This is a genomic window from Streptomyces sp. NPDC002580, from assembly GCF_042889485.1.
Classification (GTDB): Bacteria; Actinomycetota; Actinomycetes; order Streptomycetales; family Streptomycetaceae; genus Streptomyces.
This window is the reverse complement of sequence record NZ_JBIAQZ010000023.1, coordinates 1-46,152: the sequence shown is the minus strand read 5'-3', so window position 1 is coordinate 46,152 and position 46,152 is coordinate 1. Positions and strand designations below refer to the sequence as shown.

The window sequence follows — 46,152 nt, the reverse complement described above, 5'->3', positions numbered from 1 at the left end:
TTCAACGGCGAAGAGGACCACGTGCACCTGCTGGTGCACTACCCGCCGAAGGTTGCCCTGTCGAACCTCGTCAACAGCCTCAAGGGCGTGTCATCACGCCGGTTGCGGCAGGAGTTCACCGGCCGGGTGAACCAGGCGATCATGCACGGCCGGTTCTGGTCCGGCTCCTACTTCGCCGGCTCATGCGGTGGAGCGCCGCTCCAGGTGGTCAAGGACTACATCGAGAACCAGAAGCGGCCGGACTGAGCGCGGGCCGCCGGCGAAGCATTCCGAAGCGATGCTTTGGCGCTTCGCGCCGCAGAGCTCAGGATCGGATTCCCTCCCCGCCTGAAGGCGGGGATCCCCTCCGAAGAAGAGGGATGGAAATCTTCATCGTCGGTATCGCGGTCGGAGTACTTGCCCTCATGACCGCGCAGAAGACGAAGGCGAAGATCAAGAGCCGCTTCAGCGAAGAGGTCGAGTCGATCCTGAGGGAAAAGCAGAAGCAGCACTTCATGTGAGGCTCGGCCCCATCGCGGGGCCGAGCGCCATGCTTACGATGCCTGCCGAGTCCTGGTCGGTCTTCGAATGGTTCGAAGCGCTCAGGTTCGCTTCCCTGGCCCAGTCAAGGTCGTTGGGTGGAGTGAGGTATTGGGTGCTCGAAAGTCTCGACCGGGCAGACCAAGGAAAGGGTGAGCATGGCGCGTTCGGCGGGGGTATCGCTGGCTGAGGCGTTTCCGCAGGTCGCGGCGACGTGGCTCCAAGAGCGCAACGGTGGGCTGACACCGCAGAAGGCGACGCCGAAGATGCGGGTCACGGTGTGGTGGCGTGTCCGGCCGGGCACCAGTGAGATTCTTCGATGTGGCCATCGATCGGGTGACGGTCCGTGAAGCGCAAAGAGCGAGGCTCCCGGGCTGTTGATCGAGATGTCTGACGTCTCAATCACTTTGCTCGGGGGCCTCGTTGGTCGTCCATCCTGCCGCAATCGACCTGCCGCACGCACTCGTGGAGTGGGTCACCATGCTGATCGTCACCCGTGAGGGCGACCGGCGCCGCAAGCTCCGTCCGTCCCAGCGCGCGATGGTGGCACTGGTGTACCTGCGCGAGCACACCACCCTGGCGAAGATCGCCGCCGGGTTCGGGATCAGCGAGTCCACCGCCCATGCCTACACCAGCGCGGCGTCGACCTGCTTGCCGCGCGTGCGCCGGGCCTGCTGAGGACGCTGCGCGAGCATGATCCCGACTTCGTCCTGCTCGACGGAACCCTCGCCGAGTGCGACCGGGTCGGCGACGGCCGGGCCGACTACTCCCACAAGCACCGGCGCCACGGAGTGAACGTGCAGGTCGTCACCGATCCCGGCGGCCGGCTGCTGTGGCTCTCGCCCGCCCTGCCGGGCCGCACCCACGACCTGACCGCCGCCCGCACCCACCGGATCATCCGAATCTGCGCGCGCCAGGGCGTTCCCATCGTGGCCGATCTCGCCTACCAGGGCGCCGGTCCGTGGCTGACCACGGGCGTCAGACGCAGGCTCCTGCAGGAACTGACCCCCACCGAGAAGACCCGCAACCGTGCCCTGGCCGCCACACGTGCACCCGTCGAACGCGGCGTCGCCCGCCTGAAGTCCTGGCGGATCTTCCGCAGGTCCCGATGCAGTCCCAACCGCATGACGTCAATCGCCAAGGCCGTCCTCACACTGGAGTTGCAACGCTGAAGAAGCTCAGTGGACGGGACAACGAGCGCGCGCCATAGCCGCCCCCGGACCCATGTCACGCTGATCAGCCCGAGTCCCGAAATCGGCCCTTGAGCCCGTGTTTTCGGGCCGTATGTCCCGTCTCACCGAAGGTTGGTCAGTCTCACCGATTCCTAATGCCGTTTGTCAAGCCGCGGCGCATGCTTGAGGCAGCGGGCAGGAGGTGTCGGAGGAGCGCAGTACAGTCCGTTCATCCGACTGGGGAGGGCTCATGGGGACCAAGTGGAGCTTGACGATCGACTGCGCGTACCCGGGGAAGCTGGCCGCGTTCTGGGCGCTGGCGTTGGGCTACGAGGAGAAGCCCGCGCCCGCAGGGTTCGGGAGCTGGGAGGAGTGGTTCTCGCATCATGAGGTTCCGGAGGACGAGTGGGATGACGGGGCGTACCTCTCAGATCCGGACGGCGTGGGCCCTACCTTGTCCTTCCTGAAGGTGCCGGAGCCGAAGGTGGCGAAGAACCGGCTGCATATCGACGTGCAAGTTGGTGGCGGCCGTGAAACCCCGTGGGAGGTGCGCTGGCCGCGCGTGGTCGAGGCGGTGGAGCGGTTGACCGCTGCGGGCGCGACCGTGGTCCGCGAGGACGAGTTGCAGGGCAGGCCGGATCACGTGGTGATGGCAGACCCGGAAGGTAACGAGTTTTGTCTGGTCTGACGGAGTCGGTCAGACCACCTGGCCGCGCGCAGCGTGTCGCGTCCCTTCCTATGCGGCAGCCCTTGCCGGCGGAGCCGGCTCGTAGCACCGTCCGTCTCGCAGGAGGGCTCAGAGGACGTTGACGCGGCGGCGGGCGAGGGCGAGGACGGCCTGGGTATGGCGCTTGCCTTCGGCACGTTTGCGATCGTAGAACCGGCGCGACTCGTCGCAGTGCCGAATGCTGAACAACGCCGAGGTGTAGAAGACGCGTTGGAGGCGGCGGTTGTATCGCTGCGGACGGCGCAGGTTCCCGCTCAGCTTCCCGGAATCGCGGGGCACCGGGGCGACACCGCCGAAGCCGGCGAGGCGGTCGGCGGTGCCGAATGCCGCCATGTCCCCACCGGTGGCAGCCAGGAACTCGGCGCCGAGGATGACGCCCAGGCCGGGCATGCTGGTGATCACCTCGAAGGTGCGGTGGTCACGAAACCGGGCCTCGATGGCCTTGTCGAGCTCGGCGACCTGCTGGTTGAGGCTCATCACCTCCTTCGCCAGGGTGTGCACCAACGTGGCGGCCAGCTTCTCGCCGGGCAGGCTCGTGTGTTGCCGTTCGGCGGCCTGGACAGCGGTTTCGGCGAGCCGGTCGGGGCGGACGACGTGGCGGTTGCGCAGCCAGGTCTCCAGCCGCTTGACGCCGATCCGGCGGACGGCCGCAGGGGTCTGATAGCCGGTGATCAAGGTGAGAGGGCCGGTGTTGGTGAGGTCCAAGGCCTGCTCCAGCCTGGGGAAGATGCCGGTGAGTTGGGCACGGAGACGGTTGACGGTGCGGGTGCGGTCGGCGACCAGGTCCATGCGACGGCCGGTGAGGATTTTGAGATCGATGACGGTGTCGTCGCCGGTGCGTAAGGGGTACAGGTCCCGGCGGACGCGGACCTGGTCTGCGATGACGGCGGCGTCCTTGGCGTCGGTCTTGCCCTCGCCGCGGTAGCTCTCGGAGGCGCGGTGAATGGCCCGGCCGGAGATGTAGTGGAGCGGCTGGTCGTGGTTGACCAGGAGCGCGATGGCCAGGGAGGCCCCGCCGTCGGCCAGGTCGATACCCCAGGTCACTTTGTCCCCCAGGGTCTGGACATCGGCGAGGAGTTCGAGCAGTTCGGGTTCGTCGTTGGCGACGCGTCGCGACAGCAGCCGGCGGCCGCTCTCGTCGATCGCGACGCAGTGATGGTGGGCTTTGCCTGCGTCGATGCCGGCCCAGATCGCGGCCATGTGGTGCCTCCGTGCGGTGTGGTGCTGATGCCTCCCGACGGACGACCTCGCTGTCGATTCCCTACGGAGCGATCATTCGCAATTCCTAATTGGCAGCCGAGTCGTCGTGGGGCATCGGGCGGCCAATCGATGGAAGCCACACCCGGCGCCCCTGGATGGGTGAACCATACGAAGAACTCACCACGTCCCGCAGGACAACGTAGGGAACCTTGACCACTCGGCTGTTTGTCTCATCGAACTTTGATCGCCGCAGGTCAAATGCAGGTGGACCCCAGGGACAGGCCGGCGCCACCTGGTCGGCTGACGCGCTGTCGCCTGCGATTCCTGTCCTCGAGGAGTTGCGGCTCGCTGTGACCTTACGAACTCCTTTGCAGGGCCGTACCTTTGAGTCATGGAAACTCGGCGTCCCGGCTCGCTTGCGGAAGTTGTGTTACCCGTGACAGCCGGATGGCGGCTGCTGTTCGTGCCCAGCAGGGCCCGCGAGCTGGCTACCACGCTCGGCGGGAGCATCATGGTCCCGCCGGTGGTCGCAGCCCCACTTCTACTGGCCGCGCTGGTGCCCGCCGTGCTCTCGGGAAACTCATTCTTCTGGGGCTGTTTTTGGGTCCTACTGGCGCTCACGGTGGTCGCAGTGATCGTGCTCACCGTGGCCATGATGTACGTCACGGTCTCCCTGAAGGTGCGGTGGGTCGAGCTCCGCACCCTGGGAACTCCGGCCCAGGTCGTGATCGCCCGCTTTCTGCGTTCGTCGACCATGGCGATGGCTGATCTGCACCGAGTGGTCGTCATCGAGCGACTCAGTCTGGGGCAGCGACAGTCGATCAAAGTGGTGTTGCATACCGGCAGCGAGACGGTGGAGTGCGAACCGGCGACGTTCGCACCGTTCTCTCGGGTCGACGCACAGGCGCTGACCGGCTGGTTGACCGAGCAACTCGGCCAGCTCCAGGTGGCGGTGGAGCGTCAGACGGAGGTCAAGCGAGACTTCCTGCGTCCGGACGAGTGGTGGACCCGGTCCTACACCGCCGAGCTGTGGCGGGTACCCGTCGGCGAGGTCGACGACATGGCCGCCCAACGCGGCGTCGAAATCTACCAGTACACGCCCCGGGCAGCCGCGATGTCGAACCCTGGCACTTCGGTCACCGTCTACGACCCGGGCCGGGCCTACGACGTCGCCGAAGAACTCCGCGCGGAACGAGCCGCCGACAGCACGGCAGGCCCCGGCCCGGCCGAGGACGACGCAACGGATTCCCGCTGACTCGATCGGGCCGGTCCTGACCTAGTTCGGAGACTGCACTCCATGAGCGGGCGGATGGCATCGCCTGCGTGGTGACGAAACCCGTCGAAGTTAGCCCGAAATCCCCTCCGTGAGGCCGCAGGGGCCCGGCGACGAGGTCCGTGCCGCCGTCGACGCGGCGACCACGTCGGCCGCACGACTCGCCCTGGCCCTGGCCCTGGCCGCCGTCCATGCCAGCCCGACCGAAGGCAGTGCGTGAATTCCAGCTCGATGACGTGGACCGGGGCAATCCCCGCCTGGTCCTGGCCGACCGCGCCCGCCCGCTGGACGACCTCACCCGCCAGGCGACCCTTGGCCAGCCCCGTCGCTGTCAGCGCCAGCCTGGCTCGGGGCCGTCTGCCTTGACCTGCGGCGATCAAAGTTCGATGAGACAAACAGCCGAGTGGTCAAGGTTCGGTGAGACTGACCAACCTTCGGTGAGACGGGACACCGTACAGACAGCGTGACAGCGCGGCGTGACACTCGATCGAGTGAACGTGACACCCGGAGCGTGACAGTCACTTTCGGTGATCATGCGAGGGTCCGGCTCCCCTCTATGTCGCGGGTGCCCTTTGATGGACGATCTCGACCGATTGACAGGTGAGTTTGACCGCTGGACTCAAGGAGACAGCTCGCCTACGGGATCGGTGTCAGCGGTCCCCGCGAGCATACGGATCATGAAACGATCCGACGATCTCCTGGCGGATCGCTCGGGCCGCTGCGAGGTTGCTGCCGACGTGGGAAACGGCGACTCGAGCGGCAGAAGTCGACGGAGTGCTGAAGCTGGTCGGCCAGGCGCATTGGGCTGAGGGCTGGATCCAGCAGCTCACCGGCCGCGGTCCTCAGCCGGCGGCCGCCGAAGACCGGGAGAGCATCGCCTTCGTGTTGGATGCGGTGCTGGCCGACTGGTCGCAGAGTGCCGCCCGGGCCGTGGCCGAGGACCGGGCTCATGGTGTCCTTGCCCCCACGACTGCGGAGATCACTCGCAGTCTGACCCGGGCCGTACTGTCCCTGACCGGCCACGAGGTGTTCGCGCCGATCGCCCCCTACGTACGTACCTACCGTGAGCTGCGCCTGCCGGTCGTCCCCGACGGCAAGGGCCGCTACGGCCGGGTCGACGTGGTCATCTGGCTTCCCGGCGGTCCGGACATCGTCGTGGAGATCGACTCCGCACCAAATGCCGCTTCCGCGCAAAAGCTCGCCTTCGCGCGCGACGTCGGGGCCTGGCCGCTGTGGGTCCGTTTCGGCTCTGGCGGTATTGAGGAGATCGACGGGGTGACGGTCCTCGACATCCGTGGAGCCGTCCGCGGCGTGCGTGAGGCCGGCTCCCGAACCGGGCTCGCACCGCGTTTGTCCCATCTCGCTGGGCTTCATCGCCTTTCGCCGGAGCTTGACCGGCCAGGCTTGCCTGCCTTCTTGCCGAGGAGGGCGGGCCCAGGGTTATCCACAGGTGGTCAGGCGAGATCTGAACGCCTGCGATCCTGGCGTCATGACCTACCGCCGTCCCAATCGAGAACGTGCATTCAGGCAGGCCCGACGGGCTCTCGCCTCGCGCCGCCGACCGACCCCGCCGTACTTGGTCGAGAACGTTGCAGCGCCGGTGGGTATGTCCGGTTTCACCGCTGAGCATTTCGTTCAGGGCTGGGGCATCGGTGCAGCACCACCCGCCAACGACTAACGAATCTCGACCCGCTGACCACCTCGCGCGCATCAGACCGCCCGCGCAGCAGCCGGTGCGCATCCGGCCAGGCCGCGATGTCAGTTCGGCAAGCCGGTGAGCTCCCCCAGGTGGCGATCTTCGACCGTGCATCCGGCCTCCTGGAAAACGGATACCTGCCTGGTGGGCAACGGAGGCGACGGTGCTGGCCGCCGACCGTCACTTGCGCTCACCATCAGGTCAGAACGAACCGGACTCGATGATCTCTTCGCCCTCGCCGTGAGGGGGTTCGAAGCGTGCGCAGAAGTCCCTGAGTGCAGACTCGGTGACCATCAACGCGTCGCCGTCCTCACGCTGATTGCGCTCCTGCAGGCGACGCAGCAGTTCGTCGTGAGGGGCAGGGAAGTACAACAGTCGGCACTGCCCGCCCGCCTCCTCGACGAGATTCCTCCACTCGTCCCGGGAGGAGCTCAGCCACAGGTCGTGGTCCAGGACCACGTCACGGCCAGCGGCGACCAGGTTGACCAGTCGCTCGCGGACTTCGGCGGCTACGGGGGCCTCCAGGGCGAAATACTCTCGCTCCGGATAGTCCACGCCGTACCGGCCGTGCCGGGCGTGCACGATCTCGTCCACCGACAGCCGCACCGCCCCGGCCCGCTCCAGCCGCCGCTTCGCGAACGTGGTCTTGCCCGAGCCGGTCAGTCCAGCCAGCAGCCATACCACCGATACGGTCTCGCGGCCGTCCTGGGCCCCTCCGGATTCCGCCACCCGCACGCGTTCTTCCTCGGTCAACGGAAATGCCCTCTCCTCCAGGCTGCCACCCCATGCCCTTCGCGGGGCTGATCCGGCCGCGACTGCCCTCTGGCTGACGAGGGCCCACCGGTCAAAAGCGCGGCGCAGGCCGAGCGCTGCGGTGACGGTGCCGCCGAGCTCACCGCCAGGGAAGGCACCGGGACGGTCGGCGTTATCCCGGGTGGGAAATGGCTGTCAGGTATGTGAGTCGAGTGCCCTGTTCAGGGCTCCGTCCCCGCTGCCCGCACCCGTCGCCGATCTCGTGCGCGCCTACCTGGCGGAACAGCCCCGCCTCGCCCGGTCCAGCAGCCGGAGCATGGCCTGGCTGTTCCCCGGCCGGCAGCCCAGGCATCCGATGGACCCGACCAGCCTGCTCGACCAGCTCCGAGCCGCCGGGGTTCCCACCCAGCGCGGCCGGGCCTCAGCGATCCGCCAGCTGGTACTCCAAGCCCCCGCTCCCGTCGTCGCCCGGGCCCTCGGCTACCACGACAAGACCACCACCCGTCTGATCGTCGAAGCCGGTGGAACCTGGAGCCGATACGCCCCCGGCGACCACAGCCAGTGATCGCTACAGGTCGCCGGTTGCGCCCGTCTCCGTGGAGCGGCCAACGCAGCGACGGATGTGATCAAGGGCCTCGCCCTCCTCCACCCCACGTCATGAGTCACACCACGTCAGGCCGTGCACTGGCCGTTGACGCGGTACTCCTCGGAGGGCATTGAGTCCCACTCAGTGTTCGCGCCGTCGCGCGTCACCATGAACAACGGACGCGATCGGAGGACCTGCCCAACCAGTTGCCCGCGCATCACGACCCCGGAGTCATCCGGTCCTGCGTAGCCCTCGGGCCTGTAGCGAAAGCGCACGTCCATTGCCTCGGCATAAGCGATTGCGTCGCTCTCCAGCTCCGACAGGTCTCTCCCGACCAGCGGGATTCCGTCGTACGCGACCTGGGGACCGTGCACGGCGTCGACAGCGATGCAGAACAGCCCCACGGCTTGGCTCACATAGGCCGTGACGGCAGGCGGTGAAGGAGCCGCTCCGCGACGGTGGACTTCGACCTTCCAAGTCGGCGAGAAGATCGCGTAGCGCCACGCACACTCGCTGACCTTCGTCTGGCCAAGCACCTCAGCCGCTTCGACCACTCCCTCGACGGTCATACCGAACCGGAGCGGTCCGACGCCGACAGCCGGCGAATAGGACCACTCATCCCGTTCGGCGACGCCGAAATCGGCCTCCGACTTGAACGTCATAGTCACCCCCCGGAGACACCTGAGAACTTGCCGCCGCCCATCATGTCAATCGCCGATCAGCAGACTGCCGCCGAGCTCGCGCGGATCACTCAGCGCAAGCCCCATCTGGGCTCGGCCGCGAATACGCGACACCTGAACATGCAAGCTCACCAGTCCCGAGGGCCTTGGAGGTCCTACTGACCTTTCCGTTGGGTTGTCGGGGTGGGCTTTCCTTGGTCCCAGCGGTAGTTCGGGGTCAGGAGGCATGCCCAGGGCGGTGGGCTCACTCCGCAGGGACAGGCCGCGCGTGAGCGGGTGCGTACGCACGCCGCCGACGGCTTTGCGCGGGGCAAGAAGAACGTGGTGACAGCCGAACGGCTTCGGGTCAGTGCGCGGTCGGTGGAACACCGGCGCCGGTCCCGGCGTGAGCGAGGCCGGCAGGCACTGTGCGTTTCGGGTCCCGCCAAGCGGCCGGAGGTCGACGACAGCGACTTCGCCGAGCTCGAGCCGCTCCTGCTGAACGGTGCGATGGCCCAGGGCGGACGGACGAGCGGTGGACGCTCTCAAGGGCGCGCGTGCTGATCGTGGATCACCTCGGCGTGTCCTTGTCCATCCGGGGAGTGGGGGAACTGCTGCGACGGCACGGCTGGTCGTGTCGGCAGCCCGCGCGGCGGGCGGTCGAACGGACGAAGCGGCGGTGGCCGAATCTCAGTGGAACGGATGATCTGGTGGAGTAACGGCTCACGACTCTCAGTGGACACATATGACCGTACGCGTAGCGATCGACGTCGGCTCCGAACGGCTGGGCGTGAACTCCGGCTGCGGTTCACCGGCATCCGGAAGGCGGTCACAGGCTCCTCATGGGCCCTGCAGGCAGGATCGTCTTCGGCCCGCGCGCAGGAGAGCACGGTCGAGCCTCCGACCCTTTACCACTGCGGGATCACCGCGGCAATGCGACAGTGAAACCATGAGCCGTCACCGACGCCCCTCGCGGCGGGCCTCGTGGATAGCGGGCGGCGCCGCCGTTCTCGTTCTCGGCGGCGCCGGAACGTGGCTGTTGCTGGAGTCGGAGGGGAACACACCCGACTCAGCGGCGACGGCTCCGAGCACACTCCCGTCGAGAGCGGAACCGTCGGAAACACCCGAGCCGCACACCTCCACCTCAGCGCTTTCGACACCCGAACCCACCGCGACCACAATGTCCCACTCCCCCAGGCCGGTGCCCTCCACTAACCGCCCGACAGCTCACCCGTCGGCGGTCGGCCCGCATACCACCCAGCCATCGCAGCCGATACATACGTCTCCTCCACCCACACGTCCTCAGTCGGTGCTGCGGCCCTCCGAGACCATGACGCAACCGACGTTGACTGCCTCGGCTCCACTCTCCAGCCCGTCGACATCAACGCCTCGCCCTGGAAGCAGCGGTCCGGTCACCACCATCTGGTACACGTCCCCTACCGCTGTCGCCGCCGCACAGCGCATGGCCCTGGCCGAAACCGTCGGCGACCCCGCATGTTCCCTGGCCTCGGCAGGCCCGCCGGACCCCGGCCTCGTCCCCCACGTGGACCGGATCGGTATCGGTAACGAGGGGAACTACTGGTGCCTGATCTGGTGAAGGGGGCAAGTTCAGGAAGGGGGACCGTAAGACATTCGGCTCTTCCAAAAATTTCGTAGGCGTTGCCGATGCGGGCGGTCCGAGTCTCGCCTCCGGCCTGGTCGCGGCCGGGCAGCTCGACATCGTCCAGGGAACCGTCTTCCGATACTGGCGCGAGAATCTGGCAGTCGGAAAACGTCTGGCTCCCTGGGTGACACCTCCGGCTTGATCGGTCTCGTCCTATGCGGCCGCCGTACCAAGGGCTTCACCCGAAGGCGGGAAAGCGGCGAATTCCTCGAACAGCCGACGGTTCTTGAGGCAGTGAGGCTGATCCTTTGGAGTGGGCACCCTGGCAATGGATCCTGATGGTCCAGGGAGGGATGTCCAGGTGGGACGCAGGTCTTCATATTCGGAGGAGTTCCGGAAGGACGCTGTCGCGCTCTACCGCGCCGCTACCGGGAAGCGGACGTACGCGGCGGTGGCCGCGGATCTCGGCATCACCGCGGAGTCGCTGCGGACGTGGGTCCGCAAGGACGAGGCCCAGGCCGCGCCCGGACACCGTGACGCGGGCGGAAGCGAGGCGGAGGAGCTGGCCCGGCTGCGGGCGGAGAGCACTCGGCTGCTCAAGGCCGAGAAGGAGTGGCACCTGGAGCGCGAGATCCTGCGCCGGGCAGCCGCCTATTTCGCTCGGGAGGTGAAGTGAGACCCCACCGCTGGGACTTCATCTCCGACAACCGCGCCGACTTCGGCGTCAAGCGGATCTGCCGGGTGCTCGGAACATCTCGCGCTGGCTACTACCGGCACTTGGCCACCGAGCAGGCCCGCGCCGGACCTGGTGATGCGCGACTTCACCGCGGACACGCTGAACACCAGGTGGTGCGGCGACATCACGTACATAGTCGTCGGCACGACGTGGCTCTACCTCGCCACGGTGATCGATATCTGCTCGAGAAAAGTGGTGGGCTGGTCGATCGCCGACCACATGCGGGCTTCCCTGGTCACCGACGCGATCGAGATGGCTGTGGCCACCCGCGGCGGCCGGGTCCATGGCGTCGTTTTTCACACAGACAGGGGCGCCCAGTACGGCGCGGCCGCCTTCGCCGAGGTCTGCCACCGGCACGGCATCCGCCGCAGCATGGACCGGGTCGGCTCGAGCTATGACAATGCCCTCGCCGAGTCGTTCTTCCAGGGCCTCAAGCGCGAATTGCTCCATGGCCGCCGCTGGACCTCGAAGGCACAGACCCGGCTCGAGCTGTTCCGCTGGCCTTCGTACTGCAACCGGCGCCGTCGGCACTCCGCGCTCGGCTACCTCACACCAGCCGAGTTCGAACAACGATTGATCACGCCACGTACGCTGTCACTCGTCGCACGAAACCCGGTGTCCACTCCCGGGGATCAACCTCACTGACGGCGTCAGGTCGGGTGGGGATCATCCGTCCAACCGCAGCACCAGCTCGTCGATCTCCTCTCCCCGCGCGTTCGCGAAGCCCCGGTCCTCGCCGACGACCTTGAAACCACACTTCTCCAGGACCCGCACCGATCCGGTGTTGTCCGCCGCCGCCCGGGCGCGCAGCGGGCGTTCGGGGAGTTCGGCGAGCAGCGCCCGCAGCGCCGCGGTCGCAATGCCCCGCCCCCAGTAGTAGCGATCGATGAAGTACGTGACCTCCCGCTCGCCCGGCTCGCCGTACACGGCCGCGTGCCCGACCACATCGCCGTCCGCGAGCACGGTGCGGGTGACGACGTCGGGCGAGGCGAGGATGCGATTCCAATGTGCGTCGAAGTAGACCCGGTCCGTCGGGTCCTCGGCAGTGAAGGCGGCCATCCGGTTGGACTCGGGGTCGCTCATGAGCCGGAAGTACACGGGCAGATCGCTGGGGTGCACGGGACGCAGGGTGACATCTGGGGAAGCCATGGGCCCGACCCTAACGACCTTGGGGGAAGGACGGAGGTAAGTCGGCCGTGACATGGGAAGGCCGTTACGGGTTGGGCGAGTTGTGAAGCCGACCTGGGCCCGTGCGGCCCGTACGCATGCCGCCCTGTCCCGAGTCTCCCGCGCATATTTCGGGGAGTTGCCCGAAGGGCTCGCCCCGCCGCCCTGGGCGGCGGCCCGGCGTCGGCCCCACAGGTGGTGAGGGGCGGGTCCCACAAGCGGGCCGAGGGGGCCGGACGCAAGCCGCGCCTGGTGTTCGCCGACCGGCTCGCGGCCACCGTGGTCCACCTGCGGCTCGGGCTGCCACATGAGCCCCGTCACGATCTTCTGTGTCTGATCAGACGCAGCCTCGAGACCACGCGTCCGGCAGCCCTCCCTCCAGACCGGCGCCCCGGGCACGGACATCCCATCGGGTGGGCAACTCGCCCGCGGCGGCAGGCCCACCGTCGGCGCGGTGATCCGGCGTACCGCCGTACGGCACCTTCGGAAGATCCAGGCCGCGCCCTGGCGGTCACCCGACCACGATCCGCCCGGAAGGGTCTGGCCGGTCGGCTGAGAGGCGTCCCGGGCAGTGCCTCTGGGCCGGATGCGATCATGGCCGTGTGCCATCACATGTCTCGGACACCGGTCTGTTGGTCCTGCACGCCGTCCGCCTGGGCGGCATGATCGAGGCGCGCGCGGCGGCTGCGCGCTTCGGCCTGGAGCCCGCACCTGTCACCGAACTGCTGCTCGACTACGAGTCGTGCGGGTGGGTCCGCCGCGCGGACTTCGCCGGTATCGGCGGCTGGAGTCTCACCGAGCTGGGGCGGGCGGAGAACGAGCGGCAGCTCGCCGCCGAGCTCAGCTCGTTCGGTACCCGGCCGATCGTCGCGGATGCCCACACCGCGTTCCTTCCGCTCAACGCCCGTTTCCAGACGGCGGTCACCCGCTGGCAGGTGCGTCCGGCTCCAGGAGACCCCCTGGCGGTCAACGACCACACCGACTTCCGCTGGGACGACCGGGTGATCGACAGCCTCGGCTCCCTCGGCAGGCGTCTGGCGGCCCTGTGCACCGGACCCGCCGAAGCGATGGCGCGCTTCGACGGCTACGGCGGCCGCTACGCCGCCGCGCTCGCCCGGGTGGAACGTGGAGAACGGCGCTGGGTCGACGCGGTCGGCCAGGACTCCTGCCACACCGTGTGGTTCCAGTTCCACGAGGACCTGCTGGCGACCCTCGGCATCGCGCGCGGCTCCGAGTCGTAACCCGCTCGACCCGGGCGGGTCGGGGCGACGTTGCCAGACCGACGATGAGCGCATGCTTCTCCATGTTCGCTCCTTGCCGCGAACGCTGCCTGTCGCCTCCGCTGGGCGGCAGGCAGCTTCAGGCTCGACGATGAGCAGGGCGACAGGTGCTGCCACCCGACCCCGGGTGGGGACCGGGTGGCCGGGCAGCGGGTTACGGGACGAAGACGAGGCGCTCACTGGCCGGCTCGTTCCACGCCTGGCCTATCCGGGCGAGAGGGACGGCGCGGGCCTGGACGTCGAGGGCGTTGTCGGTCACCGCGGCGACCAGTTCGGGTAGTTCGGCGATGAAGTCGCGGGGGGAGACGGAGCCGATGCCGCTGCCCACGATCTGCAGCCGGGCCGCGCGCAGCGCCGCCGACGGGATCGGCGCGGGGTCGCCTGCGATGGAGCCGATCTGGACCCAGGTGAGCGGTGCGGAGCGGTCGGCGCGGGCGGTGAGGATCGGCAGCATGGCGCCTGCGGCGGGGGCGCCCCACACGAAGTCGAGGACCACGTCGACGTCGGCCGCGGCGGCGATCTCGTCGAAGGTGAGGGCCTGGTGGGCGCCGAGCTCGGTAAGGGTCTTCAGACGCTCGGCGTCGCGGCCGACAGCGAAGACCTCGGCGGCTCCGAACCTCTTGGCGATCTGGACGGCCATGCGTCCGGCGCTGCCGGTGGCCCCGAGGATGAGAACACGCTGGCCCTCGCGGAAGGTGATGCGGCGGCGCAGCGCCACCCAGGAGGACATGCCCGGGTTCATGGCGGCGGCGATCCGGACGGGGTCCGCGTCGTCGGGCAGGACGATGCTGCGCCGGGCGTCGATGACGGTGCGCTCGGCGAAGGTGCCCAGGTTCGTGTCGTCCAGGACGGCGTAGCGCAGGCGGCCCTGGGGGTCTCGGACGACGCCGTCGACGCCGGGCACGAGGGGGAAGACGCCGGTGGCGGAGTAGTGGCTGCCGTCCGCCTTGGCGCGGGTCAGGTGGTGCAGGCCCGCGGCGAGGACGTCGACGACCATGTCGTGCTCGCTCCGGGCGACGGGGTCGGGGTGCTCGCTGTAGGCGGGCGGGGTGCCGTAGGACGTGAGGACTGCTGCGCGCATGACGAACTCCCGATCGGTTGGTTTGTATTCCCAATCAATCTCAGAGTTATTGGTAATGCAAACAAAGTCAAGTAGGGTGGCAGCCATGGCTCCCGACGACTCCACAGACACCCTGGTCGACGGCCTGGTCCGCAGCGCCTTCCAGGTCATGGGAGTGCTCACCCGCATCGGCGCGGAGCACGACCTCTCCCTCACCCAGCTGCGCGTGCTCGGTATCCTGCGAGACCGGCAACCGCGCATGAGCGAACTGGCAGCCGTCCTCGGCCTCGACAAGTCGTCTCTCTCGGGCCTCATCGACCGTGCCGATCGACGCGGCCTGCTCACGCGCGGCACCCACCAGGACGACAAACGCGCCGTCGTCGTCCTCATCACCGACGCCGGACGCGACCTCACCCAGCGCCTGTACGAAGAAGTCCTGGACGCCCTCGCGCCGGCCACCGGTCGGCTCGACCCGGAGCAGCGGCAGACGCTGGCTCAGCTGCTCGAGCCCATCCTCACCCCGCCGCTCCACCTCACACCCCGCTCCGCCGGCCGGCGCTGAAAACGCCTGGGCATGCGGACCGGCCGCCGAAGACGCACTGGACCAGCCGAACGCCGTTCATGCCGCCGCACGAACAGTTGCGCGCGTGGCGAGCACACCCCGGACCTCCGGCCTGCGCCACACGTCCCGGTCTCCGCGTGAAAGGGCGGAGCGGGTGAGGCTCAGACGGCTGGGCGGTTTCATTCGGCCCAGCCGTCTCGTTGGTCCGGGTGCGCCGTCGACTGATGCGCAGTGGGCTCGGACCGAGCGGTCACTCCCGGACGGCACGCCGATTCGAGGTGGCCGGTGGCGGGATCACCGAGAGGTGACCGGCGCGATCGCCTTCACGTTCCAGTGCGGAACGCGGCGGGTCCGTCGGCCGGAGAGACACGGGACCGGAAAGGCGTCCGCAGCCGGTTGCGGACGCGGGTCCTCGACGGCACCTGGGGAGCCGTCTTCATCGCGCCGATGGCACGGGCCGACGCGGAAGAAGACCTGAACCGAACGACCGCTCACCGCTCCGTACGCAGCCCACCCAGCTCGGACGCCCTCTGCAAGGCCGGCACGAACTCCGGTTTCGCCTGCAGAACGAGGATCGCCAAGGTCCTGGCATCGCGGCGCTCCAGCTCGAACCGGTGGAAGGTGAGCAGGGGCGACAGGTTGGATATGTGCCTCAACTCGGTGATCCGATCCCACGGAACGACGTGCTTCACCTGGCCGAACAGCCCGGTGACGGCGAGGCCGCCGGTGTGGATGTGGCACAGGCGCACCCCGATCCGCACGGACACCCAGCCCCACGCGGCCCGCAGCCCGACCAGACCGACGATCACGGCTATCGAGATCAGCCCCTTGGAAAGCCCACCATGCGGCCTCTTGTAGATCAGGAATCCCAGAAAGATGAGACAGAAAAGCACGATGAAGCGCCGGAACATCTGCAGAACGCCACCCATCGCACCGGCTATCGGGTAACTTCCGCGTCTCTCACCGAGCTCCGCCGCACTCCTGGCACCCCGCACCATACTGTCCCCCTCGCCACCGGCCCTGCGCCCACAGAACGGATCACCATGGAACGGGTCAACTATCAAGGGGCGCAACGGCGTTGACAAGACCATGTTCGGGCACCCGTCCTGGAGGATGCCGAGCACCTCGTGGGGGCGGGTCTACCCGCCGAGCATGAAGACGTCTTCTGCCTCACGTTCCAGGAGTTCCACGACGTGGTACGCACGAACCGAAGGCGGGGCTGCCGCACTACGAGCGGTGCGAGAAGGACGAGCCGATCCGGCTACTGCGGTCATGACCACAGTGGTCGTTGCGGGACTCCAGCCGGCTTAGTACTCCAGCCGTAGATCGTGATCTCGATGGTGAGTGGCGCCTCTCCGCCTACCCGAGTTCACCGAGACGGAGGGCGTCCTCAATCTCGCTGAGCTTCGCGGAGGACAGGACGCCCGCCTGCTCGATCAGGTCGTCCTGGGACACGGTGGTCAGCCACGTGCAGGGGGTAAAGCCCGGGCGCGGGAACGCGAACCGCAGCACGCCTTCAAAGGGCAGTCCTTCCATGGCACCTACTTGCACTTCGACGCCCAGACCGCTGATGTCGACGCCCGCAGGAGTGACGACCTGCATCGCCCGGATCCTGGACGCGTCGTCTGCCGCCAGCAGTACGACCAGCCGCCGCTCGTCGAACTCCACCCACCAGACTTCGCCACGTTGCACATGTCCTCCTGACTCAGGACGGCAGGCGGAACTGCGCGACCCTGACGCGTTGTGGAGACGGGTGCGGCCACCTTTGATCATCGTGAGTTGTGTGGACTGACGAAGAGACGGTGGCCGCAGGTCACAGCATAGAACCCACCCGTTGGCAGGACGCGTTCGAGGGCCTGATGGGCCGGATCGCGGGGCGCTTCGCCCGGGTCGAACCCCGGCGCAGGGCGGCGCGGTTGGTACTCGGTCTATTGGCCGATCTGCCGCGCAAGAACTGCTGGACCATCGCCGAGTGGGCTGGCGAGACCACTCCGGACGGCATGCAGCACTTGTTGGGCAGGGCCAAGTGGGATGCCGATCAGGTCCGCGACGACGTGTGCGGCTACGTGGTGGAGCACCTGCACGACGACCGGGCAGTGCTGGTCGTCGACGAGACCGGCGATGTGAAGAAGGGCACTGGCACGGTCGGCGTCCAGCGCCAATACACCGGTACCGCCGGCGGATCGAGAACTCCCAAGTCGCCGTCTACCTGGTTTACGCAGGTCAGCGCGGCCACACCGCAGTTGACCGGGAACTCTACGTTCCGCGCTCCTGGACCTCCGACCCCGACCCCGACCGCTGCCGCGCCGTGGGCCTTGCCGAGGAAACCACCTTCGCCACCAAGCCGGAGCCGGCCACTCGTATGGTCGCCCGGTTCCTGGACGCCGGTCACCAGGCCGCATGGGTTGCTGGCGCCGAGGTCTACGGCGGCGACCCGAAGCTGCGAACCGCACTGGAGGAACGCGGCACCGGCTACGTCCTCGTGGTGGCCTGCTCGCACGAAGTCACGACCGGTGCGGGGAAGTTCTGTGCGGACATCTTGGTCAAGAAGGTGCCCAAGCGGGCCTGGCAGAAGCTCTCCGCAGGGGCCGGGGCCAAGGGTCACCGCGTCTACAACTGGGCAGTCATCGACCTCCCCGACCCCCGCTCCGGGAGTCGTCAGCTACTGATCCGCCGTAACCGCAGCACTGGCGAACTCGCCTACTACCGCTGCTACTCGCCCGCGTCCGTGCCGCTGACCGTGCTGGTCAGAGTCGCCGGATCAAGATGGCGGGTGGAGGAGTTCTTCCAGTCGGGCAAGAGTCTGGCCGCACTCGACGAGCACCAGGTCCGCCGCTATACCTCCTGGTCCCGCTTGCTCGCGCACGCTTTCCTCGCCGTCGTACGCGCAGACGAGCACACCCGCCCCGCACCCGATGCCCTCATTCCGCTCACCTGCAACGAGATCCAGCGCCTGTTCATCACCCTCGTCGTCCGACCCGTCCACGACACAGCCCGCCGGCTCGGTTGGTCGAACTGGCGACGCCGCCACCAGGCCCGATCCCAAGCCAGCCACTACCGACGACAAGCCACTCAGGCATGAAGATCACGAACTACGGCTGGAGTATTAGGGGCTCGCGTTTCCCGGACAGGTTTCTGACCGCTTATTTCACGCGACAATTCGCAACTTCTCGTACTCGGCGTGGGCTTCGCGCGGAGGGCGGTGACCCACCGCCGAGTGGAGGCGTTTGCGATTGAGCCCTTTCCCACCTCAGGTTGAGGTGTGGTGAAGGACGATGGCCTTCACGATGTCGGTGATCCGGTTGGTGCCGCAGCGGAGCTTGCGTAGCAGGTGCCAGCCCCTCAGGACGGCCATGGCCTGCTCGCCGAGGCACCGGATTTTGGCGTGGGTGCTGTTGTATCGGTCGCTTCCAGCGCTTGAGTCGGCAGCCCCGGAAAGGTAGGCGGACATGGCGGCCGGCCCCTTGGTACGCCTTGTCCGCCCAGCACTTCAGCCCTGCCGTTGCGAGCATGTCGATGATGCCGTGTTCGCGCGCGGCGGTCAGGTCGTGGGTGGGGCCGGGGTCTGCGCCTGGGTGGCGGGCACTTCGACGGCCTCGCGTATGCAGCGGCAGACCGTCGCGGTGCCGATCTCGAACCCTGCGGCGAGCTGGGCGTACGTGTCGCCGCATCGCGGGTGGGCCGGGGCGAGCAAGGCCTGACGGCCGACGGGCGGACGCCGCCGTCGCGTACCTGATCTCCCGCCGGTGAGCGGCCAGTTGCCTCGTCAGGTGCCGCAGCGTACGGCTGAACAGATCGATCGACGACGGGCGGACAAGCACGCGAAGCCCCTGACGGACACGCGTGATCTTGGCCGAGGACCCGTCTACCAGGAGCTTCGTCGTTCCGTACACCCCATGCCACCAACACCCCCACGCCACAGTCAGGTTGGAAAGGGCTCACTGGTAGAAATGATCTTCAGGCCTGAACACCACGGTCATGACGGCGCGTTGAACGCACTGGAGGCTCGCTCTCATGACGGGTGGACAACACCTGTCAGCTGAAAACTCGTTCACGAGCTCAGCCTGCCGGCCTGATATGGCAACCGACCTTCAGATCGACCACGATGCACCGGGCCGCCGGGAGCGCCACGCTGTCCATTGTCGTAGGCATCAGGGTGCCGTCGACGCCGGGCACGAAGGACCCGCCTTGGACGTGGCAATGCCGGGGGTACGGGGGATGTCATCCGGGTTGGTGCTCTGGACCGCCGAAGTCGGGGTTGGTAAACCAGGGATGGTCTCCGCCCAGCAGGGAGAGGGCGTGCGGATCGGATCGTGTCGTGGCGGCCTCGATGACAGGTTCTGCGAGCGCTTCGCGCAGGAACGGCAGAAGTCCGCGTTCCAGTAAAGCCTGTTGCCAGCCCTCCTTGGCCTGGGCAACTTCTTCCGACGGGCTGGGCGATGCCGTTTGATCGAGGCCCTGGTTACGCAGAGCCGTCAGAAACAGACCGATGGCCGCAGCCAGGACCGACGCTGCTGTGACGGCGCCCAGCACCCACCCCGTTCCCAGTGCGTCCTGAGCGTAGGCCGGTTCGGGGTCGAGGAAACTGAGAAGGTAACCGATCAGCAGGAAGATCAGCGCAGCTGTCCCCGCGAGGACGGGTGTCAGGACTGCAACGACGGCGAGGGGACTCGCGCCGGTACTCTGGGCGACCTCGCCCAGCGTCGCGGCGAGTCGGGCCGTACTTTTGTCCGCGGTGGGAGCGGGCGTCTGCGCCGGGCTAGCTGAGTGAGCGGCGTTTGAGGATCCTCGGAGTGGCGGGGAAAGGGGCGGCCGCACACGCAGGCCGAGAACGGATGCCAGCACCCGCCGCCCGAAAGACATCCCGGCCCAACGCTGCCGGGTGACTGTGCCCGCCTTATGGCTGTGGCCAGTGCCGCTGCCGAGTACGGCCGCACGGATCCTGCGGCCCAGGCTTGTGGTGGGGAGCCTGCCGCGGTCTGCCGCGGGGCTTTCGAGCGGTGGAGCCGGCAGTGGCGGGTCTGCAGGCTGGCGCCATTCGGAACGGACCTTCACATAGTGCTGGTATTCGGGAGCCGCAGCCGCCGTGATGAGGCCGCTCGCGTTGAGTGCCATGGTGCGCAGTTGTTCGGAGTTCAGCCGCTGTCCCATCGCAGCCAGTTCCGGACGGGTGGGTGCGGAACGCAGCACCTCATCGAGGATCCGCTCGTACTCCGGACGGTCCTCGCTCAGCAGGTGCTGCGGAACGGTATTCACGACAACCCCTCCCCTCCCGTTACCGGCCGGTGCTGCAAGCGTGGCACGCCTGGGCCGTCGGGGCCCGCTCCCACGTCTCCAAGTCGGGGGTTCGAATTGCTGTGGGTGACGTGCGGCAGGCCTTCGTCGTCGGTTTCCTGCCGTCGGTCAGCGCGCTGTTCACTGCGAGCGGGAGGCTGGGTGTCCGCGTCCTCCGCGAGATGTGCGGATTCCTGACTCCTTCGGCCTCCCTGCGGCTGCACCGCGGATGCCGTCACAGGGGCCGCAACTGCAGGTTGGGCGGCGTGATGGTCCGCCGCCCTTTGGGCGGTCTCCGTTTGAGGGGACGGGGCACGGACTGGCTGAGCGGCAGTTGGTGCTGTTGAAGCCGGCGGCCCGAGCGCCGGTGAGCTTGCCGCCCCCACCGCGGGCTGCACACCATCACCAACTGTCCCTATATTGGCCGCTTCTGAAGCACCCGTTCCAGGCGCCACGACTGGGTGTTCGCTGTTCCCGGTGACGATGTCGCTCACTGCCTGGACGTGGCTGAGCTGTGTGAGGAGCATGGGGGCGGACAGTCCCACGACGAGGGCAGCGTAGTGACCGCTGATCTGCCCTGTGGTACCGAAGAGGACAGCGGCTGCAGCCCCCAGCAGGCTATGTACGGCGGCCGCCGCAGAATCGGCAGCCGAATCCACGTACGCGCCGAACCTCGGCGCCTGGCCATCAGCCGCTCCAGTGGACACACGCTGCTGATGGACGTGGCGGTCAGTCAGCCATTCCCGGAACCGGGCGTATAGGTCCACGGCACCGCGTAAGAGTCCCCCCGCAGCCCCCAGAACGATCAACGTCGGGACGTCCATAGTCTCCCCCACGTGCCGCCCGGACCGAGCTGGAAAGCTCACCACCGTGTACGAGCGTAAAACGAGCAGCATGGCCGGGGAAGAGGACCTCGAACCACCGGCTGGCAGAAGCGTCCTACCGCGAGTGCTGCGCTGCTTCGGCGTAGATAGAGAGCGCAGCTTCACGGCCGGAGTCTTGCGGGTGTGACTCGTCGTGTTCGGGCGTACGAGAGCTACCACGTCTCGATCAGCCACTGCCTGTAGGTGAATTCGTCAACCGGGAGGGCCGCGGCACTCGGATCGAGATCCACCCGCTCAACCAGTCCCAGGTCGACCGCCCCCCAGCGGGTGGTCGAGTACCGCACCCTCAACGCCCGGGGGAGCCGCAGTGACCTGGCAGGCCACAATGAGCGGTGGCTCGCTGTCCGGTCTGGTCTGGGATACCGGTCGGCTCACCGAATCTGTAGCTAGAGCTCATCGGCGACCTGAACGACTGACCCGGCCGCGCTGCGACGTGCACTGCTCGTGTGCGTGCTCCCGGCGAAGGAGCTCGTCGACCAGGACACCGCGCCCGGTCAATCCATCATCTCTGCCGCAGGCATCCCCACCCTGCACGGACTCACCGCCGCCCAGCGGCAACTCGTCCTGCAGGCACCCCATCCCCGGTCGCCGGATGCTGGGCTACCACACCGTCCACATTGAGGCCCCTCGCCGCCAGAGGCCACGGTCGGTGATCCACTAGCCGTCAAATCCAGTAATCAGATCACCTGGTCACAGACTCGTACCAGTACCGGACCCTGGCGATACAGCGTGGGCGCGGCGGCTGGAGGTTCGGGATCCAGGGCATTCCCCGCGCTCGCAGCGGGTTCAGGACGCGGTGTTGCACTCAAGATGACACTTAGAGGGCATCTGATCTAGGTAGTTGGTAGTTCGGGATGTTTTTGTGACTGCTGGCGTCGGTGGTCGTTGGGCGAGGCGTGAGTGTTCGTCGCCCGTATCGCAGTGATGTCTCCGACGCCCGCTGGGTCTTGATCGAACCGGTCTTCACCGCCTGGCGGACGAGACGGACCGGTCCCGGCACGGCTGCCCGCGTGCACGACCTGCGCGAGATCGTCAACGCGATCCTCTACGTCAACCGCACCGGCATCCCATGGGAGTACCTGCCGCACGACTTCCCGCCCTACAAGACTGTCTACGACTACTACGCGAAGTGGGAGGCCGACGGCACCACCCAGCAAGTCCACGACCTGTTACGGGACAAGACCCGTCGAGCTCACGGCCGCAGCGCGGACCCAACCGCGGCCGTGGTGGACGCGCAGAGCGTGAAGACCTCGGCGAACGTCGCCGAGACGAGCCAGGGCATCGACGCCGGCAAGAAGATCAAAGGACGCAAGCGGCACCTGATCACGGACACGCTCGGTCTGGTGCTGGCCGTCCTCGTCACCGCCGCGAACGTGCACGACACGACCGGCGGCAAGCTCCTGCTCGACGACCTCGCCGTGGCGCATCCCAGCGTGACCAAGGTCTGGGCCGACGGCGGTTACCAGAACAGCATCTTCAACCACGGCGCCCAACTGGGCATTGATGTCGAGGTGGTGCAGCGACCGCGGGAGAGGGGGTTCGAGCCACTGCCGAAGCGGTGGGTGATCGAGCGGACCTTCGGCTGGCTGATGCAGCACCGCCGCCTGGCGCGGGACTACGAAGCCTTGCCGCAGAGGTCCCGGACGATGATCCACTGGGCGATGGCTAACAAAATGTCCCGCGAGCTGACCGGAGAATCCACACCAACCTGGCGAATTGAAAAGGACATTCATCCCACAACAGCGTGAAAGCTGATCAGATGCCCTCTTAGAGGTCCTAACAGAAGCTGTTGATCATGTGACCTTCGGCTTGGATGGTCGTTGGTCCGAGTGTGGGAACACGTCAGTCGCGGCCGTGGATCGTGTCGGATGAACTGTGGTCGCTCATCGAGCCGTTGCTGCCCGAGCCGACACCGAAGCTGGTCGAGGGCAGACCTCGGGTCCCGGACCGGCAGGCCTTGTGCGGGATCCTGTTCGTGCTGCACACCGGCATCCAGTGGGAGTACCTGCCCCAGGAGCTGGGCTTCGGCTCGGGCATGACCTGCCGGCGGCGCCTGGCCGCCTGGAACGAAGCCGGTGTGTGGGATCGACTGCATCTGGTGCTGCTGAAACAGCTGCGGGCCGCGAAGCAGCTGGACTGGTCCCGGGCGGTGATCGACTCCTCCCATGTCCGGGCGGCACGAAGGGGCCCAAAAGCGGACCCAGCCCGGTCGACCGCGCACGGCCGGGCAGCAAGCACCACGTCGTCACCGACGCCCAGGGCATCCCGCTCGCGGCGTCGCTGACCGGCGGAAACCGCAACGACGTCACACAGTTGCTACCCCTGATCGACAAGATTCCGGCCGTCGCGGGAGTCGTCGGCCGGCCCAGGCGCAGACCCGATGCCCTCCTCGCCGACCGCGCCTACGACCACGACAAGTACCGTCGCCTGCTCTGGGACCGCGGCATCCGCCCGGTCATCGCCGAACGCGGCGTGGAACACGGCTCCGGCCTGGGCGTTTTCCGCTGGGTGGTAGAGCGCACGATCGCCTGGCTGCACGGTTTTCGCCGCCTGCGGATCCGTTGGGAGCGACGCGACGACATCCACGAGGCCTTCCTCGGCCTCGCCACCTGCCTGATCACTCACCGGCACGTCCAACGCCTTTGTTAGAAGTCATCTCATTTGGTGAGTCGGCGGTAGCAGATGAGGGTGCAGGCTATGGCGGCGAAGGCGAGGAAGTGTTCGGCTTTGCGCTCGTAGCGGCGGTGGAGTCTGCGGCAGCCGGCGAGCCAGGCGACGGACCGCTCCACGACCCAGCGGTGGCGGCCCAGGTGGGTGGAGGACTCGATGCCGCGCCGGGCCAGGCGATGGGTGATGCCCCGGCTGCGGAGCCATTGCCGCAGGTGGCGGTAGTCGTAGCCCTTGTCACCGTGCAGCTTGCCGGGCCTGCGGCGGCGCGGACCGCGTCGTGAGCGAATCGGCGGGATACCCCGCACGAGCGGCTCCAGGCCCTGACTGTCGTGCATGTTCGCACCCGAGATACCCACCGACAGGGGCAGCCCGGTCCGTTCGGTGATCAAGTGGATCTTCGACCCGTACTTGCCGCGATCCACAGGATTCGGACCTGTCAGATCCCCTTTTTCAGGGCCCGCATGTTCACCGAGTCGATCACACAGCGGGACCAGTCCAGCTCCCCGCGGGAGCCGAGTTCGTCCAGGACCAGGCGATGGAGCTTCGCCCACACCCGGGCCTTGGACCACTCGGCGAAACGTCGGTGGGCTGTCGCTCCCGAAGGTCCGAACGAGGCGGAGGGCAGCTGCTGCCACGTGCAGCCCGACGTGGCCACGAACACGATCGCGGCCAGCACCTCCCGATCCCCGTGCCGACGCCGACCGCCTCCCTGAGGCCGGCTCGGTGCTTCCGGCACCAGCCGCTCAACGATCCCCACACCGGAAGCCTACCGAATACTCCAAATGAGATGACTTCTCAATGACGTCCGCAACGGTCCCGCCCGCAGTGTCACCCTGAGCTTGTCCTTTATGGTGTGGGGTGATCACGTGCGGTGATACTGCCGGGACGTTTGACGGTTTTTCCCACGTCGTAGCGGGGTGCTTGTCGCCAGTTCTTGGTACCGGGGCCTGGCCGGTTGGGTTTGGGTGCACGGGTCGGGCAGGGCAGGTCCGGGCGGATTTCCCTGAACCCGCGGCGGACACGGGCGGGGGTGAGCCTGCCCGGCTCGGCGGGCTTCTCCCAGGGGTGGCGGAGGTCGGCGACGACCTTACGGACGAGCCGGAGCTGGGTGTGAGCGGAGATGAAACCAGGCCCGCCGGTCCGCCGCCTCGGGGGTGCGGAGTTTCGGACGGGTCCAGCCCATCGTCTGTTCGATCCTTCTTAAGGTGTGCTCGAGATCGAATCTGCGCAGGAACGCCTGCCAGCGCAGGTCGACGTCCTCGCCCGGCAGGCCGGTGGCCGAGGACCACAGCCAGATGGGAAGCGGGTCGTGACCGCCGGGCAGGTGGTCCACCTCCAGACGGATCAACGTGCGCTCGATCACGGGAAGTTCACCGCTGTGGTCGATCCAGGCCGAGGGGGTGGTCAGCCTGGGATGGATGCGGTCCCAGGCTCTGGCACGGGCGGTGCCGCAGCGGTCGGTGACCTGCACTGTCGCGGTATCCGGGTCGTCCCAGGTGTCGGGCTTGGCAAAGCGGAACTCCTTGCCGTGCTTCGGGGGCCGGCCGCCTTGTGGCGGTGAGATCCACGGAACGGGGACCGGCTTGCGCATCACGCGGTCCGTTCGCATCCGGCCGAGGACTTCCACCGGTAGTTCGGCCAGGGGATGGCCATGCGCGGAGCGTCGTAGCCGGCGTCGAAGACGACCAGGATGTCGCGGTCTCCTGTTCTCCAGCGGCCCATGTCGATGAGGTCGGCGATCACACGGCTGACCTGGCCGGCGGTGGTTTCGGCGACATCGTCGGCGGACCCGAGCCGGACTGCGTCCAGCAGCTGCCACCACGAGGTGCGGCCCGACTCCAGTACGGCGACGAACGAGCAGGACCAGCGGGCACGAACTGGTCCGCGGAGCGTCCGCTGCGGCCGTAGACATGACAGAACAGCCGGTCCGGGCAAGTCGGGGCGTCAGGCCGGAGCCAGTGGGTGACGTCGACGGCCAGGACCGGACGCCCGTCGGCGGCCTCGGGCTGCGGCAGCCCGGCCAGCACCTGCCGCAGCCTGGACACATCCACTTTCCCGGAGTTCAGGGCCTCGTACATCGCGCCGTACCCGCGACGGCGCTCGGCCGTCAGCGTCAGATCCACCGGCGCCCGCACCGGGCCGTCCGCACACAGCAGCGCGTCGGTCAGCTCGAACAGCGTGTCCCCGCGCGTGCTCAGGCAGTCGAAGAAGTCGTCCCGAAAGCGTGACGCCACCGCCAACGCTTCCTGCCGGACGTCGTGACGCGGCAAACTCATACCCCCACGGCCTTCGTGCTGATCAAGTGCCTCTGCGACGGAGCACAGGATCAGACGGAGGCCGTGTCACCGTCTGCGAAATCCTCGTACGAGGAAGCACGTCCGGGTGTCATTCGAGGTCACACCATAAAGGACAAGTTGAGCTTGCGTTTTAACCTCTGTCTCGATCAGTTTTTTTGACTGGTCGAGGCAGACAAGAGAGCTCGCACGGAGCTGAGTGCCAGCTCTCAATCTCCATGCGACACACCGAGGTCGTGGCGCATAGCGGTTCTCATAGTGCGGAGCATCTCCCAGACCTCGTACTGGGCCTGGGCCGCGGTCTCCATCGTTTCGCCTGGTTCGGGGGCACCGCGTTCGAGGCGCTTGACCTGACCGTAGACCTTGTTCAGGGCTTGGTTGACGACACTCGCTCGCCTGAGTACTACTTCGGGGGCGATCATCTGTGCTTCGGAGTATCGATCGCGGTGCGCGTTCTTCGCTTCCTCAAGTGCGTCACTGTCGGCCTCCTCCACGCCGCGTTCCCTCATGACGTGCAGGTGGCGGTTGAGTGCGGTGGTGAACTGCCGAGCATCCCGGTTGAGTTCCACATAGCAGGTGCGTCGCAGCGAACGGGCCTCGCGAACATCCTCATGGTCTCGAACGAGTTCTATCTCCAGGCGCTTCGCTCGTTCGGAGCCGCGCTGGGTGAGTAGCGCCCCTCCCAGGGTTCCTGCGACGCCTGCGACAGCGATGATCACTGAGCTGAGATCCACCGGCGTACCCCGTGAAATTCTTCGGCCTCGTGCCCGCTGCACATGGCCCAGGCCGTCAAGTTTGCCGCTCCTCGGTGCGCCGGGGTTCGGTGCCCTTCTTGTGGTGGGCGGGGCGGCTGTATGCCTCGCCGGTGGCCAGGACTCTGCCCACGTCATGACGGGTGGCTGGGCGGCGGTTCTTCGAACCCGGCGGCCGGCCAGGCCCCGGACGAGACGGTTTCGGTGCACTGGCCGGGGAGCCGGTCTTCGTGCACAGGTTCCTGAACCCCCTGCGGACCCGGGCGGGCGTGAGCCTGTTCGGCGGAGCCGGTTCTCCCACGGCCGCCGGAGATCGGTGGCCAGCGGCCGCGCGAGCCGGAGCTGGGCATAGGCAGCGATCACCAGCCACGTCCACTGGTCGGCAGCCTCCGAGCTGCGGAGACGGGGCTTGGTCCACCCAAGTGTCTGCTTGAACAGGCGGAAAGTGTGCTCCAGGTCGAAGCGGCGGAGGAAGAACTGCCAGCAACGGTCGACATCGGCCTTGGTGGCGGCGGTGCCCGACCACCACAGCCAGAGCGGCTTGTTCACCCCGCCGCTGGGCAGCTTCTGCACGGTCAGGCGGATGACGGTGCCTTCGATGATGGGTAGCGGTCCGTCATAGTCGATCCATGCCTCCCGGCGGGTGAGCCGCGGGTGCAGGCGGTCCCATGCCTGCGCGGTCGCCTTGCCGTAAAGGCGGGTGTCGGTGGTCGTCACGGCCTGCTCAATACCCCACGTGGAGGGATCACCGAAGACGAACTCGCTTCCGTGCTTGGGTGGTCGGCCGCCCTTGGGGTCGTAGGCCCGCGGCGGTGTCGGCCGGCGCATGACTCGGTCGGAGCGGAGTCTGCCGAGGATCTCGACGGGCAGATCGGTCAGCAGGTGGGCGATGCGGGGTGCGTCGTATCCGGCGTCCAGCACGACCAGGACGTCCGGATCGCCCGGCTTCCACTGGCCGGCGGTGACGAGCCGGTCGACCAGCTCGCGGATCTGGACCGTGGTCACCGCGGCAACGTCAGCGCCGGGCTTCAGACGAACCGCGTCCAGCACCACCGTCCACGACGTCCGGCCGGTCTCCAGCGCAGCCACAATCGAGTACGGCCAGCCCGGGACCATCTGATGCTTGCCCTCACCGCGACCGAAGGTGTGGCAGAAGGACCGGTCAGCACAGGTGTTGGCGTCCGGCCGCAGCCACGGCGAGACATCCGCGGCCAGGACGATCCGACCATCCGCCGCCCTCGGCAACGGCATCCCGGCCAGGGCCCGGCGCAGCCGGACGATATCGATCCGCCCCTGCTTGAGGCCGTCGTAAAGAGCCCCGTGCCCGCGGTGGTGCTCAGGCGCGAGTGCCAGGTCGACGAGCGTCCGCACCGGTCCGTCCGTGCACACCAGCGCGTCGCATAACTCGAACAGCGCGTCGCCCCGTGCGGTCAGACACGCGTACAACTCCGTCCGGAAGCATGACACTTCCGCGAACGCATCCCGCAGGACGTCCTGATACCCCAAACTCACGACCACGGCCTTCGCGCTGGTTCCTCTGCCTCTGTGACGGAGCACAGGATCAGACGAAGGCCGCCTTCACGTCCGCTGAACTGCGGAAAAGCTGGTCAAGTTCGAGTCCCGTTCGACGCCAGACCTTAAATGACAAGGTGAGTGCTTGTTTCTCATCTGTGGTCTCATCAGCGGGTGATCGTTAAGGTTAGGGTTGCGTCTTGTGACGAGAGCCTGGGGACGGATGGGTCTGGAACGTTCGTTGCGCATGCCAGCATGTGCGGTACTGGCCGGAGTGGTCGTCGCAGCGACGGGATGCACAAGCGGTGCACAGGATTCGGCTGGTGACGACATGGCCCCCGCGGCGCGGACGTACTTGTCGAAGGCGCTGAGCCTCATGGAAGAGCACTCTTTGCTCCGTCACCAGATCGACTGGGACAACCTTCGAAGCAAGGCGTTCTCGCAGGCCCGCGGGGCCCAGAAGCCCGCGGACACCCACGGGGCGATCGAGTCGGCGTCGGGAGCTCTGGGCGACCGGCACAGCACCTTCTGGAGCCCGGAGCAGAGCAAGGAAACCCTGGACTCCTCGGCGCCTTCCTCCGACCCGCCGCAGGCCCGTTCCCTGAAGAACGGCATCGGGTACGTCACGCTGCCCGGCGTGGACGGTTCCCAGAAGACGTACGACCTGTACGTACGGCAGGGCCGGGCCGCCGTGGCGAAGGCGGACGGCCCAGGAGCCTGCGGCTGGGTGGTGGACCTGAGGCCGGAGACGGGCGGCGGCATGTGGCCCGTGCTCGCCGTGGCGGGGTCGATCCTGGGCGACGGCACGGCGGGTATGTTCGTCGATGCAGACGGCAAGAAGTCAGTGTGGTCGATCAAGAACGGTGCCCCGTACCTGGACGGCAGGTCGCAGGGCTGGAGCACCGGCGGACGGCCCCTCGCCACCAGCAGGCTACCGGTCGCCGTCCTGACCGGCCGGCGGACGTCCAGCGCGGGCGAGGCGGTCGCGGTGGCCTTCCGCGGACGCACAGATACCCGCTTCTTCGGCGAGCCCACCCTCGGCGTCCCGACGGGAAATGCCTCCTACCGCCTGTCCGACGGAGCCACGCTCTTCATCACAGGCGTCAAGGACGCGGACCGCACGGGCCGCACCTACGACGAGGCGATCCCGCCGGACGAGGAAGTCATCAAGGACCCCCGCCCAGTGGCCCGCCACCAGGACGCCGTCCTGGACGCAGCCCAGAACTGGCTGAACAAGCAGGCCGCCTGCCGACAACGGTGAACCACTGTGCGGTCACTTCGAAGGTTCGTGGCTGAGAGTCAGGCCCTCCGGGGCGGTCAGTCGCCGGCAGCGGCCGGTTTCCTCGGCCAGCTGGGGATGGCGCCCTTCCGTGCGAGACGCCTGGTCATGAGGGTGATGGCGGCCCACGTGATCAGCGTTTCCGATTCTCTGAACTAGCGACGCTGGGGGAACCTGGCTGGCCGCTGCTGCGCCAGCCGAGGAAAAACCGATGGCGCCGTGGTGGATACCTGCGGTACGAGTGGGGACATGGCCAGAAGCGCCCACCATATTCGCCGAAACGTTGCCAGCTCTGGGCAGGCACCTTCGCGTCCCTGGAGCCCGTGGAGGGCCGTCCTGGTGCGCGAGCTCCGCTACAGCTCCCAGCGCTTGCGCTCAGCCGCGCTGGAGGGGCGGCGCCCGTTGCCACAAGAGGTACGGCGGTCTGTTGCCGTGTACTCCTTCGCCCGCAGTGATACGCGAGGAGGGGCGGTGGCCGCTCTCGCGTACTTTGAGGAGCGGCGCGCTCGTCAAATGACACGACGTCAGCTGGATCTGGTTCGAACGGGAATGGCGCCGGACATCGAGATCGAGCCTGGACGCCACCGGCACAGCGCCCGCTGGCTTGCCTAACTGCGGTTGATCGGCACGGCTGCCGTCGTCGGGTTGTGGCTAGAGTTGCGCCGGTGACAGCGAGACGGGGCCGATGGCCGAAGATCGACCAAGACAGTGGCATCGAGGACGCGGTACTCCTCATCCTGGAATGGTTGGGCGAGCAGGGTGTGGGCGCCGCGATCAGGGTGGACGCTGAGAGGCTGCGGGACCAGAAGCCCGCATGGACGTTCACTGCTGGTGGGATCACGCGATGGCCGGCGACGAGCTGCGCGATGTGCGGCGGCATTCCGTTCATGACTGCTTCCGTGATGAAGATTCTTCGGAAGTCGTGCGGCTGCATAGTCAGCGGCTCGCCGCTCGCGTCGGTCGGGACTGTCAAACGAGTGGCTCTGTCACGTAATCGGCGGTGACGAAGCGTGATCAGCATCGTTGACATCGCATGCGAGACGTCAACTCCCTTGTGGGGACTGTGTTTTCAGGGTTGTCGGCGCTGGTTGTCGAGGACGTGGTGGACGAGGGCGAGGTGATCCACGTGTCGGCGCGGACCCGCCAGGAGTCAGTACCGTGCCCGATGTGCGGGACGCCGACTGTGAGAGTGCATGGCTTTCATGGACGTACGGTGGCCGACGTACCGATGGACGGCCGTCGGGTGGTGTCGGTGCAGGTGCGGCGCCTGGTCTGTACTGTGCTGGGCTGCCCTCGGCAGACCTTCCGCGAGCAGGTCCCCGGACTGTTGGAGCGGTACCAGCGCCGCACGACCCGCCTGGCTGGCCAACTCGGCTTCATAGTCAAGGAGTTAGCGGGCCGGGCGGGCGCCCGCCTGTCGCGATGCCTTGCTGTCGCGATCTCCCGCTCGTCCGCACTGCGGATGCTGACGCGGCTGCCCCTGCCGCCGCTGCGCGTGCCAAGAGTACTCGGCGTCGACGACTTCGCTCTGAAGCGGCGCCATCGCTATGCCACCATCCTCATCGACGTCGAGACCGGCGAACGGATCGACGTACTGCCCGACCGCAGCGCTGACACACTCGAGCGATGGCTGCGCGAGCATTCCGGCGTCGAGATCATCTGCCGCGACGGCTCGGGGGCCTACGGCGAGGCGATCCGCCGGGCTCTGCCCGGCGCGGTGCAGGTCAGCGACCGCTGGCACATCTGGAAGAACCTCTGTGACAAGGCTCTGGCCACCGTCCGCTCCCACAGCTCGTGCTGGGCCACCGCCAACACGCCGCGTCCCGCAGGCGTGCACGAGCAGACCACCCGCGAGGGCTGGCACCAGGTCCATGACCTGCTCCGCAGGGGTGTCGGCCTGCTCGAATGCGCCCGCCGCCTCAACCTGGCTCTCAACACGGTCAAGCGCTACGCGCGGACCCGGGAACCCGAAAACTTGCGCCGAGCCCCTCGCTATCGGCCCACCCTGGTCGACCCCTACCGGGAACATCTTCGCCGACGCCGTTCGGAAGACCCGGCCGTCCCCGTCAAGCAGTTGTTCCGCGAAATCAAGGAACTGGGTTACACCGGCAGCCTCAATCTCCTCTACCGATACATCATCCAGGGCCGGGCCGAGGGCGACCGGCCCGTCACCACCCCACAGCGCCTGACCCGCCTTCTACTCACCCGCCCCGGCAACCTGCGGGACAATGACGTCGCACTCCTTGGTGAACTCACTGCCGCCTGCCCCGAGATGACCGCCCTCGCCAAGCTGGTCCGCGAGTTCGCCGCACTCCTGTCCCCGGCCTCAGGCAACGAGACGGCGCTCACGAAGTGGATCACCGACGTGCGTGCCACCGACCTGCCCTACCTGCACGCCTTCACCAACGGCCTCGAACTCGACCGGATGCAGTTCTTCTGGAGTGAAGGGTTGATCTGGGAGAACGCTGCTCGGTGCTGTGCCGGGGCCTGCTCGTCTCTACCGTGGTGGTGGAGGAGGGCTGCTGATGGGTTCGCTGTTCGAGGAGTTGGAGGCTCGCGAGGCGGCTGCCCGGGTGCGGGTGGAGGAGTTGGAGGCCGAACTCGCTTCGGTGTCTGCCCGGTTGGAGAGGTCCCGGAAGGATCTGGAACGGTTGCGGATCACGCGCGAGACGGTCATCGAGGTGCTCGCCGAGATGACGTCCGAAGCCCCTGCTGCCCCGTCGGCTGCGGGTGAGTCGTCTGCCGGTGACGCGGTGGGCTCTGCCTATGCCGGTCTCACGGCAGGTGATCGGGGTGCTGACGGTGCCGAAGTGGCAGCCCGGGATGAAATCGGACGTGCTGCCGTCGGTGTACCGGGACATTCTGGAGGTGGTGGCGGATGCGCCGGGGCCGGTCCGCGCCAAGCAGATCGTGCCGAGGATCGGGCTTCCGGCCGAGACGGGGAAGATCAAGGGCACGCGGTCGAAGCTGAAGCGGCTGGTCGAGCGGGGCTGGCTGGACGAGGACACTCCCGGCTTGTTCACGGTGGCCCGCCGCCGGGCCGGCGTTTCGCCCGACTCCCGCTGAAAACAGGGCTCTTCCGCCTACATTCGAAGGTGCGACCTATATCGGATGCAGGACGAGAAGAGCCCTGGAGATGAAACCGTACGACACTCATGCCGCCGCTGACCTCTTTGCCCGCTCGATCAGCGCCTTCGAGACGCTGACAGGCACCCTGTCAGGCGGCGATGCGAGCCGGTGGACCCACGCTGAACTGGAAGAACACCTGGAAGCTGCCGGGCGGGAACTGCTGCGCCTGCTGCTGCAGGACCACCTGGACCTGCGCGCCCGGCGTGAGGAGGAACAGGTCCGTTCCGGTGCCGGGCCGGTCGTGGTCGGGCCGGAGGGGCGGGTGCGGCCCTGGCGGGAGACCGGGCACGCCCGCTGGCTGGCCGGTGTCTTCGGGCTGGTCCGGGTCACCCGGGTCGCCCACCGGGGTCCCGGCATCGGCAATGTCCATCCCGCCGATGCCGCGCTGTCGCTGCCGGCGGGGCGGCACTCGATGGGCTTACGGCGGCTCGCGGTCACCGAAGCCGTCCGCGGCTCGTTCGACCAGGCCCACCATGCGGTGACCGGCCGTTGCGGGAACGTGCTGGGCAAACGCCGACTCGAAGAACTCGTGGTCGCAGCCGCGGCCGACGTTCACGCCTTCTACCAGGCCAGGATCCCGGTCCCGTGCAGCCCCGAGATGCCACTGGTGGTCCAGGTGGACGGCAAGGGCGTGGTCATGCGCCCGGAGGCTCTGCGGGAGGCCACCCGCCGGGCCGCGGCGAAAGCAGCCAGCGGGCATCGCGGCCGGCTCGCGCCCGGCGAGAAACCGAACCGCAAGCGGATGGCGACCGTGGCCTGCGTCTTCGACACCCGACCGGCGCCCAGGCGCCCGCACGACGTGATTCACCCGCCCGGCGGCCGCAGCGACGACCGCCCTGCCCGCAGAGGGCCGAAAGCGGAGAACAAGTGGTGCACCGCCTCCCTGGTCCGCCCGCCCGAGCAGGTCATCGCCGACGCCTTCGACCAAGCTCAGGCCCGCGACCCCAAGCACCTGCGGCCCTGGATTGTCCTGGTCGACGGAGCCCGCCACCAGCTCGACCTGATCGCCGCCGAGACCGACCGGCGCGGGATCACGGTCCACGTCCTGCTGGACTTCGTCCACGTCGCCGAATATGTCTGGGCTGCCGCGCATGCCTTCCACAAGCCCGGCACCCCCGAGGCCGAAGCCTGGGCCGCCACCCACCTGACCACGATTCTCGCAGGTCAGGCCGCTCGCTCCGCCGACGAGATGGCCGCCCAGGCCGGCCGGGAACGGCTACCTGCCGTCCGGCGCGAGGCGGTAGCCGCCTGTCATCGCTATCTGACCGGCCACCTCGACCAACTCCACTACGACACGGCGCTGGTCAACGGCTGGCCCATCGCCACCGGCGCGGTCGAAGGAGCCTGCCGCCATCTGATCGCCGACCGGCTCGACATCACTGGCGCCCGCTGGGGACTCGCCGGAGCCGAAGCTGTCCTACGACTCCGCACCCTGGTCGCCAACGGCGACCTCGAGGACTACTGGCACTACCACGGGCACCGCGAACACCAGCGGCTCTATCCCATACCCCACCAGCAGGAATACGGACTCACAGTCTGATCAGGAGCCACACAACCGTCCCCCGTCTCGACCTCCCCCTGGCCCTGGCAGGGCAAGGGTTGCAGGCTTCCGTCAGACACAGATCCAGCAGTAGAGGCGATGCCCTCGCTCGACCGCCCGGCTCGCCAGGTCGGCGGCCTGCTCGAGGAACTCCGCAAGACCGTCCGGATCCGGCGGCGTGGGAAACACTTCCGATGCGGCCCATGCCCGGGCCACGTCGTGCAGTGAACCTTGATCAACGTCGGCAAGTGCGTCACGCAGGGCATCTGTTAGCGACAAACACACCAATTGCCCCTCTTCGGCCGTCGCCAGCAGCTGGCCATGCCGCGGGTCCGCCTGGATGGTCTCAGCCGACCGACCCGAAAGGATCACCTCCGCTGGCAGCAGGTCGAGGGTCGGATCCATACCGTTGACGTCAAACCCGTCATAGCCCGTCGCGGTCGGTTCGTCGCCTTCGCGTATCACGGCCCGGACCGCGTCGTCATCGTCAGCAGCAGCGAAGTAGCCATAGATAACTCCCATGCGGCGATCTTGGCACCCGCCCCTGACACCCGCTCTCGATCAGCCCTTCACTCCAGAGGAACCGCACCCCCAGGACATTGTGGCCTTGCACCGCGACCTGCTGGGCTCCTGGGTCAAGGGCGCTCACCTAGTGTGATGCGCCTGAAATCCTGATGCTTAGTCCTGTTCGGTTTTCTGGCCGGTGGTTCCGACCTTGGTGAGGTAGTCGGCGAGGGAGTTGAGGATCTCGTCGGCGGTCTTGGTCCAGGTGAAGGGCCGTGGGTTCTCGTTCCAGGTGTCGATCCACGCGGTGATGTCGTCCTCCAGAGCCTTCACGGAGGTGTGGATGCCGCGGCGGATGAGCTTGTCGGTGAGTAGGCCGAACCACCGCTCGACCTGGTTCATCCAGGAGGAGCGGTGGGAGTGAAATGGATGTGGAATCGGGGGTGTTCGGCGAGCCATGCCCTGATGTCGGCGGTGTTGTGGGTGGCGTAGTTGTCACAGACGAGATGCACGTCGAGGCCGGTGGGCACGGCCTTGTCGATCCGGGTCAGGAACTTCTTGAACTCGATCGCCCGGTGGCGTCGGTGCAGTGCCGATATGACGGTGCCGTCGGCGATGTTGAAGGCGGCGAACAGGCTGGTGATGCCGTGCCTCAGATAGTCGTGGGTGCGGCGTTCGGGCATGCCCGGCATCATCGGCAGCACCGGCTGGAACCGGTCCAGCGCCTGGATCTGGGACTTCTCGTCCACGCAGAGCACGACCGCCTTCTCGGGCGGGTGGTGGTACAGGCTGGCTTTATCGAGCAGTAGCAACGTCACTTGTCGACGGGTTTGGGAGGCGCCCAGAACCACGGTCGGGTGATGTTGATGAGTTCGGGAGGCACTGAGGTTCTTGCCAGGGCAGCATCGGGATGCTCCTGGTGAAAGGTCCTGGTCATGCCGCAAATGTCGAAGGTCGAGCTGTACGCGGCGATCCGGCGTGACCATCGCGGCGGCATGTCGATGCGGGAGCTTGAGCGCAAGCACGGCGTGACGTGGCGGACGGTACGGAAGGCGTTGGACTCGTCCTGGCCGGAGCCTCGTAAGAAGCTGCCTCCCCGGGCCACCATGCTGGACCCGTACAAGCCGGTGATCGACGAGATCCTGCGGGCGGATCTGGACGCGCCGCGCAAGCAGCGGCACACGGTCACCCGGATCTTTCACCGGCTGGTCGAGGAGCACGGGGCGGACGTCTCCTACGGGGTGGTGCGCTACTACGTCGCGGGCCGGAAGCCCGAGATCCTGGTCGAGTCCGGCAAGGCGCCGTTGGAAGCATTCGTCCCGCAGACACACCTGCCCGGTAATGAAGCGGAGGTCGACTTCGGTGACGTGACGGTGCGCCTGGGCGGCGAGCTGGTGACCTGCTACCTCTTCTCCTTCCGGCTGTCGTACTCGGGCAAGGCCGTCCACCGCGTGTTCGCCTCCTGTGGCCAGGAAGCCTTCTGCGAAGGCCACGTCCACGCACTGCGGACCCTGGGCGGGGTCCCGCGCACCAAGGTCCGCTACGACAACCTGAAGGCCGCCGTCGCCAGGGTGCTGGGGCAGAGCCGCGGAAGAGTCGAGGCCGACCGGTGGATCGCCTTCCGCTCGCACTTCGGCATCGAAAGCTTCTACTGCCGGCCCGGCATCGAAGGCGCCCACGAGAAGGGCGGAGTCGAGGGGATGATCGGCTACTTCCGCCGCAACCACTTCGTCCCCGTCCCCGAGGTCTCCTCGCTCGCCGAGCTGAACGAGATGGTCGAGCAGTGGGACCGGCAGGACGACGCCCGCCGCATCGGCTCCAGGCCCAAGACGGTCGCGGAGTACTTCGCACTCGAACAACCGCTGCTGATGCCGCTGCCCGAGGAACCGTTCGAGACGGGCCGACTGTTCACCCCGCGAGTCGACCGCTACGGCCAGATCCCGGTCCGCACCAACCGCTACTCAGTCCCGATCCGGCTGATCGGCAAACGCGTGCGCGTCGTGTTGCACGCCTCTCACCTGGTGGTTTACGACCAGGACGTGGAAATCGCCCGGCATGAACGGTTGATCGCGAAAGGTGCCGTCCGTCTGGACCTGGACCACTACCTGGAAGTCCTGGTCCGCAAGCCCGGCGCCTTCCCTGGCTCCACAGCCCTCGAACAGGCCCGCTCGGCAGGCAGGTTCACCCCGGTCCACGACGCCTGGTGGGATCAGGCCCGCAAGATGCATGGTGAGCGGGACGGCACTCGGGCTCTGATCGAGGTACTCCTGCTGGGGCGTCATCTGCCCCATGAGCATGTCGTCGCCGGCCTGGCTGCGGCCCTGCGGGCCGGGGCGATGACCGCGGACGCGGTCGCTCTGGAAGCCCGCAAGGCCGCCCAGGCGGAGACCGAGCCCGCCCCCGCAGCGGACCGGCTGGCTCCTGGCGAACCGTCGGCGACGGTGACGTCCCTGCACGAGTGGCGGCTCGCGCACCTTCCTGCGGACACCAGACCGCTGCCCTCGGTGGCCCCCTATGACCAATTGCTCCGACGCCGTCGCACCAGCGGCGGCGACCACCGTGAGGGAGAAGCACAGTGACCCTGCCCCGCCAGCGAGGCTTGACCGAGCAGGCCGCCGACGCCGCGATCGACAGCGCCTGTCGTCTTCTGCGGCTGCCGTCGATCCGCAACGAGTTCTCCGACATCGCCGACCGGGCGATGAAGGACCAGATGACCTACCGGGGCTTCCTGGCTGAGCTGCTGATGACCGAGTGCGACGACCGGTCCCGCCGCCGTTCGGAGAGGCGGATCAAGGCAGCCGGATTCCCGCGGGAGAAGTCGCTGCGGGCGTTTGACTTCGACGCGAACCCCAACATCGACGCGGCTACCATCCACACGCTGGCCAGCTGTGAATGGATCAAGAAGAGCCAGCCGCTCTGCCTGATCGGAGACTCGGGCACGGGCAAGTCCCACATGCTCATCGCCTTGGGCACCGAGGCCGCAATGAAGGGCTACCGCGTCCGCTACACGCTGGCCACGAAGCTCGTGAACGAGCTGGTCGAAGCGGCCGACGAGAAGCAGCTGAACAAGACCATCGCCCGCTACGGCCGCGTCGACCTGCTCTGCATCGACGAGCTCGGCTACATGGAACTGGACCGCCGCGGCGCCGAACTTCTCTTCCAGGTACTGACGGAACGCGAGGAGAAGAACAGCGTCGCCATCGCCTCGAACGAGTCCTTCGGGGGCTGGACCAAGACCTTCACCGATCCCCGGCTCTGCGCGGCCATCGTCGACCGCCTCACCTTCAACGGCACCATCATCGAGACCGGCACCGACTCCTACCGCCTCGCCAGCACCCGAGCCCGGGCCGAGGAACCCGCCAAAGCCGGCTGACTGCCCCGAGAATCGGCCAGAATTGCCGGACTACCGGCCCGGCTCAGTCCAGAACTGACGCGGCGCGAAACCCTCGCGCCGCAACCAGTGCTCGGTATAGACGATCCGCTCGGCCTCGATCACGACGAGAGGGCCCGACTGGGGTTCGTCGAGAGAACGCGACCGCTCGACATGGTCGGACTGCCATCGGAATGCCGGCCAGTAGTGCTCGAAATCGGGGTCATCCTCAGACAACACGCGAGCTCGCCCGAAGAGTTGAGCCCCTCGGCTGCTGGCCTGCCCGACCAGCGGAGCGAAGATCCCCACCGACACCCGGGGGTCGGCGGCGAGGTTCCTCATCTTCGGAGAACCGGGAGCCGTGCTGAACATCACCGCGAAGTCGAGATGGAAATACCGCACCGGCGTCGCGAGCGGCCCTTCCGGCCCTGCCGTCGCGAGCACACACATGTTCTGCGACGACAGCAGGTTGAGTATTCGTTCTTCCAGACGCTCTCGATCGAGCCGCTTCTTCGGTGACGGGCCAGCCAGCCACGGGTTGGTCACAGGCATGATCGAGTATCCCATGCCCCAACCCTTGGCTCTCCAAAGCCAAGGCAGACACGGCCGTCAGCCGTGCCGTCATAACTCGTCGACAGCTCCTCAGCCATTGATCACCAACTGCCGCCGCAAGTCATCGACAAACGCTGTCGCTTGAAGTGAACGAAGCCATACAGGCCGACCACGTCGACGACCTTCGCGACGAACTGCGGATCGGTGGACAACTTGAAGGAGTCCTGCAGGTGGGGCTTGAGGCCGAATCGCTTCCAGATCCGCCCGATCGTCGACTTCGACAGGCCCGTGCGCTGGGCCATCGAGGCCCGTGACCAGTGCGTGTCCTGGCCCGGGAGCGACTCCAGGGTGGCCACGACGACCTCCTCGACCTGATCGAGGAGGACCGAGGGCGGCCGGCCCGAGCGCGGCTCGTCATGCAGACCGTCAAGGCGTTTCGCGATGAACCGGGCCCGCCAGCGGTCCACGGTCGACCTGTCGATGCCGAGGTCGGCCGCGGTCTGCCGGTTCGTCCCACCCTCCGCGCAACGCAGCACGATCTTGGCCCGTAACGCGAGGAACTGAGCGGTCTTTGCCTGCCGCGCCCACTGCTGCAACTGCCTGCGCTCGGCGTCATCGAGGACCAGGTCGGCCTTCGGCCGGCCGATCCGGCCTGCGTCCTCAAGCCCAGCCATCCGCTCCGCGGCGAAGGCCCGACGCCACTTGCCGACCGTCTTGGCCTGGACACCGACAAGCCGTGCCACACCAGCGTTCGACATGCCGTCCGCGCACGCCAGGACGATGCGGGCCTTCTCGGCCGAGCGCCGGTGCGGCAATTCCGTCCAGCGCACCAACTCGGCACGCTCGGCCTCGGACAGTGTGATCTCCACAGCAGAAGGCCCGGTATGCGACATTCCAACAGGGTAGTAACTAAGCATCAGGATTTCAGACGCATCACACTAGAGAGGTGGCGAATCCGAATCCGGGCGGCGCAGCTCCCGTACGGGCAGCACGGTAGGCGTCCACTCTTGGCGCTCGGCGTTCCAAATCAGATCCTCAAGCTGCTGTGAGCGAGAGACGGTTGCCAGCCAGCCGGCCTGCGTCCACCGAACGAGGGCTTGAGTGTTCGAACCTGCCTCCAACTGATCGAGGGTCATCGTGAGCAGCAGTGGAAGGGCCCCCTCGGGCATGGCGACATCGACCTGAATCCGCGTCTTTCCCGAAATCGATGTCAGGAGCATCGAGGCGCGATTATCTGGGCGCGGCGGAATCCGGCGGCGCAGCAACCTTCTGAGTCGAGTTCGTGTCGCGTCATCCAGTCGTTCCCCGGCCCGCGTGCCCACCACAGTCGCCACAGCTTGCAGGAATGGGGCGAGCGCAACGGTGGCGACAGCCCACACCGCCAAGTCGCCGACCTGTTGACCCTCTTCCAAGGTCCTGAAGCCGTCGCTGGTGATCAGCCTGTAGGTCGCCGCGAAATCTGTCTGTTCCGAATCGTCTTGGATCAGGAAACGGTTGAAGCCCTTCGGCAACCGCTGACGCTCTTCGGGCACGGAACGCTACCTTTCGACCACCTTGCGTGTGCTGGCGAGCCTAGCGAGGTGGCGGACCGGCATGGTCCCGATTGCCCGAACTCAGGTAGCGCCGTGCTGGGCGGGGCAACAGGCCCCCGACCGCCATCGCGGTCCGGGGCTCGCGCTGCGCCCCGCTCCTCCAATGGTGATGGTCGTTTGCCCAAGGCCCAGTCGACGCCCACGCCGGACCGCTAGCGTGTCGGACCATGACCCGCAGGACCAGCAGGGAACTCATGGCGTGGCAGCCTCCAGTCGGCTGGCGCGAGCTGAGCGGCGACCAGCGACGGGCGCACATGGAAGACCACGGCATGGCCACACCGCACCGGCCCTCCGACTGGGACACTCTTGGACGAGACCAACGCGCGGCCTTCCGGGCATGGCACGACAAGATCTTCGACGACACCCCCGAGAAGCGAGCCGCCACCGAACGGGAACACAGGGCAGAAATGACCGGCTGGTGGCTGCTGATGGCCTGGTGGTCCCTCTGTCTGCTCGTCGCACTCGGCATCCTCTGGGGAAGGGGCGACCTCATCGAGGGGGTAGGGATGCGCATCGGACTGTCGGTCTTCGTGACCGCCGGGTACGCCTTCGCAATCTTCGTTCCGATGTTCATCGCTAAACCCACTCGGTCTCGCGACTGAGTGCTCAACGGTGGTGCACGAATTGGACCTGGAAGCACGGCTCGGCGAACGCTGGTGCCCGTCTTTCCTTGCGCATGCCCAAGCGAAGTGACAGTTCTTCACTAGAACCTGACACCACGCGAAACGGCGACGAACGAGCGGTGACCTCAGCCCGGGTACCGTCAGGCACCGCTCAGGGGTTCGCACCGGGACGATGCCTGGCGGCCGAGTGGTATCGGACGCCTGACGGTGTGGCTGGCGGCTGTCAGACAACCGCGCCTCGTACCGTCGCCTGTGTCCGGCCGCGACAGGACGGCGGGGCCAGGTGGTCCCGCGCTGTTCGCACGCCGCGCGGGACCACCGACACCAACCGAGCACCTCAGAGCCGGGATTCCGGAATGAGGGGCAGATTCCGCCCCGCTGTCAGAGACTGCGGTCCTCATCCAAGATGGCGGCCGCCTGCGTAAGGAACCGTTGACGCAGGCCAGGGTGAACTCCTTCCCCTGCACTGACGAGAGTGCCCAGGCTGGTACCCGGGCCCAGCCCTTCGAGGGTGAGCCGCAGGTTGCTGTTTGTAAGCACTTCTTTGGGGGTCTGGCACAGGTTCCGTGACGCAGACACGCTGAGTAATCGGTTGGGGATGACAATCCCGGCTGGCTAGGCTCCCGGCTATGAGCGGACCGGTGCTGGTCATCGAGTTGGCGGAGGCCGTCCCCCTTGAGGCGATCCAGCGGCTCCGCGGGTTTCTTGTGCGTTCCTCAGCACGTTTCGAGGAGAAGCGGGTCGGCGAGTATGACGTGAACATTCACGCGGATAGCCTCGGCATTGCGGACACTGGGGGCGTCGATGGACGTCGACCCGTCATGGTCTCGCTCCTGGGGCCCGGCATCGGTGACGAGGCCATTTTCGAAGCCGAGCACGCCGACGAAGTCGACCAAGAGCCTCTTATCGGCTTCACCCCGACCCACGCCGTCGATGTCATCGCGTTCTGCAACAGACCAGTTGATCACGTGGTCACGGCCCTCCTGACAGCCGAGGTCATAGACGTGATCGGTGGCATCGCCAACGTCGAACTGCGCGAGGACCAGGTGCCCATCGTGGCTGGTCTTCCGGGCATCGTCGCAACGATGACCGACCCATGGCCCGCCGTGTACGGCTCGGCGGAGTTCCTCAGAGCATGGGCTCAACAGCCCGGCTTCCGGCTCTTGAAGTAACCGGAACCCATCCAGCCGACTCACGCGAGTAGTACCCGCTTGCGCAGCAGGTCGAAGCCAGCGCGGCCGAACATTTGCCGCTTCAGCATCTTGATCCTGTTGACTGCACCTTCCACCGGTCCGGAGTTCCAGTGGGTGGTCAGTCCGGCGGTCACGGCGTCGAAGTCGCTCTGCAGGCCGACGGCGAAGGTGCTGATACCCGGCAGGCCGGCTCGCATGGCGTCGGTGATCCACTCTGGTAGGCGGGCTCCGTCGAGCGTGGTGAGCATCTCCGCAAACGAGCTGATCAGGGCTGCCGCCTTCTCCAGTTCCGGGCACCGTGCGAGGACGGTCTTCCGGGCCTGCTGCTCCTCCTGGTCGAGGGTGGCTGGGTGCCTGGTGAGCCAGCCGGTGACCTTCCGGATGGACGGAGGTGCGGGCGCCGGCGACACGCTGCCGACGGCGGGCAAAGCCCGCGGACCCACTCACACACAGTGGAGTAGCTGCCGCGGAAGCCGCGTTCGGCGAGCTCGCGGTGCAGCGTGAGGACCGTGACGCGTCCGTTGGTCTCGGCCCACCTCAGCTCCAAGTGGCCCTTGAACGGGTCGAGTTTGCTGACCCGTGGACGTTTCTCGCCCTTGACCATGTCCTGCCAGAGGGTGGCGCGGGCGTATCGCTGGACGGTGTGCCGGCCCCAGCCGAGATGTCGTGCGATTTCCCGCAGTCCCATGCCCTGGCCGAGCAGGTCGTGGACGAGAGCGTGGTGGGCGCGAGCCCGCTCGGCGAACTTTCCGGACGGTTCGTCGTCCTCCTGGTCCTGCTCGATTGGCGTCTCCCACTCGGCTCCGAGACGGGTATGGCGGGCGGGAGGTCCCGCAGGCACGGCCGGTGGGCGGCCACCGTCTTCTCGACCGCCTTGGCGAGGTTCTGCCACAGGTGGAACCGGTCGGCAACCTGTTTGGCCTGCGGCGCCGCGGTGGTGGAGGCGTCGGCATAGGCTCCGGACCGGTCCCGGCAGATCACCTCGATCTGCGGGTGCCGGGCCAGCCACGGCACCAGGGTTTCGGTGTCCCGCTCGGGCAGCAGGTCGAGAACCCGGTGGGTCTCGGCGTCTATCACCACGGTCCCGTAGATATGGCCGCGGCGCAGGGCGAAGTCGTCGACGCCGACCGCTCGCGGCGTGGCGGCAGGTGGGTCCGGCCGTTCCATGACCCGACGCAGCAGCGTGGTGCGGCTGGTGGTGATCCCCATATGCCCAGCCAGCCGGGCTCCGGCCCGGCCTGCCAGGGCCAGGCCGATCGTGCCCAATGCCGACCGGAGCCGCTCGGTGGTCTGACCATGACGGCGGGTCAGCCCAGGCACCTGCTCAGCGAACGTCCGCCTCGGGCACGACGCGGGCTCTGGCGGAGAAGCACGGAGTCCATCGGCGCACGGTGCGCCAGGCGTTGACCTCGGCGGTTCCGCCGCCGAGGAAGAAACCGGTGCCGCGGACGTCGGTTCTGGACCCGGCTAAGGGCTGGATCGACGCGATGCTGCGGGAGGACCGCACCGCACCGCGCAAGCAGAAGCACACCGCCCGGCGGATCTGGCAGCGCCGAGCCTTCCACCATGCCCTGTGGCGGGCGGGCCTGCTCCCGTCGCCCAAGCCTCGCGGATGAAGGGCGGCGGCTGCGGGTGTCAGGTGGTGGTGGGCCAGGTGCGCAGCAGGGCGGCGATCTTCCCGGCGGTGCAGGCGGGGTCCAGGAGCAGGTCTTTGAGGGCGATGGCGTCCTGGCGGGCGGGTTTGACGGAGATGCCGGCGGCTTCGAGGTACATGACGCCGGAGGCGGCGGCGACGGCCATGTTGGAGCGTTCCAGCCAGCGGCAGCGGCCCAGGGTGTGGACCAGGGCGGCGGCTTTGGCGTAGGGGCCGTCGTAGACGGGTTGTTCGAAGAGGTCGGCGCGGTGGCGGGCGACCGCCGAGACGGGAACGCCGTAGTCGTCGGGAGCCGGGTCATCCGCTCCGGCGGCTTCGGCGACCTGCAGGATCCAGGGAACGTCGATGTGCAGGTTCATCAGGCCGCGCGTGCTCCCCGGGGTGTCTGCTGGGTGTTCTCTGCTTCGTCGAAGACGCTCTGGTGTTCGGCCAGGAAGCGGGCGGCCGCGTCCACCGCGCGGGCGCGCAGGCCGCTGGTGTCGTCCTGGACCAGGCGGGCGAGGTAGTCGCCGATGCTCAGGCCCAGGTCGGCGGCTCGTTTCTTCGCGAGTTCCGCCACGTCCTCATCCACGCGCGCGCCCAGCTGTGTCTTCGCCATACCCGCATGGTAACAGTTGTTACCATGCGATGGGAGCCGCAGCGACGGGAGCGCCGCTCTCCTGCGTCCAGTCCCCGTCGAAGAGCATGGCGACCAGCTGCGCGTGACCGGCCCCGAGCTGTCCGGCGCGATGCTTGGTGCGGGCCTTGGCCAGCCAGACAAGGGGACGAGGCGTGCCCGGGACCATCCGGCGGGCCGCCCTCGCTCACACCAGGGCCCAAGCCGAACGAGCCCAGGTCAGCTGACCGCGCGCCACACTAGAGAGTGCGCCGGACAACCAGCCCAGCCAGAGCCGGAGCGGCCGATGCTACGGCTGCTCGGTCGCCGCCGGCAGGTTGTGCCATGCATGTCCGCAGTCGCCTTTGCAGTACATCGTGCGGCGGCGAGTGTCAGCAACGGCGAACACGGAAACAAGGACGCGAAACGCCTTGACGTGCTCGGTGGAAGGGAGGCTCGCGAACCCGTAGCGGGGCGGATCCATACAGATCATCACCGAGGGGTTGGCCGTGGGCTTCACACCGGACCGCGCCACCCCCGCACGGCCGTCCGCAGCTGTGATGTGCGCCTGCATCGCATAGCTGGCGACTTCCTGCAGAACCTCCTGCCGACGCGCCGGGGCGAGGCCGGAGAACCAGCCCGTGCCATCGTCCAACGTGCGGAGCCCTTGGGCGATTTCGTTGACGACCCCCTCAGTTTCGCGCCGGAGGGTGCGGCCATCGTCGCTGCTCGGTCCGGTCATCGCTGAATGATTTCACGGCTCCGGTTCCGGGCGAAGGCTGGTATCCGCACCCGAGACAGTGGGCTGCGCAGCGCTGTGCTGCCTCGGCAAGTGACCCACGGGGACAAGTCGAGTGTCGGGCTGCTGTCCATGTCGGTGGGCGCCTACGCCAGGGCGGTCGAGACGGCGCCCTCGGTCGTCCAGTCGCCGTCGAAGAGCGTGGCGACCAGAAGGGTGTGAGCTTCGGAAAATTGGCCGTCACGGTGTTTGGTGCGGGCTTTGGCGAGCCAGGCGCCGATCCTGACGGTGTCGCCGTCGACGCGGATCTCCTCCCGGGAGGCGGGGCGCGGCCTTCGCGGTGAAGGAAGAGTTCCAGGAGCTGGACGGTCCCCTCGAAGCTGCGGCAAACCCGGCGGGCGAGGGTGAGCGGGTTGGTGTCGGGGTGAGGCGGAGCGCGGTCATCATCTGCTGCTGGCCGGGGGTGAAGGTGGGCCAGGTGGTGAGCTGGCGGTGCAGCCATGAGCCGATCTTCACCCCGGGCAGGATGCGCAGGAGCTGTCGGACACCCCACAGACCCTGCCGACGAGGATCACCGACCGCCAGCCGACACGCCGATCTCATGCTGAAGCCTCGGCCACGCTGAACCACCCTGGCCGCACCTCGATCAGCAGGGGCTTCAGCGACTCCACCGCGGTCCGCAAGTTCTGCTCCGTGGGGTCATGAGGCTCAGGCAAACTCCGCCCGTAGCAGCGCAGCCGCCAGAAATCGAAGGTCTCCCTGCCGTCGGCCGCGAAGTCCACGTCGATCTCGGTGCCGTTGTCGCTGATGAAGAGGCAGCCTGCTCCGTGGACCTGGTAGGAGTAGGTACCGATTTCGCCGCGCCGACTGATGATCCGGTGCGAGCGAACCAGGCTGAGCACATCCCTTAAGACCGTGTCCTACGTGGTGAGGCGTCGTTGACCTCGGTATGGGGCGGGGTGCGTGGAGTTGGATTGTTCCGGACGGGCTGTGGGAGATCGCG

At 67.5% G+C, this 46,152-nt stretch carries 40 protein-coding genes and 11 pseudogenes; 27 read left to right on the top strand and 24 right to left on the bottom strand.

Annotated features, from left to right (window positions below; all coding sequences use genetic code 11):
* The 4 genes and pseudogenes from tnpA to ACFYW7_RS37930 form a co-directional block, all read left to right on the top strand.
* On the top strand, positions 1–246 hold a 246-nt coding region (gene tnpA, locus ACFYW7_RS37945; protein WP_389511069.1), incomplete at its 5' end, for an IS200/IS605 family transposase.
* A 113-nt stretch (positions 247–359) separates the two neighbouring features.
* Positions 360–500 carry a hypothetical protein gene (locus ACFYW7_RS37940; protein ID WP_389511066.1) on the top strand — a complete coding sequence of 47 codons (141 nt, stop codon included), beginning with the start codon at positions 360–362 and terminating at the stop codon, positions 498–500.
* Positions 501–942: 442 nt separating this feature from the next.
* A pseudogene (locus tag ACFYW7_RS37935) lies at positions 943–1,691 on the top strand (transposase family protein).
* 250 nt (positions 1,692–1,941) lie between these two features.
* The gene (locus ACFYW7_RS37930; protein ID WP_005474438.1) at positions 1,942–2,379 is read left to right on the top strand and encodes a VOC family protein; all 438 of its coding nucleotides are present in this window, start codon (positions 1,942–1,944) and stop codon (positions 2,377–2,379) included.
* Between the two features lie 108 nt (positions 2,380–2,487).
* On the opposite strand, the gene ACFYW7_RS37925 is transcribed toward ACFYW7_RS37930, so the two are convergent.
* A complete protein-coding gene (locus ACFYW7_RS37925) occupies positions 2,488–3,618 on the bottom strand; it encodes an IS110 family transposase (protein ID WP_389511062.1) in 1,131 nt (376 codons plus the stop codon).
* 391 nt (positions 3,619–4,009) lie between these two features.
* Between ACFYW7_RS37925 and ACFYW7_RS37920 the strand changes: the two genes are divergently transcribed.
* The 3 genes from ACFYW7_RS37920 (at position 4,010) to ACFYW7_RS37910 (ending at position 6,517) form a co-directional block, all read left to right on the top strand.
* Positions 4,010–4,873, top strand: a complete 864-nt coding sequence (locus ACFYW7_RS37920) for a hypothetical protein (protein ID WP_389511059.1) — start codon at positions 4,010–4,012, stop codon at positions 4,871–4,873.
* Positions 4,874–4,982: 109 nt separating this feature from the next.
* Positions 4,983–5,111 carry a hypothetical protein gene (locus tag ACFYW7_RS37915; RefSeq protein ID WP_389511057.1) on the top strand — a complete coding sequence of 43 codons (129 nt, stop codon included), beginning with the start codon at positions 4,983–4,985 and terminating at the stop codon, positions 5,109–5,111.
* Positions 5,112–5,665: 554 nt separating this feature from the next.
* Positions 5,666–6,517, top strand: coding sequence for a hypothetical protein (locus ACFYW7_RS37910; RefSeq protein WP_389511055.1), 852 nt, complete (start codon positions 5,666–5,668; stop codon positions 6,515–6,517).
* A 271-nt stretch (positions 6,518–6,788) separates the two neighbouring features.
* On the opposite strand, the gene ACFYW7_RS37905 is transcribed toward ACFYW7_RS37910, so the two are convergent.
* The gene (locus ACFYW7_RS37905) at positions 6,789–7,340 is read right to left on the bottom strand and encodes an AAA family ATPase (protein ID WP_389511053.1); all 552 of its coding nucleotides are present in this window, start codon (positions 7,338–7,340) and stop codon (positions 6,789–6,791) included.
* 181 nt (positions 7,341–7,521) lie between these two features.
* Here ACFYW7_RS37905 and ACFYW7_RS37900 point away from each other — a divergent pair, with 181 nt between their 5' ends.
* Positions 7,522–7,905 carry a hypothetical protein gene (locus ACFYW7_RS37900; RefSeq protein WP_389511051.1) on the top strand — a complete coding sequence of 128 codons (384 nt, stop codon included), beginning with the start codon at positions 7,522–7,524 and terminating at the stop codon, positions 7,903–7,905.
* A 107-nt stretch (positions 7,906–8,012) separates the two neighbouring features.
* Here ACFYW7_RS37900 and ACFYW7_RS37895 read toward each other — a convergent pair whose 3' ends face one another.
* The gene (locus ACFYW7_RS37895; protein WP_389511049.1) at positions 8,013–8,588 is read right to left on the bottom strand and encodes a hypothetical protein; all 576 of its coding nucleotides are present in this window, start codon (positions 8,586–8,588) and stop codon (positions 8,013–8,015) included.
* Positions 8,589–9,013: 425 nt separating this feature from the next.
* Here ACFYW7_RS37895 and ACFYW7_RS37890 point away from each other — a divergent pair, with 425 nt between their 5' ends.
* The 3 genes and pseudogenes from ACFYW7_RS37890 (at position 9,014) to ACFYW7_RS37880 (ending at position 11,569) form a co-directional block, all read left to right on the top strand.
* On the top strand, positions 9,014–9,304 hold the full coding sequence (locus ACFYW7_RS37890) for a winged helix-turn-helix domain-containing protein (protein ID WP_389511047.1): 291 nt from the start codon (positions 9,014–9,016) through the stop codon (positions 9,302–9,304).
* 743 nt (positions 9,305–10,047) lie between these two features.
* Entirely contained in the window at positions 10,048–10,182 is a 135-nt protein-coding gene (locus ACFYW7_RS37885; RefSeq protein WP_376453458.1) for a hypothetical protein, read from the top strand.
* Positions 10,183–10,549: 367 nt separating this feature from the next.
* Positions 10,550–11,569, top strand: a pseudogene (locus tag ACFYW7_RS37880) (IS3 family transposase).
* 21 nt (positions 11,570–11,590) lie between these two features.
* Here the strand turns inward: ACFYW7_RS37880 and ACFYW7_RS37875 are convergent.
* Positions 11,591–12,073: a GNAT family N-acetyltransferase gene (locus tag ACFYW7_RS37875; protein WP_389511044.1), complete on the bottom strand. Its 483-nt coding sequence runs from the start codon at positions 12,071–12,073 to the stop codon at positions 11,591–11,593.
* Positions 12,074–12,693: 620 nt separating this feature from the next.
* On the opposite strand from ACFYW7_RS37875, the gene ACFYW7_RS37870 reads away from it, so the two are divergent.
* On the top strand, positions 12,694–13,332 hold the full coding sequence (locus ACFYW7_RS37870) for a transcriptional regulator (RefSeq protein ID WP_389511042.1): 639 nt from the start codon (positions 12,694–12,696) through the stop codon (positions 13,330–13,332).
* A 193-nt stretch (positions 13,333–13,525) separates the two neighbouring features.
* On the opposite strand, the gene ACFYW7_RS37865 is transcribed toward ACFYW7_RS37870, so the two are convergent.
* Positions 13,526–14,452, bottom strand: coding sequence for a zinc-binding alcohol dehydrogenase family protein (locus tag ACFYW7_RS37865; RefSeq protein WP_389511040.1), 927 nt, complete (start codon positions 14,450–14,452; stop codon positions 13,526–13,528).
* Positions 14,453–14,537: 85 nt separating this feature from the next.
* On the opposite strand from ACFYW7_RS37865, the gene ACFYW7_RS37860 reads away from it, so the two are divergent.
* A complete protein-coding gene (locus ACFYW7_RS37860) occupies positions 14,538–14,993 on the top strand; it encodes a MarR family winged helix-turn-helix transcriptional regulator (RefSeq protein ID WP_389511038.1) in 456 nt (151 codons plus the stop codon).
* Between the two features lie 491 nt (positions 14,994–15,484).
* Here the strand turns inward: ACFYW7_RS37860 and ACFYW7_RS37855 are convergent, their stop codons facing one another.
* Together ACFYW7_RS37855 and ACFYW7_RS37850 are read right to left on the bottom strand one after the other, a co-directional pair.
* Positions 15,485–15,922: a hypothetical protein gene (locus ACFYW7_RS37855; RefSeq protein WP_389511036.1), complete on the bottom strand. Its 438-nt coding sequence runs from the start codon at positions 15,920–15,922 to the stop codon at positions 15,485–15,487.
* Between the two features lie 430 nt (positions 15,923–16,352).
* Positions 16,353–16,685: a type II toxin-antitoxin system PemK/MazF family toxin gene (locus ACFYW7_RS37850; RefSeq protein WP_365882586.1), complete on the bottom strand. Its 333-nt coding sequence runs from the start codon at positions 16,683–16,685 to the stop codon at positions 16,353–16,355.
* 167 nt (positions 16,686–16,852) lie between these two features.
* On the opposite strand from ACFYW7_RS37850, the pseudogene ACFYW7_RS37845 reads away from it, so the two are divergent.
* Positions 16,853–18,075 (top strand): annotated as a pseudogene (locus ACFYW7_RS37845) (IS701 family transposase).
* A gap of 168 nt (positions 18,076–18,243) precedes the next feature.
* On the opposite strand, the pseudogene ACFYW7_RS37840 reads toward ACFYW7_RS37845, so the two are convergent.
* Both ACFYW7_RS37840 and ACFYW7_RS37835 read right to left on the bottom strand, forming a co-directional pair.
* A pseudogene (locus ACFYW7_RS37840) lies at positions 18,244–18,814 on the bottom strand (transposase family protein).
* Positions 18,815–19,214: 400 nt separating this feature from the next.
* Positions 19,215–20,249, bottom strand: a complete 1,035-nt coding sequence (locus tag ACFYW7_RS37835; RefSeq protein WP_389511033.1) for a hypothetical protein — start codon at positions 20,247–20,249, stop codon at positions 19,215–19,217.
* A gap of 1,093 nt (positions 20,250–21,342) precedes the next feature.
* Between ACFYW7_RS37835 and ACFYW7_RS37830 the strand changes: the two are divergent.
* From ACFYW7_RS37830 to ACFYW7_RS37820, 3 genes and pseudogenes are all read left to right on the top strand, one after another.
* Positions 21,343–21,448: pseudogene (locus ACFYW7_RS37830) on the top strand (transcriptional regulator); the annotation flags it as partial.
* Positions 21,449–22,047: 599 nt separating this feature from the next.
* The gene (locus tag ACFYW7_RS37825; RefSeq protein WP_389511031.1) at positions 22,048–22,899 is read left to right on the top strand and encodes an IS5 family transposase; all 852 of its coding nucleotides are present in this window, start codon (positions 22,048–22,050) and stop codon (positions 22,897–22,899) included.
* A gap of 65 nt (positions 22,900–22,964) precedes the next feature.
* Positions 22,965–23,800: pseudogene (locus ACFYW7_RS37820) on the top strand (IS5 family transposase).
* Positions 23,801–23,808: 8 nt separating this feature from the next.
* Here the strand turns inward: ACFYW7_RS37820 and ACFYW7_RS37815 are convergent.
* The 4 genes and pseudogenes from ACFYW7_RS37815 to ACFYW7_RS37800 all read right to left on the bottom strand — a co-directional run bounded on the left by ACFYW7_RS37815 (position 23,809) and on the right by ACFYW7_RS37800 (position 28,379).
* A protein-coding gene (locus tag ACFYW7_RS37815; RefSeq protein ID WP_389511029.1) for an IS5 family transposase occupies positions 23,809–24,578 on the bottom strand; the annotation gives its coding sequence in 2 pieces (ribosomal slippage) (positions 23,809–24,269 and positions 24,269–24,578; 771 coding nt in all).
* 89 nt (positions 24,579–24,667) lie between these two features.
* Positions 24,668–26,097 (bottom strand): annotated as a pseudogene (locus ACFYW7_RS37810) (NF041680 family putative transposase).
* A 227-nt stretch (positions 26,098–26,324) separates the two neighbouring features.
* Complete coding sequence (locus ACFYW7_RS37805) at positions 26,325–26,834, bottom strand: hypothetical protein (protein ID WP_389511027.1); 510 nt, start codon at positions 26,832–26,834, stop codon at positions 26,325–26,327.
* Positions 26,835–26,904: 70 nt separating this feature from the next.
* Positions 26,905–28,379: pseudogene (locus tag ACFYW7_RS37800) on the bottom strand (NF041680 family putative transposase).
* 331 nt (positions 28,380–28,710) lie between these two features.
* Here ACFYW7_RS37800 and ACFYW7_RS37795 point away from each other — a divergent pair.
* The 4 genes and pseudogenes from ACFYW7_RS37795 (at position 28,711) to ACFYW7_RS37780 (ending at position 34,327) form a co-directional block, all read left to right on the top strand.
* Positions 28,711–29,640 (top strand): S41 family peptidase, encoded by a 930-nt coding sequence (locus tag ACFYW7_RS37795; RefSeq protein WP_389511025.1) that lies wholly within the window; start codon positions 28,711–28,713, stop codon positions 29,638–29,640.
* A gap of 1,081 nt (positions 29,641–30,721) precedes the next feature.
* Positions 30,722–32,083 (top strand): annotated as a pseudogene (locus ACFYW7_RS37790) (ISL3 family transposase); the annotation flags it as partial.
* A 368-nt stretch (positions 32,084–32,451) separates the two neighbouring features.
* Positions 32,452–32,724, top strand: coding sequence for a hypothetical protein (locus ACFYW7_RS37785; protein ID WP_389511023.1), 273 nt, complete (start codon positions 32,452–32,454; stop codon positions 32,722–32,724).
* Positions 32,725–32,794: 70 nt separating this feature from the next.
* Positions 32,795–34,327 carry an ISKra4 family transposase gene (locus ACFYW7_RS37780; protein WP_389511021.1) on the top strand — a complete coding sequence of 511 codons (1,533 nt, stop codon included), beginning with the start codon at positions 32,795–32,797 and terminating at the stop codon, positions 34,325–34,327.
* Between the two features lie 72 nt (positions 34,328–34,399).
* On the opposite strand, the gene ACFYW7_RS37775 is transcribed toward ACFYW7_RS37780, so the two are convergent.
* Together ACFYW7_RS37775 and ACFYW7_RS37770 are read right to left on the bottom strand one after the other, a co-directional pair.
* Complete coding sequence (locus tag ACFYW7_RS37775; RefSeq protein ID WP_389511019.1) at positions 34,400–34,849, bottom strand: hypothetical protein; 450 nt, start codon at positions 34,847–34,849, stop codon at positions 34,400–34,402.
* A 156-nt stretch (positions 34,850–35,005) separates the two neighbouring features.
* A pseudogene (locus ACFYW7_RS37770) lies at positions 35,006–35,631 on the bottom strand (IS630 family transposase); the annotation flags it as partial.
* 144 nt (positions 35,632–35,775) lie between these two features.
* Between ACFYW7_RS37770 and istA the strand changes: the two are divergent.
* Both istA and istB read left to right on the top strand, forming a co-directional pair.
* Positions 35,776–37,410, top strand: coding sequence for an IS21 family transposase (gene istA / locus ACFYW7_RS37765; protein WP_389511071.1), 1,635 nt, complete (start codon positions 35,776–35,778; stop codon positions 37,408–37,410).
* Entirely contained in the window at positions 37,407–38,204 is a 798-nt protein-coding gene (gene istB / locus ACFYW7_RS37760; RefSeq protein ID WP_389511017.1) for an IS21-like element helper ATPase IstB, read from the top strand. The genes istA and istB overlap by 4 nt, the downstream gene beginning before the upstream one ends.
* 30 nt (positions 38,205–38,234) lie before the next feature.
* Here the strand turns inward: istB and ACFYW7_RS37755 are convergent, their stop codons facing one another.
* The 3 genes from ACFYW7_RS37755 to ACFYW7_RS37745 form a co-directional block, all read right to left on the bottom strand.
* On the bottom strand, positions 38,235–38,768 hold the full coding sequence (locus ACFYW7_RS37755; RefSeq protein WP_389511015.1) for a pyridoxamine 5'-phosphate oxidase family protein: 534 nt from the start codon (positions 38,766–38,768) through the stop codon (positions 38,235–38,237).
* Positions 38,769–38,854: 86 nt separating this feature from the next.
* Positions 38,855–39,622, bottom strand: a complete 768-nt coding sequence (locus ACFYW7_RS37750; RefSeq protein WP_389511012.1) for an IS630 family transposase — start codon at positions 39,620–39,622, stop codon at positions 38,855–38,857.
* A 69-nt stretch (positions 39,623–39,691) separates the two neighbouring features.
* A complete protein-coding gene (locus ACFYW7_RS37745; protein ID WP_389511011.1) occupies positions 39,692–40,285 on the bottom strand; it encodes a hypothetical protein in 594 nt (197 codons plus the stop codon).
* Positions 40,286–40,512: 227 nt separating this feature from the next.
* Here ACFYW7_RS37745 and ACFYW7_RS37740 point away from each other — a divergent pair, with 227 nt between their 5' ends.
* Both ACFYW7_RS37740 and ACFYW7_RS37735 read left to right on the top strand, forming a co-directional pair.
* A complete protein-coding gene (locus tag ACFYW7_RS37740; RefSeq protein ID WP_389511009.1) occupies positions 40,513–40,947 on the top strand; it encodes a hypothetical protein in 435 nt (144 codons plus the stop codon).
* A gap of 650 nt (positions 40,948–41,597) precedes the next feature.
* Positions 41,598–42,140, top strand: a complete 543-nt coding sequence (locus tag ACFYW7_RS37735) for a DUF6368 family protein (RefSeq protein ID WP_389511007.1) — start codon at positions 41,598–41,600, stop codon at positions 42,138–42,140.
* 20 nt (positions 42,141–42,160) lie between these two features.
* Here the strand turns inward: ACFYW7_RS37735 and ACFYW7_RS37730 are convergent, their stop codons facing one another.
* Together ACFYW7_RS37730 and ACFYW7_RS37725 are read right to left on the bottom strand one after the other, a co-directional pair.
* On the bottom strand, positions 42,161–42,604 hold the full coding sequence (locus ACFYW7_RS37730; protein WP_389511005.1) for a transposase: 444 nt from the start codon (positions 42,602–42,604) through the stop codon (positions 42,161–42,163).
* Positions 42,605–42,698: 94 nt separating this feature from the next.
* Positions 42,699–43,499, bottom strand: a pseudogene (locus ACFYW7_RS37725) (ISL3 family transposase); the annotation flags it as partial.
* A 101-nt stretch (positions 43,500–43,600) separates the two neighbouring features.
* Between ACFYW7_RS37725 and ACFYW7_RS37720 the strand changes: the two are divergent.
* On the top strand, positions 43,601–43,777 hold the full coding sequence (locus ACFYW7_RS37720; RefSeq protein ID WP_389511003.1) for a hypothetical protein: 177 nt from the start codon (positions 43,601–43,603) through the stop codon (positions 43,775–43,777).
* 19 nt (positions 43,778–43,796) lie between these two features.
* On the opposite strand, the gene ACFYW7_RS37715 is transcribed toward ACFYW7_RS37720, so the two are convergent.
* The 3 genes from ACFYW7_RS37715 to ACFYW7_RS37705 form a co-directional block, all read right to left on the bottom strand.
* Positions 43,797–44,174: a fic family toxin-antitoxin system, toxin component gene (locus ACFYW7_RS37715; protein WP_389511001.1), complete on the bottom strand. Its 378-nt coding sequence runs from the start codon at positions 44,172–44,174 to the stop codon at positions 43,797–43,799.
* Positions 44,174–44,413: a hypothetical protein gene (locus ACFYW7_RS37710; RefSeq protein ID WP_389510999.1), complete on the bottom strand. Its 240-nt coding sequence runs from the start codon at positions 44,411–44,413 to the stop codon at positions 44,174–44,176. The genes ACFYW7_RS37715 and ACFYW7_RS37710 overlap by 1 nt, the downstream gene beginning before the upstream one ends.
* 307 nt (positions 44,414–44,720) lie before the next feature.
* Positions 44,721–45,152 carry a DUF5958 family protein gene (locus ACFYW7_RS37705; protein ID WP_389510996.1) on the bottom strand — a complete coding sequence of 144 codons (432 nt, stop codon included), beginning with the start codon at positions 45,150–45,152 and terminating at the stop codon, positions 44,721–44,723.
* A 90-nt stretch (positions 45,153–45,242) separates the two neighbouring features.
* Between ACFYW7_RS37705 and ACFYW7_RS37700 the strand changes: the two genes are divergently transcribed.
* Positions 45,243–45,371 (top strand): hypothetical protein, encoded by a 129-nt coding sequence (locus tag ACFYW7_RS37700; RefSeq protein ID WP_389510993.1) that lies wholly within the window; start codon positions 45,243–45,245, stop codon positions 45,369–45,371.
* A 377-nt stretch (positions 45,372–45,748) separates the two neighbouring features.
* On the opposite strand, the gene ACFYW7_RS37695 is transcribed toward ACFYW7_RS37700, so the two are convergent.
* On the bottom strand, positions 45,749–46,051 hold the full coding sequence (locus ACFYW7_RS37695) for a DUF6896 domain-containing protein (RefSeq protein WP_389510991.1): 303 nt from the start codon (positions 46,049–46,051) through the stop codon (positions 45,749–45,751).
* Between the last annotated feature and the right edge of the window lie 101 nt (positions 46,052–46,152).

Excerpts from the sequence above, each read along its gene's own strand:
- ACFYW7_RS37925 (WP_389511062.1), bottom strand. The coding sequence starts at position 3,618 with ATGGCCGCGATCTGGGCCGGCATCGACGCAGGCAAAGCCCACCATCAC.
- ACFYW7_RS37875 (WP_389511044.1), bottom strand. The coding sequence starts at position 12,073 with ATGGCTTCCCCAGATGTCACCCTGCGTCCCGTGCACCCCAGCGATCTG.
- ACFYW7_RS37710 (WP_389510999.1), bottom strand. The coding sequence starts at position 44,413 with ATGGCGAAGACACAGCTGGGCGCGCGCGTGGATGAGGACGTGGCGGAA.
- ACFYW7_RS37930 (WP_005474438.1), top strand. The coding sequence starts at position 1,942 with ATGGGGACCAAGTGGAGCTTGACGATCGACTGCGCGTACCCGGGGAAG.
- ACFYW7_RS37940 (WP_389511066.1), top strand. The coding sequence starts at position 360 with ATGGAAATCTTCATCGTCGGTATCGCGGTCGGAGTACTTGCCCTCATG.
- ACFYW7_RS37895 (WP_389511049.1), bottom strand. The coding sequence starts at position 8,588 with ATGACGTTCAAGTCGGAGGCCGATTTCGGCGTCGCCGAACGGGATGAG.
- ACFYW7_RS37715 (WP_389511001.1), bottom strand. The coding sequence starts at position 44,174 with ATGAACCTGCACATCGACGTTCCCTGGATCCTGCAGGTCGCCGAAGCC.
- ACFYW7_RS37775 (WP_389511019.1), bottom strand. The coding sequence starts at position 34,849 with ATGGGAGTTATCTATGGCTACTTCGCTGCTGCTGACGATGACGACGCG.
- ACFYW7_RS37740 (WP_389511009.1), top strand. The coding sequence starts at position 40,513 with ATGACCCGCAGGACCAGCAGGGAACTCATGGCGTGGCAGCCTCCAGTC.
- ACFYW7_RS37860 (WP_389511038.1), top strand. The coding sequence starts at position 14,538 with ATGGCTCCCGACGACTCCACAGACACCCTGGTCGACGGCCTGGTCCGC.
- ACFYW7_RS37855 (WP_389511036.1), bottom strand. The coding sequence starts at position 15,922 with ATGGGTGGCGTTCTGCAGATGTTCCGGCGCTTCATCGTGCTTTTCTGT.
- ACFYW7_RS37885 (WP_376453458.1), top strand. The coding sequence starts at position 10,048 with ATGGCCCTGGCCGAAACCGTCGGCGACCCCGCATGTTCCCTGGCCTCG.
- ACFYW7_RS37705 (WP_389510996.1), bottom strand. The coding sequence starts at position 45,152 with ATGACCGGACCGAGCAGCGACGATGGCCGCACCCTCCGGCGCGAAACT.
- ACFYW7_RS37780 (WP_389511021.1), top strand. The coding sequence starts at position 32,795 with ATGAAACCGTACGACACTCATGCCGCCGCTGACCTCTTTGCCCGCTCG.
- ACFYW7_RS37755 (WP_389511015.1), bottom strand. The coding sequence starts at position 38,768 with ATGGGATACTCGATCATGCCTGTGACCAACCCGTGGCTGGCTGGCCCG.
- ACFYW7_RS37920 (WP_389511059.1), top strand. The coding sequence starts at position 4,010 with ATGGAAACTCGGCGTCCCGGCTCGCTTGCGGAAGTTGTGTTACCCGTG.
- istA (WP_389511071.1), top strand. The coding sequence starts at position 35,776 with ATGTCGAAGGTCGAGCTGTACGCGGCGATCCGGCGTGACCATCGCGGC.
- ACFYW7_RS37865 (WP_389511040.1), bottom strand. The coding sequence starts at position 14,452 with ATGCGCGCAGCAGTCCTCACGTCCTACGGCACCCCGCCCGCCTACAGC.
- ACFYW7_RS37795 (WP_389511025.1), top strand. The coding sequence starts at position 28,711 with ATGGCCCCCGCGGCGCGGACGTACTTGTCGAAGGCGCTGAGCCTCATG.
- ACFYW7_RS37735 (WP_389511007.1), top strand. The coding sequence starts at position 41,598 with ATGAGCGGACCGGTGCTGGTCATCGAGTTGGCGGAGGCCGTCCCCCTT.